The 57,671-nt window shown below is 61.0% G+C and carries 41 protein-coding genes, 2 tRNA genes and 4 pseudogenes (2 of these 47 running past the window's edge); 28 read left to right on the forward strand and 19 right to left on the reverse strand.

Going from position 1 to position 57,671, the window contains the following annotated elements; genetic code table 11:
* The 3 genes and pseudogenes from K315_RS09320 to rpmF all read left to right on the forward strand — a co-directional run.
* Window positions 1-17: pseudogene (locus tag K315_RS09320) on the forward strand (type B 50S ribosomal protein L31) (its annotated part extends 235 nt beyond the left edge of the window); the annotation flags it as partial.
* A gap of 119 nt (window positions 18-136) precedes the next feature.
* Window positions 137-259, forward strand: coding sequence for a type B 50S ribosomal protein L36 (gene ykgO / locus K315_RS0103375; protein WP_029576190.1), 123 nt, complete (start codon window positions 137-139; stop codon window positions 257-259).
* Complete coding sequence (rpmF, locus tag K315_RS10160) at window positions 259-426, forward strand: 50S ribosomal protein L32 (protein ID WP_081666377.1); 168 nt, start codon at window positions 259-261, stop codon at window positions 424-426. The genes ykgO and rpmF overlap by 1 nt, the downstream gene beginning before the upstream one ends.
* Before the next feature lie 143 nt (window positions 427-569).
* On the opposite strand, the gene K315_RS0103380 is transcribed toward rpmF, so the two are convergent.
* Window positions 570-640, reverse strand: a tRNA-Gly gene (locus K315_RS0103380).
* Between the two features lie 221 nt (window positions 641-861).
* On the opposite strand from K315_RS0103380, the gene K315_RS0103385 reads away from it, so the two are divergent.
* From K315_RS0103385 to yddG, 4 genes are all read left to right on the forward strand, one after another.
* Window positions 862-1,122 (forward strand): type II toxin-antitoxin system Phd/YefM family antitoxin, encoded by a 261-nt coding sequence (locus K315_RS0103385; RefSeq protein WP_029576191.1) that lies wholly within the window; start codon window positions 862-864, stop codon window positions 1,120-1,122.
* Window positions 1,123-1,125: 3 nt separating this feature from the next.
* Entirely contained in the window at window positions 1,126-1,386 is a 261-nt protein-coding gene (locus tag K315_RS0103390) for a Txe/YoeB family addiction module toxin (RefSeq protein WP_029576192.1), read from the forward strand.
* A 69-nt stretch (window positions 1,387-1,455) separates the two neighbouring features.
* Window positions 1,456-1,614 (forward strand): hypothetical protein, encoded by a 159-nt coding sequence (locus K315_RS10365; protein ID WP_156097814.1) that lies wholly within the window; start codon window positions 1,456-1,458, stop codon window positions 1,612-1,614.
* A gap of 288 nt (window positions 1,615-1,902) precedes the next feature.
* Window positions 1,903-2,919 carry an aromatic amino acid DMT transporter YddG gene (gene yddG, locus K315_RS0103400; RefSeq protein WP_029576193.1) on the forward strand — a complete coding sequence of 339 codons (1,017 nt, stop codon included), beginning with the start codon at window positions 1,903-1,905 and terminating at the stop codon, window positions 2,917-2,919.
* A 51-nt stretch (window positions 2,920-2,970) separates the two neighbouring features.
* On the opposite strand, the gene K315_RS0103405 is transcribed toward yddG, so the two are convergent.
* The 5 genes from K315_RS0103405 to K315_RS0103430 all read right to left on the reverse strand — a co-directional run bounded on the left by K315_RS0103405 (window position 2,971) and on the right by K315_RS0103430 (window position 8,807).
* Entirely contained in the window at window positions 2,971-3,381 is a 411-nt protein-coding gene (locus tag K315_RS0103405) for a peptide deformylase (protein ID WP_029576194.1), read from the reverse strand.
* A 110-nt stretch (window positions 3,382-3,491) separates the two neighbouring features.
* Complete coding sequence (locus tag K315_RS0103410; protein ID WP_029576195.1) at window positions 3,492-4,343, reverse strand: phosphatase PAP2 family protein; 852 nt, start codon at window positions 4,341-4,343, stop codon at window positions 3,492-3,494.
* A 288-nt stretch (window positions 4,344-4,631) separates the two neighbouring features.
* The gene (htpX, locus tag K315_RS0103415) at window positions 4,632-5,606 is read right to left on the reverse strand and encodes a zinc metalloprotease HtpX (protein WP_029576196.1); all 975 of its coding nucleotides are present in this window, start codon (window positions 5,604-5,606) and stop codon (window positions 4,632-4,634) included.
* Window positions 5,607-5,856: 250 nt separating this feature from the next.
* The gene (locus K315_RS0103420) at window positions 5,857-7,317 is read right to left on the reverse strand and encodes an FAD-dependent oxidoreductase (protein ID WP_029576197.1); all 1,461 of its coding nucleotides are present in this window, start codon (window positions 7,315-7,317) and stop codon (window positions 5,857-5,859) included.
* Between the two features lie 437 nt (window positions 7,318-7,754).
* Window positions 7,755-8,807, reverse strand: coding sequence for a RelA/SpoT domain-containing protein (locus tag K315_RS0103430; protein WP_029576198.1), 1,053 nt, complete (start codon window positions 8,805-8,807; stop codon window positions 7,755-7,757).
* Window positions 8,808-8,955: 148 nt separating this feature from the next.
* On the opposite strand from K315_RS0103430, the gene K315_RS0103435 reads away from it, so the two are divergent.
* Window positions 8,956-9,411 (forward strand): Panacea domain-containing protein, encoded by a 456-nt coding sequence (locus K315_RS0103435; RefSeq protein WP_029576199.1) that lies wholly within the window; start codon window positions 8,956-8,958, stop codon window positions 9,409-9,411.
* A 378-nt stretch (window positions 9,412-9,789) separates the two neighbouring features.
* Here K315_RS0103435 and K315_RS0103440 read toward each other — a convergent pair whose 3' ends face one another.
* The gene (locus K315_RS0103440; RefSeq protein ID WP_029576200.1) at window positions 9,790-12,198 is read right to left on the reverse strand and encodes an HAD-IC family P-type ATPase; all 2,409 of its coding nucleotides are present in this window, start codon (window positions 12,196-12,198) and stop codon (window positions 9,790-9,792) included.
* Between the two features lie 1,479 nt (window positions 12,199-13,677).
* Between K315_RS0103440 and pdxS the strand changes: the two genes are divergently transcribed.
* Window positions 13,678-14,556: a pyridoxal 5'-phosphate synthase lyase subunit PdxS gene (gene pdxS / locus K315_RS0103445; RefSeq protein ID WP_015449602.1), complete on the forward strand. Its 879-nt coding sequence runs from the start codon at window positions 13,678-13,680 to the stop codon at window positions 14,554-14,556.
* Window position 14,557: 1 nt separating this feature from the next.
* A complete protein-coding gene (gene pdxT, locus K315_RS0103450; RefSeq protein ID WP_029576201.1) occupies window positions 14,558-15,169 on the forward strand; it encodes a pyridoxal 5'-phosphate synthase glutaminase subunit PdxT in 612 nt (203 codons plus the stop codon).
* Between the two features lie 1,173 nt (window positions 15,170-16,342).
* On the opposite strand, the gene K315_RS10670 is transcribed toward pdxT, so the two are convergent.
* On the reverse strand, window positions 16,343-17,245 hold the full coding sequence (locus tag K315_RS10670; RefSeq protein ID WP_239645892.1) for a hypothetical protein: 903 nt from the start codon (window positions 17,243-17,245) through the stop codon (window positions 16,343-16,345).
* A gap of 575 nt (window positions 17,246-17,820) precedes the next feature.
* Complete coding sequence (locus K315_RS09325) at window positions 17,821-19,278, reverse strand: glycosyltransferase family 2 protein (RefSeq protein ID WP_029576203.1); 1,458 nt, start codon at window positions 19,276-19,278, stop codon at window positions 17,821-17,823.
* A 120-nt stretch (window positions 19,279-19,398) separates the two neighbouring features.
* Here K315_RS09325 and K315_RS0103465 point away from each other — a divergent pair, with 120 nt between their 5' ends.
* Both K315_RS0103465 and K315_RS0103470 read left to right on the forward strand, forming a co-directional pair.
* Window positions 19,399-20,652 (forward strand): glycoside hydrolase family 5 protein, encoded by a 1,254-nt coding sequence (locus K315_RS0103465; protein WP_029576204.1) that lies wholly within the window; start codon window positions 19,399-19,401, stop codon window positions 20,650-20,652.
* 84 nt (window positions 20,653-20,736) lie between these two features.
* Window positions 20,737-22,362: an aminotransferase-like domain-containing protein gene (locus K315_RS0103470; protein WP_029576205.1), complete on the forward strand. Its 1,626-nt coding sequence runs from the start codon at window positions 20,737-20,739 to the stop codon at window positions 22,360-22,362.
* Window positions 22,363-23,089: 727 nt separating this feature from the next.
* Here the strand turns inward: K315_RS0103470 and K315_RS0103475 are convergent.
* Window positions 23,090-24,412 (reverse strand): amidohydrolase family protein, encoded by a 1,323-nt coding sequence (locus K315_RS0103475; RefSeq protein ID WP_029576206.1) that lies wholly within the window; start codon window positions 24,410-24,412, stop codon window positions 23,090-23,092.
* 157 nt (window positions 24,413-24,569) lie between these two features.
* Here K315_RS0103475 and K315_RS0103480 point away from each other — a divergent pair, with 157 nt between their 5' ends.
* The 9 genes from K315_RS0103480 to K315_RS09930 all read left to right on the forward strand — a co-directional run bounded on the left by K315_RS0103480 (window position 24,570) and on the right by K315_RS09930 (window position 37,313).
* Window positions 24,570-26,276, forward strand: coding sequence for a PucR family transcriptional regulator (locus K315_RS0103480; RefSeq protein WP_029576207.1), 1,707 nt, complete (start codon window positions 24,570-24,572; stop codon window positions 26,274-26,276).
* 399 nt (window positions 26,277-26,675) lie between these two features.
* Window positions 26,676-28,142 carry a purine-cytosine permease family protein gene (locus K315_RS0103485; protein ID WP_211219727.1) on the forward strand — a complete coding sequence of 489 codons (1,467 nt, stop codon included), beginning with the start codon at window positions 26,676-26,678 and terminating at the stop codon, window positions 28,140-28,142.
* A gap of 123 nt (window positions 28,143-28,265) precedes the next feature.
* A complete protein-coding gene (gene codA / locus K315_RS0103490; protein ID WP_029576209.1) occupies window positions 28,266-29,516 on the forward strand; it encodes a cytosine deaminase in 1,251 nt (416 codons plus the stop codon).
* 1,041 nt (window positions 29,517-30,557) lie between these two features.
* Window positions 30,558-32,174 (forward strand): ABC transporter substrate-binding protein, encoded by a 1,617-nt coding sequence (locus K315_RS0103495; RefSeq protein ID WP_029576210.1) that lies wholly within the window; start codon window positions 30,558-30,560, stop codon window positions 32,172-32,174.
* A 170-nt stretch (window positions 32,175-32,344) separates the two neighbouring features.
* Window positions 32,345-33,340: an ABC transporter permease gene (locus K315_RS0103500; protein WP_238556457.1), complete on the forward strand. Its 996-nt coding sequence runs from the start codon at window positions 32,345-32,347 to the stop codon at window positions 33,338-33,340.
* The gene (locus K315_RS10675) at window positions 33,340-34,437 is read left to right on the forward strand and encodes an ABC transporter permease (protein ID WP_029576212.1); all 1,098 of its coding nucleotides are present in this window, start codon (window positions 33,340-33,342) and stop codon (window positions 34,435-34,437) included. Before K315_RS0103500 ends, K315_RS10675 begins: the two co-directional genes overlap by 1 nt.
* Window positions 34,434-34,892 (forward strand): ATP-binding cassette domain-containing protein, encoded by a 459-nt coding sequence (locus K315_RS10835; RefSeq protein WP_052316537.1) that lies wholly within the window; start codon window positions 34,434-34,436, stop codon window positions 34,890-34,892. The genes K315_RS10675 and K315_RS10835 overlap by 4 nt, the downstream gene beginning before the upstream one ends.
* Window positions 34,879-36,198 carry an ABC transporter ATP-binding protein gene (locus tag K315_RS10840; protein WP_052316538.1) on the forward strand — a complete coding sequence of 440 codons (1,320 nt, stop codon included), beginning with the start codon at window positions 34,879-34,881 and terminating at the stop codon, window positions 36,196-36,198. The genes K315_RS10835 and K315_RS10840 overlap by 14 nt, the downstream gene beginning before the upstream one ends.
* A complete protein-coding gene (locus K315_RS09930; protein ID WP_052316539.1) occupies window positions 36,195-37,313 on the forward strand; it encodes a peptidase C39 family protein in 1,119 nt (372 codons plus the stop codon). Before K315_RS10840 ends, K315_RS09930 begins: the two co-directional genes overlap by 4 nt.
* 276 nt (window positions 37,314-37,589) lie before the next feature.
* Here the strand turns inward: K315_RS09930 and K315_RS0103525 are convergent, their stop codons facing one another.
* From K315_RS0103525 to K315_RS0103545, 5 genes are all read right to left on the reverse strand, one after another.
* Window positions 37,590-39,314: a S1C family serine protease gene (locus tag K315_RS0103525; protein ID WP_029576215.1), complete on the reverse strand. Its 1,725-nt coding sequence runs from the start codon at window positions 39,312-39,314 to the stop codon at window positions 37,590-37,592.
* Window positions 39,315-39,601: 287 nt separating this feature from the next.
* The gene (locus tag K315_RS0103530; protein WP_029576216.1) at window positions 39,602-40,627 is read right to left on the reverse strand and encodes a threonine aldolase family protein; all 1,026 of its coding nucleotides are present in this window, start codon (window positions 40,625-40,627) and stop codon (window positions 39,602-39,604) included.
* A 587-nt stretch (window positions 40,628-41,214) separates the two neighbouring features.
* A tRNA-Leu gene (locus K315_RS0103535) sits at window positions 41,215-41,297 on the reverse strand.
* A gap of 128 nt (window positions 41,298-41,425) precedes the next feature.
* A complete protein-coding gene (gene tgt, locus K315_RS0103540; RefSeq protein ID WP_029576217.1) occupies window positions 41,426-42,727 on the reverse strand; it encodes a tRNA guanosine(34) transglycosylase Tgt in 1,302 nt (433 codons plus the stop codon).
* 595 nt (window positions 42,728-43,322) lie between these two features.
* Window positions 43,323-43,700, reverse strand: coding sequence for a DUF3073 domain-containing protein (locus K315_RS0103545; RefSeq protein ID WP_015449585.1), 378 nt, complete (start codon window positions 43,698-43,700; stop codon window positions 43,323-43,325).
* A gap of 136 nt (window positions 43,701-43,836) precedes the next feature.
* Between K315_RS0103545 and trpS the strand changes: the two genes are divergently transcribed.
* Window positions 43,837-44,925 (forward strand): tryptophan--tRNA ligase, encoded by a 1,089-nt coding sequence (gene trpS / locus K315_RS0103550; RefSeq protein WP_029576218.1) that lies wholly within the window; start codon window positions 43,837-43,839, stop codon window positions 44,923-44,925.
* 178 nt (window positions 44,926-45,103) lie between these two features.
* On the opposite strand, the gene K315_RS0103555 is transcribed toward trpS, so the two are convergent.
* Window positions 45,104-45,526: a sterol carrier family protein gene (locus tag K315_RS0103555; protein WP_029576219.1), complete on the reverse strand. Its 423-nt coding sequence runs from the start codon at window positions 45,524-45,526 to the stop codon at window positions 45,104-45,106.
* A 519-nt stretch (window positions 45,527-46,045) separates the two neighbouring features.
* The gene (locus K315_RS0103560) at window positions 46,046-48,511 is read right to left on the reverse strand and encodes a glycogen/starch/alpha-glucan phosphorylase (protein WP_029576220.1); all 2,466 of its coding nucleotides are present in this window, start codon (window positions 48,509-48,511) and stop codon (window positions 46,046-46,048) included.
* A 791-nt stretch (window positions 48,512-49,302) separates the two neighbouring features.
* Here K315_RS0103560 and K315_RS0103570 point away from each other — a divergent pair.
* Window positions 49,303-50,481 (forward strand): annotated as a pseudogene (locus K315_RS0103570) (IS110 family RNA-guided transposase); the annotation flags it as partial.
* A gap of 336 nt (window positions 50,482-50,817) precedes the next feature.
* On the opposite strand, the pseudogene K315_RS09355 reads toward K315_RS0103570, so the two are convergent.
* A pseudogene (locus K315_RS09355) lies at window positions 50,818-51,043 on the reverse strand (hypothetical protein).
* A gap of 160 nt (window positions 51,044-51,203) precedes the next feature.
* Between K315_RS09355 and K315_RS0103580 the strand changes: the two are divergent.
* Together K315_RS0103580 and K315_RS0103585 are read left to right on the forward strand one after the other, a co-directional pair.
* A complete protein-coding gene (locus tag K315_RS0103580) occupies window positions 51,204-51,935 on the forward strand; it encodes a rhomboid family intramembrane serine protease (RefSeq protein ID WP_029576223.1) in 732 nt (243 codons plus the stop codon).
* Window positions 51,936-52,740: 805 nt separating this feature from the next.
* On the forward strand, window positions 52,741-53,994 hold the full coding sequence (locus K315_RS0103585) for a THUMP-like domain-containing protein (protein WP_029576224.1): 1,254 nt from the start codon (window positions 52,741-52,743) through the stop codon (window positions 53,992-53,994).
* Between the two features lie 196 nt (window positions 53,995-54,190).
* Here the strand turns inward: K315_RS0103585 and crgA are convergent, their stop codons facing one another.
* On the reverse strand, window positions 54,191-54,607 hold the full coding sequence (gene crgA, locus K315_RS0103590) for a cell division protein CrgA (protein WP_029576225.1): 417 nt from the start codon (window positions 54,605-54,607) through the stop codon (window positions 54,191-54,193).
* A gap of 73 nt (window positions 54,608-54,680) precedes the next feature.
* Here crgA and K315_RS09365 point away from each other — a divergent pair.
* The 3 genes and pseudogenes from K315_RS09365 to K315_RS0103605 all read left to right on the forward strand — a co-directional run.
* Window positions 54,681-55,412, forward strand: a pseudogene (locus K315_RS09365) (DUF881 domain-containing protein); the annotation flags it as partial.
* Window positions 55,413-55,688: 276 nt separating this feature from the next.
* Window positions 55,689-56,960: a class E sortase gene (locus tag K315_RS0103600; protein WP_029576227.1), complete on the forward strand. Its 1,272-nt coding sequence runs from the start codon at window positions 55,689-55,691 to the stop codon at window positions 56,958-56,960.
* 114 nt (window positions 56,961-57,074) lie between these two features.
* A protein-coding gene (locus K315_RS0103605; RefSeq protein WP_029576228.1) for an anthranilate synthase component II crosses the window boundary here: on the forward strand, window positions 57,075-57,671 show its 5' portion. Its footprint extends 54 nt past the window's final position; the window shows 597 of its 651 coding nt (coding positions 1-597); its start codon is at window positions 57,075-57,077; its stop codon lies off the right edge, out of view.

Here is a 57,671-nt window from a genome sequence, read left to right on the forward strand (position 1 = left end):
GCAGACGATACGGGAAATACGGTCCCGCCGGCGATCAAACCGACAGCGTCAGCACGAACGACGGCGGTGACGCCGACAGCAACAGCAGCAACGGCAACGTCAGCGGCAACACCACCAACAAGAAAGGCGCACGCCCATGAAAGTCAAGTCATCCATCCGTTCCCTCCTGCGCAAAGACGGCTCAACCCTCGTGCGCCGACGCGGGCACATCTACGTCATCAACAAGAAGAACCCCCGATGGAAAGCGAGGCAAGGCTGATGGCCACGCCGAAATACCGCATGTCACGCTCGAGGACCCGTTCACGGCGAGCGCACTGGAAAGCCAAATCTGAACAGCCCATTGAAGTGACGATGCCCGACGGGACCGTACTACAGGTGCCGCAGCGACTCGCAGCGGCGGCACGACGCGGGTATCCGCTGCGCTGATCGCGCTCGCCTGATCGCCTGCTCGCCTGATCGCCTTCTCGAACCGGTTACGCCGACGCCTTGCCCGGCGCAACCGGTTTAAGAAAGCGGGAGTCGTCATGATACGAAAAATCGCGGCACCAAGCCGGTACCGCGATCGCGAGAGCGGATGACGGGAGTCGAACCCGCCTCTGAAGCTTGGGAAGCTTCCATTCTACCGATGAACTACATCCGCAGATGCACAGCAAAGCCGCACATACAAATAAGCACTTTACCACAGCGCGCCGATTTGCGCATCCTGTCCGCGCGGGACCATGGCAGCCGGCATTTCATCGTCAACGCTTCACCAGCCGGCACCACTTGGTCAATCCAAGACTTGCTGCGCACCGACCTCCCTGATATGCTGTACAGTATTCTGTACAGCATATCAGGGAGGAACACAAGGAAAGGACGAAGATGGTCACCGCAGTCGCCTACACGAACTTCCGCAAAGATCTGAAATCCTACATGCGCCGGGTCAACGATGACGCGGATATGCTGCTGGTGACGAACAAGGATGAACATGACAACGTTGTTGTCATGAGCGCTTCCGATTACGATTCCCTCATGGAGACGCTCCGGGTGTACCAGAATCAGTATCTGCACAACAAAGTTCAACGCGGCATGGAGCAGATTCGCGAAGGGGCAGCCGTCCGGCACGACATCACCAAGGATTGACCCATGCTCCGTTGGACGGATGGCGCCTGGGAAGATTACCTGCATTGGCAGTCCCAAGACAGGCGCACGCTGAAACGAATCAATGCCCTCATCCGGGACGCGCAACGCTCACCGTTCGAGGGCATTGGCAAGCCGGAGCCGCTGAAATCCGGACTCGAAAGCGTATGGGACAGACGCATCGACTCAGCGAACCGGCTGATTTATATGGTCACGGAGGGCGACCTGTGCATCCTGTCCGCGCGGGACCACTACCCGGGACGCTGACGCCGCCACCGAACCTCTAGGACTATCGTCGCAAGAGCACAACATCTGGAGGGACACATGGAGGGACACATGAACAAAGGCCTGTTCATCGCGCAGATCGCACTCGGTATATTGCTGATCGTCTTCGGCGTCAGGGGTCACGACGTTCCGATTATCATCATCGCGGCGGCCGGCATGATTCTTGACGCCATCGGCTGGTGGTGGCAGTCGCGTACCAAACGGCAGTAACACGATACGGCTCGTCCGGCCGTTCTTCCGACTGGGTGTCTCCGCGTTCGCCTGGCTGTTCGCCCGATTATTCGCCCGATTGTTCGTCTGCCGGTCGAGTCGCCGTCACCCGGCGTGCACACCCGGGCGGTACAGTGGCCCTAGCAATATGCAGGCGGTCTTGTTCCGCTCCAACATACGCTCCGCACACCCGCCCGGCACCGAGTGCCCGATATCGAGTGCCGGGTGCCGGACAACGGGCGTCGAACGAGACCGCACTTCCAGCAATCCCTATGGAGATCCCCAGCCATGACGAACCACACTACTGACGCCGCCAGAAACCCGCTGCTCGGGCATGCGATTTCACATGGCGGCACGGTGATCGGTTTGTTCGCCATCGTGTTGTGGGGATTCATGGCCGGGCTCATGCGGCTCGCCGCGGACGCGTTCGGAGCCACGCTCGGCGCCGCCCTGGTCTACACGGCCGGTGGTGTCATGCTGCTGCTCACCCGCCGTCCGAAACCGCTTTCCCAAGCGCCCCGCCGCTACCTGCTGCTCGGCGGCATCATGTTCGTCACATACGAAGCCTCGATTTCCCTGTCCATCGGACTCGCCACCACCGCCGAGCAATCCGTTGAAGTCAGCCTCGTCAACTACCTGTGGCCGACCCTGCTGGTCCTGTTTACAGCGGCGCTGTCCAAACGGCAAGGCGCGGTCTGGCAGGCCTTGCCGGGAGCCATCATCGCAACCGTCGGCGTGGCGATGGCGGTGGGCGGCAACAGTCTGGACGTGCAGTCGGCGCTGCGCAATATCTCGTCGAATCCGCTGCCGTTCATTCTGGCGTTCGCCGGCGCTCTGATCTGGGCGGTGTACGCGGCGATCACGCCGAGCATGTCCGGCGGCTACGACGGCACGACGGTCTTTTTCTGCTGCGTGGCAGTCACCCAATGGGTCATTCACTTCATTTCCGGCGACGGGATGCCCGCGCAGGCTCCCGGGATTGGCGGCTATCTTGCGTTGATTGCGTGCGCCGTGTCGATTGCCGGCGGATACGCGTGCTGGGGGTACGGCATGCTGCACGGCAATATGGAAACGCTGGCAGTCGGATCCTATGCGACGCCGGTGTTTTCGACCGCGTCCAGCACCCTGCTGTTGGGTGTCGCGCTTGGGCTGCCGTTCTGGATTGGCGTGGTGCTTGTGGTCACCGGCTCCCTGCTCAACGTGTGGTTCTCGCGACGGGCGCGGACGAAACGGGTGCCGGGGACGACGAACGCCGCTGACGCGATGGATTCGGCTGGCGCGGCGAGCACGGCTGACCGGCAGTGAATGAGGATTTGCTCACACAACGGCAACAACCGACAACAACCGCCGCCGAGCTCACACCAGGATGCCGTCGAGGTGGTCGACCTCGTGCTGGATGATCTGTGCAACCCATCCGGCGTAGCTGGTCACATGCCTGTGGAAGGCGTCATCCTGCCAGGCGACGGTGATGTTTTCGTAGCGCTTGACCCGCGTCACGCCTTCCAGCGACACGCATCCCTCCTTCGTGAGGTACATTCCGGAACGCTTGATAATGACCGGGTTGACCATAATGACGTCTTTTTCACCCATCGTAACGATGATGATGCGCGTCAAACTGCCGATCATGTTGCCGGCCATGCCGACGCAATCGTCATGATGCGCGGCGAGAGTGTCGCGCAGGTCCGCGATAACCGCCGCATCGTCCGCCGTCGCGGGCGCTGATTTCCGGGCGAGGAACGTCCTGTCCTTCACGATGTCACGCTGCATGATATCTCCTGTCCAAAGCCTTGTGCCGATTGGCGTCTGCCATCATACCGGCAGCCGCCGATGCCGCCGGTATCACCGATGTCGCGATACAGCCAACGCACTCGCACCGCTCACCGCGCGGGATCGCACAGCCGGTACACGCACCACACGAGAACCGGCGTCAACACTAGCGATGTGCACACATCGGTCGGGTAGTGCACGCCGTAAATCACGCGGGACAACGCGACGACGAACGGCACAACGGCCAGAATGACCGTCAGCACGGTCCGCAGAACACGCCAGATGAGCGGCGGTCGCGACGATTGCGGTGCCGTATCAGCCAGTCCGCGGGAATCCTTGATTCGCACATCGATGACCTGCAACGCGAACAGCGCGAGCGACACGACCACCACCGAGCATGCGGTATGCCCGCTGGGGAAGCTCGGGTCGGGCATCAATGCGCCGCGGGCAGTGCTGGGCCGCGGCCTGTCAACAATCGTCTTGATAAGGCCGACGACCGCCATCGGCAACGCAGCCATAGCCAGCCCCCGCAACATCTGACCGGCGCTGCGCGTTACCGCCCAAATCACGCCAAGCAGCACGACAATCACCGGCACGGCCACCACCGCGGAGAAGCATACGGCGATGGTGTGCGCGGCCGGAACGAACGCCACCCAACGTGCGTCTGCGGCAAGAATCAGCCGCATTTCCGCGACATGGTCCGCCGTATTGGACCGCAATATCAGACCTTCGACGATGGCGAGCGCAACGACCGCAAGCGCGAGCGATACAATGCCAATTGACGTTCGGTGGCGCGAAATCGCATGCGTGGCGGACTGTACTGCGGTCTGCCCGGTCGCGACACCGATAGCGGCGTCATCAATTGCAACGTCATTGATCGCAACATCATTGATCGCAACATCGCCGGGGAGTCCTTGGATGTCTTGGGATTCTTGAACTTCCTGTCGCCAAGTTTGAGCCACGGCCGAATCCTTTCATCCACATTCGCTGTCATTGCGTGCGTCTGCCGGTCAAGATGGCAGCGGCACGAACACGAGCCATCTAGCATACCATCGAAGAAATCGCCGGAACGCGATAATCGACTCGCCGGCACCAAGCCGTCACAACCGCCTGATTCTCAGCGTTGGGACAAGCTTCTGCCGACGGTGGGATAGGTTTCAGTGTCGGTATCGGCTTCTACCGACGTTCAGCACACCATCAACGTCGACAGAAGGTTCTGACGATGCCCGGCACCACCTTACCGTCGATAGTCAGCGGCCGTACTGGGAGTAAGCGGGCTGGGCGGTCTGCTGGTAGGGCACCTGCGGGGTCTCGCCCGGCATGGTGACGGCGGCGCCGTGCATTTCGTGGGCCATCTGCATCAGCCGGTTGATGCGGTCGGCGGTCGGCGGATGGGTGGAAAAGAGCTTCTGGAAGCCTTCCTCGCTGAACGGGCTTTCAATCATCATGGCTGCGGTGCTTTGATTTCCAGCGGTCGCGGCCATCGGGTACTCCTTGACGCCGTACGAAATCTTGTACAGCGCGGATGCGAGCGCCTCAGGGTCTCCGGTCAGCTTGCTGCCGTCCTCATCGGCGTCGTACTCGCGCGTCCGGGAGATCGCAAGCTGGATCAGCGACGCCCCGATCGGCGCGAGAATCGCGCTGAGAATAACCCCCAGGAAGCCGAGCGGCCCGGAATCGCGGTCATCGTCATCGCCACCGCCGAAATACATGAGCGCATAGCCGAGATATGTGATGACCGTCGCCATGGCGGATGCAATGGCCGAGGTGAGAATGTCGTGGTTGTACACGTGCATAAGCTCGTGGCCGAGCACACCGCGCAGTTCGCGCTCGTTGAGGATCTGCAGGATGCCTTGCGTGCAGCAGACGGCGGCGTGATGCTCGTTACGACCGGTCGCGAAGGCGTTGGGGCTCATGGTCGGCGCGATGTAGATACGCGGCATGGGCTTGCCGGCGCGGGCGGACAGTTCACGCACGATCCGGTACAGTTCAGGTGCTTCCTGCTCGGAGACATGACGCGCGCCCATCGATGCGATGGAGATGCGATCCGAAAACCAGTATGAGATGAATGTGCTGGCCACACCGATGACGAGATACACCCCCAGTGTGTCCTGACTCGCACCGGTCAGCCACCAAATCAGCATGATGATTGCCCACATCAGCCCAAACAGAAAGACTGTTTTCAAGCCGTTGCAGTGACCATGCACCTTCATGTTGTCGTTCATGGTGTTCACACTAAAAGCCGTCGCTGAGCTTTTTCTGAATACGCGCTTGATGGACGGCACGTCATACCTCCGGATAGCGCGATGACGGTGTCGCAACATTCGAAAAACGTTGCGGCACCGCCGTTTCTTGGCTTCGCTGATTGGGCTGCGCGATGCTACGCCTTCAGCTCAGCGTGCAGCGTACCGGGGCTGCCGGCGTTACCAGCAACGTTGTTCAGCCCGCGATACCCGATCTGCGTACTCGGTAATGTCACTCAGCGTGAGCGAGCGCGCGCATCTGCTCAGGCTCGATGACCTTCTTGTGTTCGCGGCCTTCTTTCGCGCCTTCGGAGCGTTCGAACGCGTCAATCCGCTTCCAACCGGCGAAATCAATCGGCTTAACACCGCGCTCGGCAAGCAGGCGGTCGATGGATTCGGGGTCACGGTCGGGGGCGATGCGGCCACCCTCGGCGGCCTTCGACAGGTCCTCAAGCATATTGGTGACGATCATCAGGGCGTCGGACTTCGTGGAGCCGATCAGGCCCACCGGACCGCGCTTCGCCCAGCCGGTCGCGTACAGGCGGTCGCGCACGTCGCCGCCATCAGCCTCGGTGGTGATACGGCCGTCGCCGCCTGCGTTCGCCAAGTGCGCGTGACGCTCGTCATACGCAATACCGGGCGCAGTAGCCGGCTGATAGCCGATGGCATGGTACACGGCCTGCACGGGGTAGTCGGTGAACTCGCCGGTGCGGTGCATCACACCGTCGGCACCGGTTTCCGTACGTTCCACGCGGATCGCCTTGACCTTGCCGTCCTCGCCGAGCACCTCGGTCGGCGCAGAATTGAAGTGTACGTAGTACTTGCGATCCGCCGGGTTGCCTTCGAAATCGACGTCGCCGTCATCTTCCATGTCTTCGGCCATTTCGCGGATCGCGTACAGTTCCTCGACCATCTGACGGGTCAGCTTGTTCTTGCCGACTTCCTCGATGGTGTCGTCATCAAGTTCGAAATCGTCCTCGTTGATAATCAGCTGGACGCCCGGCAACTTCTCCATCTCGCGCAACTCCTGCACGGAGAACTTCGCCTGCGCGACGCCACGACGGATGAACAGGTGCAGTTCGCGCGCCTTGTTGCCCTTGATACCCTCGTACACGTTGTCGGGGATGTCGGTGCGGGCCTTGAGGTCGTCAGCGTTGCGCATGAGCTCGCGAGCGACGTCCATCGCCACGTTGCCGCCGCCGATTACGGCGACCTGCTGCGCGTCCAGCGGCCACGTGCGGGCGCCGGTGGGGTAGCCGTCGTACCATTCGACGAATTTCGCAGCGCCATATACGCCGTCCAGGTCCGCGCCGGGCAGGTTCAGCGGCTTGTCCTTGACCGCGCCGGTCGCGAAGAGCACGGCGTCATAGCGCTGCAACAGATCGTCCAGTGTGACGTCCTTACCGAACTCCACATCGCAATACAGGTGGATGTCAGGATTGTCAAGGGTTTTCTCGAGCGCATCCGCAATGAATTTGATGCTCGGATGGTCCGGGGCCACACCGTAGCGCACCAGGCCGAAAGGCACCGGAAGCTTCTCGAACAAGTCGATACGGGCGACCGTGCCCACGCCGAGCTTCTCGCCTTCCTTGCGCAGCTGGCGCAGGAAGATATCCGACGAATAGACGCCTGCCGGGCCGGCGCCGATCACTGCAATCCGCAGTCCATTCTTGTCATCATGTTGGTCAACCATGCGTTCCAGCCTAACGCAACCTCGGTAATTGCGGAAGATGTACGAGTGCCGTGCAACCGGCCGATTACACCACGGACCGATAGAGAGCGCCCGAGCAGGATTCCGTCACAAAACTGCCCGCCGTGCGATCAATCAATCACACGACGGGCAGATACCGAGACAAAGCAAGAGAATTCCTTAGGCACCCCGCCCGCCGTGCGACCAGCCGGTTACACAACAAGCAGATAGAAAGGCAACAAGGAAGGATTCCCAAATAACCTGTCACATGCGCCCCAACAATCGCACCAAGCACTCATCGCGGCATGAAGAAGCCAAATCCAACTCGATGTCGCGCACTCACCAAATGAGGAACAACGAACATAATCTGGCACACTTCGCGGAATTCACCACCGCCCAGGAATCATAATATCAACATGAAATCCCGGCGAAGTGGTCTGTCATTGAATGAAATCCTTCACCCGCATGACAAATTCCTGCACATTGGATGAGTAGTTTGGATAGGCGAGTTTCAACTGATCGGGATTCTGCGCATAGACAAGGACCACATTGTCGAACAGAGTCGACTCATTGACCTTACTGGCGTTCTCGGCATTCTGATAAGCACGGATTGCAGTATCAAGTGCACCCGCAGAAAACACGCTCATGTTGAGGATTTGCTCGGCACGAGAGAACTCCAACAGATACAGTCCTGTCCCTTCAGCATGCACTTTCTCGGACCACGGCACCGGAAAAACCGTGTCGCTTGATGCTTCGAGGTCATCCAACAACGTCATGAAACCGGGTGTTGAACGGATTGTCTCGGCAATTGTGTCTCTGTCCACGCCTTCGAACCCTGCAGGTATCGATGTCCCCTCCTCTATTGCAAAGGCTGCGGATGCAATACGGAGGAAGTCGCGTATGCGTTTCTCTGTTTCGGAGAGACTCTCCTCAGGCTTTGGCGTCTTGAGATCGAGGCTGTATATTTCTCCGGTGGCTTCCACAGTCGTCGCCCAGTAGTGCTGAAGCTTTGTGCGAATCTGTATCTCAACACGGTAGAGAAGAGGATTCTTTCCTTCACCGGCTTGGATTTGAACGACATCGTGGTAACTTCGATATCCACTGGGCTCCGGATACTCGATATAGTTCTTAGGCTGCTTGGCGTTCGGGAATAAGTCATGCATCCGCTGGCAGGCATCCTCCAGCTGACGCATGTCATCGACGATGAGCCTGCAACCGCCAATGTCATCAATGGCACCAAGCTCGAAGGCGTTGCCATGGCGTTTCAGCTTGGACAAGATCGACGGCTGACGCTTTAATCGATACGTCGCCACGCTGCCTGGAAATTCCTTGGAAATCTTGAGAAGACGCCGGAAGCTCTCCTGGGTCGGAACAATGTGCTGCTCCCTCCACTGGAGCATGACTGCCAGCGCGTTCTGATACTCTTGCGACTCCGGTGAGCAGTCGCGCAAAGCGTTTCCCGCAACTGTCGCTTTCCTGCGGCTTACGTCCATCTTCACCTCCGGCTCAACAACTTGTCTTGTCCGTTTCCACGCGTATCATGGATTTCTCAAAGATTCCGGATAATGGCAATCGTAACGCACCGCAGAAAACATTACAGAGGACAACATCGCAGAGAAAAGCATCAGAGGGGAGGATGGCATGACAACGATAACCGACGTCGCAGCATACATACTCCAGAATAACGGCACGATGAGCACCATGAAGCTCGAGAAACTGTGCTTCTACTCCCAAGCCCAATCATTATCGAAACGCGGCATCCCGCTTTTTGACGAAGACTTCCAGGCATGGCGCAATGGGCCAGTGTCGCCGACACTGTTCAATCTTCACCGTCATCTGTTCCTCATCCACGCTGGCGAGCTTGACCAGTTCCTTCCTGATGGCGCACCACGCCTGACGGACGAGGAAAAAACGCTTATCGACGTGGTGTGCGGGCAGCTCGCGTCAAAGACCGGCAATCAGCTTAGCGAACGCACACACGCTGAAGCTCCTTGGCGGGATGCACGTGCCGGACTTTCACCGGCCGACCCCTGCAATCGGACAATTGGCAAGGATTCCATCGCGCGGTTCTATGCAGCAAACCCCGTCGTCCGATAAGGTGCGGTATAACGCCATTCATGTCCGGCACATCAATGACCAGCGCATTACGCTGAAAATGCTGAAAGCCGGCGGAACGACAGAAACCACGAGAGTACCCGCCCGTGGTGTGACTGGGTAGTCGCACCACGTCAAAGTATCAGCCACCACAACCAAATTTCATGGCATATCCGGCTGTTGTGCGACCGATCAATCACACAACGGACCGATAGAGAGCACCCGAGCAGGATTCCGTCACAAAACTGCCCGCCATGCGATCAATCAATCACACGACGGGCAGATACCAAGCAGAGAAAGAAGGAACCTGGGTCGCACCCCGCCGCCATGCGACTAGCGAGTCACACAGCAGGCAAATACCAACCCCGAAGCCCGGCTTCCCTACTCGCGGTCGAGCAGCGCGGTCAGCGCCCACAGGATCGACACCACGTCGATCGCCTCCTGCAGGAACGCGCCGACAACCGCGGGAATCAGGTTGAACGCGGCGCACACCATGCCGATAATCGCCAGCGACAGGCCGGCGACCACCGCCTGCAGCATGACGCGCTTGGTCCGGCGCGCGATCGCGATCGCCTTCGGTACGCACGCGATGTCATCGTTCATGATGACCACTTGCGCGGATTCCGAGGCGGCGGTCGTCGTACCGTCGGTCATCGCCATGCCGATATCGGCGGCCGCGAGAACCGGGGCATCGTTCACGCCGTCGCCGACCATCATCGATACCGGACGCGTGGTCGATTCGCCGACCAGCTTCTGGATGATCCGATCCCACCACGGCTGCGCGGCGACCTTGTCCTGGGCGGCGGAACGCACCGTGTTCACCTTGTCTTCCGGCAGCAGCTCGGAATGCACGTCGGTGATGCCGACCTCGTCGGCGATAATGCGGGCGCTGGGCTCCTTGTCGCCGGTCACCATCGTCAAATGTTCTACGCCCAGTTCACGCAGGCGTTGCAACGATTCCTTCGCATTCGGTCGCGGAATATCCTTCATCACAATGCGGGCGGCGAGCCTGCCGTTGATTGCCACATAGGTGGCCATTTCGTCAGGCGCGAGACCGCCGAAGCGGCTGTCCGGGAAGAAGTCGAGCGGTGTGGCGGATTGCGGCTGCAGCCCGGCATCCACCTGGGGCTGCGTGACATACGCGAAACGACCGACGCTCACGTTCAACCCGTTGACCTTGCCGGAAATACCCTTGCCGGCATCCTCATGGATGTCCTTGACAACCGGGTAATCACCGCGACGATGCCCCGGATCGGTCGCAGGCTGCGCGCAATTGCGGTTGCCCTTGTCGAAACGGTCATGCAGACGGTCGAGCGCGGCGGCGCCCGCCTTCGCGATGCCTTTGGCGAGAATATGCACGGAGTAGGTTTCCACAACCCCGGCGAGCATGAGGATATGGTCCTTGTCGATACGGGCGTGGGCGGTTTCGGTTCCAGCTGCGGCAGCGGCTTCATTTCCGGCCCCGGTTCCGGTTCCAGCTGCGGCCTCAGTGTTCTCGGCACCGGCGGCGACCGTACCGGATTCGGTGACGCGCATCGGGATGCCAGCACCCGCATCCGGCAGCAGATCAACGCGTACAACCTGCGGCTGCTTGACCGTCAGCGTGCCGGTCTTATCGAAGAAGATATGCGAGACGCGGCCAAGATTTTCCAGGATTTCCTGCGCTTTGATCAGGATCCCGGCCTTCGCCAGGCGTCCGGTACCCGCCATGTACGCGACCGGGGCTGCGATCAGCAACGGGCATGGCGTGGCGAGCACGAGCACCTGCGCGAACCGTGTCGGCACACCAGACACGCCCCACGCCACGCACGCGATCACCAGCGAAATCACCGTGAACGGCACAGCCAGGATATCCGCGGTCTTGACGACGGTCGCGCGGGAATTCTGCGCGGACGAGACGAGCTCAAGGATGCGCTGATACTGCGAATCACGCGACAACTGGGTGGCACGCATCGTGAATGCGGTCGAGCCGTTGACCGCGCCGGACATAACGCGAGCACCGGCGAACACCTCGCGGGGCACCGGCTCGCCGTTGATATTGCTCAAATCGAGGGTCGCCTGACCGCTCATCAGCACACCGTCGACGGGGACGGTTTCGCCGGGGAGCACGGTCAGCACGTCATCCAGTTTGACTTCCTCGACCGGGATGGTGCGGAAATGCATGTTGTCGTTGGATGCCGCGGAATCGGCCGGATTCTCCGTGGTTTTCGCGGAATCAGCGTTGCCGGGTGCAGAAGTGTCGGGCTCGGAGCCACCGGATGCCGCGCTAGATACCACGCTACCGGACGCCGAATCGCCGGCTGCGGCACTGCTCACGTCTGAGGTCTTATGGAAGCCTTCCTCACTGCGCTGCGTCTTGCCGGCCGCGGCAACGACACCCGGCAGCGTGGCGATATGCGCGGTCTGCGGGGCCGCCTTGATTAGCGCAGTCAAGTTGCTTTCCGCCTTGGATTGCGCGTATTCCTCAATCGCTTCGCCGCTCCAGACCATGAGCACGACAGTCCAGGCAGCCCAGTATTCGCCCACGGCAATCGTGGACAGAATCGCGATCACCGCGAGAATATCAACGCCGACATGCCCATGCCGCAAATCGTCGACCATGCCGATAATCGTGTCCACGACGGTATACGCGACCAGCGCGACGATGAAGTACTGGCCCAGTGACGGGTCGAGGGAGCCGAGAGAATGGCCCCAAGGGCGGAAATTCCACAGCAGCGCAATCGGCAATGCGCTGATGATGGTGATGGGTAGGAGCGGTACTCGCTTGCAAAGATCGATGATGCGTTTCATCGTTTCTCCTTACGCTCGTATACGGGGCCGGACGCAAAGTGATTGCATCCGGTTCTGCAATCACGCCTTGTTAACCCACCGACTGCGTTGTTGGTGCCGGGACTTGGGATCCCGGGACAAACGCCTCCGATACACGGCGTAAAGAAGACATATTCAGTTATGGAGTTCAGTTATTGTTGACCGCGCATGTGCGCGACTTATGCCATCGTATCAGCTTGCGGGCGGCGCTATGGGCAGGCGCGGATGGCGTGTCGTGTTGGATGTTTATCGCCTATCGTCGCCCATCGGCACGGATTGCCGGTCGAAGATTGCCCGATACGGGCGCGCGGAGCCGCGTTCTGCATGGTCGTTTTACGGTAAAAGCCGCGCGGCGCGAGTCGCCCGGCGCCGGACGCCAAAGGATGACATTACCGATTGCCCGACAAGAGATTGTCCGACGCGGGATGACCCAATACGGAATCGTCCAACGCGGATTTTCTCCCGCAAGCGAACGACTCTCAGACAATTCGCAGAGAAACACGGGCGTGTTCAATGACTAGCCCGTTACAGTACAAGGTATCAGCGGACAGCCGCTGACCGGGCGCAAACCCGATAATTCAATCCCTTCTCTTCTTCTCTCTGACCCGGCGGTTTCTCTTCTCCCCGCCGGGTTTCTCTTTTTCTATTCTCCCGGCAGAGCCTTCCTTCTCCGGCCGACAACACGACATCCCGAGAGGCGGGAGTTACTATGCCAACGATTAATCACCCCACGACACGCCTCTCCCACAATGGCTCGGCAGCATCATGAGCACCACGATTCTTCCGATTCGCTGCCATCATGCGTGACCGGCGACGGGGCGTATGGGAATCCGAATCGATGTTCCGGTCTCCATGCGCATCCAGTGTGTCGTGACATGCGCAGCTAATCAGATCTCGCCAGAAAACGGCAGCACCGAGCCGTGTCTGCGGTTTGCGCATGCCACAGCATACGTCGTCTGGCATCACAGCCCCAAGGCAAGGCGGAACACTTGGTATCTGCGGCGCGACGCATGCTGGCGCATACGCAGCGCGGCATGATGGCCCCCAGGTAGGGCAGGACGTCTCTCATCCGGCGATCGCTGGCGCGTATAGCAGAACGATTCGCAGTCTGGTCGTCGAACGTCCCATGGACGACAGCGCGGAAGCGGGGGAAGCGGGGCGGCGAGATGCGAGCCAAACCTCACAAAGTCGCCCCCACCCAGCAAAATCAGCGAATTCCAGCCACGCTCCCACCCCACACCCAACCAATCCAATCGCGAATTGGCTGGGTCACAAAATCGCGTATTGGATCGATTTCGTAATGGATTTCAAACAATCAGCCCGCCATAATGATGCGTAATCACTCATGACGGGCGAGAAAACCGCGGAAAATCGCAGATTCGCAACACTCGCAATACTCGCGAGCGTTCAACCACGCGACACCCTCGGCAGCCCCGCCCGTCCGAACCGGAAAGGATTGACATGGCCGAAGAAAACCGTGCGGAACTCAACAGGAACCTCGCCCAGATGCTCAAGGGCGGCGTCATCATGGACGTCACCACCCCGGAACAGGCGAAAATCGCCCAGGATGCCGGCGCATGCGCGGTCATGGCGCTCGAGCGCATTCCCGCGGACATCCGTGCGGCGGGCGGTGTGAGCCGTATGAGCGACCCGGCCATGATCAAGGGTATCCAGGAAGCCGTCACTATTCCGGTCATGGCGAAAGTGCGCATCGGGCATATCGCCGAGGCGCGCATTTTGCAGGCCATCGACATCGATTACATCGACGAGTCCGAGGTCCTCTCCCCCGCCGATGACGTCTACCATATCGACAAGACCCAGTTCAAAGTGCCGTTCGTGTGCGGCGCGAAGAACCTGGGCGAGGCGTTGCGCCGCATCGCCGAAGGTGCCGCGATGATCCGTACCAAGGGCGAGCCCGGCACCGGCGATGTCATCCAGGCCGTGCGCCACATGCGCACGATGAACCGTCAAATCCACGAGCTGCAGGCACTGCGCGACGACGAGATCTTCGAAGCCGCCAAGAAGCTGGAAGTTCCCTACGACCTAGCCAAGTACGTGCATGACAACGGCCGTCTGCCCGTCGTGAACTTCGCCGCCGGCGGCGTGGCGACCCCGGCCGACGCGGCACTCATGATGGAGCTGGGCGCTGAAGGCGTGTTCGTCGGCTCCGGCATCTTCAAGTCCGGCGACCCGGCCAAGCGTGCCGCCGCCATCGTGCAGGCGACCGCCAACTGGCAGGACGCGGACCTGCTCGCCCGCCTGAGCGAAAACCTGGGCGAGGCCATGGTCGGCATCAACGAGGACGAGATCAAGACCATCATGGCCGCAAGGGGCGAGTGACATGGTTGTAGCGGTCCAGTACATCGAAAAGGAGCAGGGCGGCGACCAGACGCACGACGTCACCGGTATCCTCGCCGTCCAGGGGGCGTTCGCTGAACATGCGGCGACCCTTGACAAACGGGGCGCATCCTGGCGTCTACTCAGGGCGGCCGAGGATTTCGACGACTCCATCAGCCGCGTGATTCTGCCCGGCGGGGAAAGCACCACGCAAGGCAAGCTGCTGCACTCGACCGGGTTGTTTGAACCGATCAAACAGCATATCGACGCAGGCAAGCCGGTGCTCGGGACGTGCGCGGGCATGATTCTGCTCGCCAGCAAACTCGACAACGACGACAACGTCTACTTCGGCGAGCTTGATGCGGTTGTGCATCGCAACGCGTACGGCCGACAGCTGGGCAGCTTCCAGACTGTCGGCTCGTTCGGGGACATCCACGACCTGCCACTCGTGTTCATCCGCGGTCCGTATGTCGCGCATGTTGGCCCGAAAGCCACTGTCGAGACGGAAGTGGACGGGCATGTGGTCGGTCTGCGGCAAGGCAACATTCTCGCCACCGCGTTCCACCCGGAACTCACCGACGACACGCGTGTGCACGAGTTGTTCCTGTCGCTATAGGGCTGCGCTACGGAGGCGCAGGGCGCAGCAAATAGTGCTAGCGGGGCGACAGGGGCGATAAGGGGGCAGGAACCGGGAGTTGCGACGCCATCTCCCGGTTCCCGTTGCGCCGCGCCTGCAGAATCACGGATTTAGGTGCGCATCTTGCGCAATATTGCATAGATGCGCGCCCATCCCGCAATCGCCGACCAGCCGCCGCTACGGGAACCACAAGATGCAACGCCATCCCCCGATCACCGTCAACCCCCCGGTCCCGGAATCCCGGAGTTGCACACGCATCCTGCGCAACATCGCACAGATGCGGTCGCATCCCGTTATCACTGATCAGCCGCCGCCACGGGAACCCCAAGATACGACGGCTTCTCACGATTCCCGTCAGCAGCCCACCGCAGAATCACGAACGCGGGCGCGCATCCCACACAACATGACATAGAAACACATGCATCCTGCGATTCCCGATCACCCGCCACCACAGGAGTCCAAAACCACGAAACTATCTCCCGGTCCCCGCCAACTGATGCCCACGGGCTTGCAGAGATACGCGTACATTCCGTGCACCATCATGCAAATGCCGCGACGTCTCACGGCTCCGGGCACCTGCCGCCTGCCTACCGCAAGCCTGCTGTTACAGGAACTCCGAACCGCAACGCCATCCGCCGATTCCCGCCTACCACCAATCGCGGAACCACCGAAATACACGCGCATCCCACACAACATCACACAGAAACAGCGGTACCACGCGGCCCCACACCGGTCATCACTACGGCGTCACGGCGATAGGCACGCATCTACGGGTGTATAGGAAAAACCGTGGTGCCAATGATACGGCCGAGCCCTTGCGGGAGAAAGCGCGTCGTGGTGCGATCAATCGTTTGCGCATGAATCCCGGCGTATCGGTGGTGCCGCGCCGCCCGTCGGTGTCGCATATCGCATAAGGACGAAATCAAAAAGCACGCCGGCACACCCGTGCGCAGTACGCAGATAAGGGGGAAACGGCCACATCGTGATCGTCATACAGGAATATTACCGAGGCAGCCACGTCGTCGAGACAGAATCTCACATCCGCAAAGGACACGTCGGATAGCCAAAGAACGAAGTCAAAGCGCCGCGATTTTCCCTACTCGCCCATCTCGCAACCTCACCATCCTTCCAATGCGCCGCTCCTCCAACACGCTATCCCTCCGATGCCCCACGGCTCCACGGACGGCGACAATCCGCCAGTTCACACCATGTCAACGGTGTAGTCAGACGGACCGACCTCCCGGTTTTCCGCGCCCGAATCATCGCGATATTCATCGCCAGTCTCGCTCGACGCGATTCATCGTCCAGATCTAGCTGCGTAACCGATACGATGGACCATCCCAAGGCACTCAATTGCATTCGTTTGTGCGTATCCCGGCGCCACTGATGCTTATCGGTCCGATGATGATCGCCATCATATTCGATGCCGATTCGCAGTTCGGGATCCGCCAAATCCAGCGTTATCGCACCGCCATTATCCGTGGCAATGTCAGGAACGGTGTAATTCGTGACGAACGGCTGAAGGCCATGCGCATAAAGGCACAGTCTGAGCTGTGTCTCCTTCGGGGACGCGCTGCCGGCGACCACCAAGCCAAGCGATTTGCGGCACGTTTCACGCCCACGGAACCGTTCTACGGCAACAAAATCACGCAACTGTGCGAGAGTCGTCGCCTGATGCCGGATGCATGATTCCGCGAGCTCGACCAGCTGGTCGATGCGCAGGTGCACCGCCATCGACGCCCACGCGGCCTCGACGGAAAGCAGCCTGACACCTTCCGGCGTCGCTGTGATATGACGCTGATTCATGCCCTGCCACACGTGAACCTGCACGCCGGGAAGATTGCGCTGCCGAAGTGTTTCATCGTGGACAGTAGTGTGAATGATGTCGTCGGGTTGCGGCATGTCAGGGCGCTCGACCATCCACAGGTCCAGCGCAGTGATGTGCGACACCGCGCCGGGGTATTGGGCGACGAGGCACTGTGTCAGCGTTCGCTGCCGCCGTTGGGCAAGCGATTGTCCGGTCAGCGGGGCATAGGCGGGTTCTTCGGTATTCATGATTCGACGGTATCGGGCAGAAGACCGCCGCGTCCAGCGGAACCGGGGAATGTGGTCAAAAGATGCCGGCACGCCGACGAAGCCCGAGATATCGCCGTAATGGCGCATCACCGTACGCCACACCGCACAGGAACCCCGAGATACGGCCGCAACCCGCACCCGCCGCGAACAGGCACGACACGGACCGCACGGATACCAACGCACCTTCCACAACATGCCGCACATACCCCACCAACCAAGGCACGCCGGACACCGGAGCACGCACAAAACCCGAGATATCGCCGTAATGGCGCATCACCGTACGCCACACCGCGCCGCACCACACAGGAACCGCAGGATGGCAACACACCTCTAACAATCCGAAGCGTCAAGAAGCGCAATCCCGAATCCCCGCAGCAGCCAGCGCACACGAACCGCGAGACACAGCCACAACTTCGCATCGCCGCATACCACGATACCCAGAAACCGCAGCATGCCGTCACATCACCCACAACCCGCGGGAAAAGCGCCCACACCAGCAACACACTGCACGCCCCGGCACACAGGAACCCGGAGATACGCCGGTAACCCGGCCATCACGCTCCGGCGGCGACGGCCCCGGCACCGACATCAGCCGCCCGTCGCGCGGTATCCACCGCCTCCCGGGTTTCGGCCTCGCCACGCGCTGCAGCGTCTCGGATTTCCGCAATCAGTGTCTCGCCGGTCTGCAGCCCGCCCATGGCGAGCCGTTCGAAGTCCGCGGCCGCCTGATCAATCATCCTCTCGACAGGCTCGGCTTTCGCTGTCAGTTCGAGCTTCGCACCTTTGCGCGTGAGGCTGGAATCCACGTATCCCTTGAGCGCCAGAGTTTCCGTCAACCGGGTCGCCGACACGCGCCCGGCGTCGAGATAATCCTGCAAGGCCTTGAAATCAGCGGTATCACCACCATAATGCAGGAACACGATGACCCGCACTTCGCCAAGATCCATACCGAACTGCGTAGCGATACGTTCCAAATATCGGTCCAGTATTCGAGATGCCAGATGTGCCGTGATGAAAGGATTGTCACGCATGCCGTCGGGCACAATCAGGGGAAGTCGCTCCTCGCCAAGCCGCTTGGTGCTGGGCAGAGCGGGATTCGCCGAACCGTCCGACGCCCACGCGATCAGATACCGGTAGATGCTGGCCCGCTTGCGCGCGAACGTATCCTCGTCGTACACCTGACGGAAGAACTCGGTGTAATAGTCGAACACATAGCGCTTGATCCGCACGGTTTCCGACAGTTTCATCGCATGGTTGACGAGCGACCCCTCGGTTTTCACGTAGTAGTACATCGGCACATGAACCGGGTACACGCTCGCCGCATGCACCATGTAGTCGAGGTTGAAAATGAAATCCTCGCACCAGTTGACGCTCGTATCCATACTCACCTGATGGTCGCGGATGATGTCACGCCGGTACAGTTTGTTCCACAGCACCCCGAAGTAGAAATCCGCGGGGTCCTTGAGCAGTTCGTCCGCATACTCCTCGCGCGAAATCACGCGGTCGATACCCGTCAGTCCGCCCTTGCGGGACGTGCCCTCGCCGACCACACGGTAGAAATCGGCGATAACCATGTCGGTCCCGCTGTGCTCCGCGGCGCGCACCAGCAGTTTGGTGGCGTCTTCGGTGATCCAGTCGTCGGCGTCAAGGAACTGGATGTAGGTGCCGCGGGCGAGCGCCATGCCCTGGTTGCGTGTGTCGGACACGCCGCTGTTGGGCTTGTGGATGACACGGACGCGCGGATCTTTGGCGGCGTATTCGTCGAGGATCGCGGGCGAATCATCATGACTGCCGTCGTCAAGCGCAATGAGCTCGAAATCGCGGTATTCCTGCCCAAGGATGCTGTCGATGCAGCGTCGCAGCGCGCCGGCGGCGTTGTAGACCGGCACGATGATGCTGACGGTTGGGGCGGCTGGGGCGATAGTTCCGGTTGAGGCTGATATCTGGCTGTCGCTGCCGGTCTGCGGTTCGGTATTCGATTCGATGCGTTGTTCTGTCTGCTGTTCCGCCATCTTGCCCGTCCTTGGCCGATTCGCCGGTTGTTGAGTTTCGTCAATCGCTGATATCGCCTATTATCGCGCGTTTTCGCGACAACTTGTGTATTACAGTGAGGAAAAAGACAGGAGCCTGCGATGAAGCGATTATCTCTGCAACGGTTACCTCTGCCTTGGCGCACCGCTACTGCGGACACAGGTGCCGAGCCTGGCGGCCTCGCCCCGATTCGCGGCGTGAATCTCGGCAACTGGCTGGTCCTGGAAAAGTGGATGGAGCCGGCATTGTTCGAAGGTTACCGGGCCGAAGACGAGGACACACTCGCGACGGTCGCCCCGAAAGACCAACTCGCACAACGCATCCGGCATCATCGCGACACGTACATCACCGAACGGGATTTCCGCGAAATCGCCGCCTGCGGCATGAACCTGGTGCGTCTACCGGTGCCGTACACCGTGTTCGAATCCGAGCCGCCGCTGGGCGGTGCGTGGCGCTACGTGGACAAGGCGATGGCGTGGGCGCGTACGTATCATCTGCGCGTGCTGCTCGACCTGCATACCGCGCCGGGCGGGCAGAACGGCTTCGACAGTTCCGGGCTGATAGGCGCGGTCACCTGGCATAAGAAACCGCAGAACGTGGAAAAAGCCATCACCGTGCTGGAAGGGCTCGCCCACCGTTACGGGCATGATCCCGCCCTATTCGGCATCGAAGTCATCAACGAGCCGGTCAGCTGGCCGGTGTTCTTCTCCAACCGCAAGAAACTGGTGGCGCGCAATCCGAAAGACAAACGGTACTCCAGCTACGTACCGATGAGTTTCCTGCGGCAGTATTACCGCGCGACTTACAAGCGATTGCGGCGCTATCTGCCGGACGATAAGGCGATCGTGTTCCACGACGGGTTCCGGTTCGGTCTGTGGCGAGATTTCTTCAAACGTAACCAGATGACGAACGTGTATGTGGACGCGCACGTGTACTTGTCGGCGGCAGAGCGGATTGCCCGGGTGCACAGTCCGTGGGCGTACCGACTGTTCCTGCACTGGCAGCGGCGGCGAATCCGCAGCATGCAGCGCGTGGTGCCGGTGCTGGTCGGCGAATGGTGCGTGGAGAACGAGTGGGCGAAGAACCTTGACCCCGGCGAAATGGACCTTGACCAGTTCGATGACGCGCAACGCCGCCGGTTCGCGCATGTCACGCGCATGCAGCTCGACTGTTTCGGGCAGGCCGCAGGGTGGATGTACTGGTCGTGGAAACTGGAGCCGTCGCCGCACACCGCGCCCGACGCGCTGTGGAAGGAATGCTGGGATTTCCGGCGATGCCTGATGCACGGGTGGCTGCCGTCCCTCGACCGTCCGCCTGCCGTTCACCCAGCACCACGCACCGCCAGTCCCAGCTAAAATGTCGCGCAAGACATCACGCCGGAAACTGAAAGCCAACAACCAACAGCCAGAACCCGACAACCGGAAGGAGGGTCGCCGCCGATGCCAATCACACTGAAGCGCCACAGCAGCGTCCCACTGTACCGGCAGTTGGTCAACGCCCTGCGTGAGGACATTGTCTCCGGCGCGCTCGCCGCGAACTACAAGCTCCCACCCGAACGCGAGCTCGCTGAACGGCTCGGCGTCAACCGCGCGACCGTCCTGCAAGCCTACCAACAACTGAAATCAGAAGGCCTGATCGCCTCGCACGTGGGGCGCGGCACTTTCGTGTGCGCGAGCGATGACCGGCAAGGTGGCGCGCCGCCGTGGCAGATTCTGTTCAGCGATTATTCGAACCGCTTCACCTATCATGACATCGCCGCCGCCGACCAGGCACAGCAAGCGCCCGACGCCATCGATTTCGCGACCGGCTCGCAGAATCCGGCGGACATCCCCGATAATCTGCTACGCAGCGTCAGCATCCGCGCGTTCGAATCAGCGGATTTCCACAGCACGCAGGAATCCCCCATCGAAGGGTTCCCCCAGCTGCGCGAACTGCTCGCCGACCACATGACGCAACGCGGCGTGCGTTGCGACGCCGACAACGTGATGGTGCTGTCCGGCGCCGAGCAGGGGCTGGATTTGTGTGTGCGCGCATTCGTGAACCCCGGCGACTGCGTACTGGTCGAACAATCCACGTTTTTCCCCGCGTTGCAAGCTTTCCGATCCGCGGACGCGCGGGTGATCGGTGTGCCGATCGACGAACACGGCATGCGCACCGACCTGCTCGACGGGTATTGCAAACGATTCCATCCGAAACTGATCTTCACCATTCCGACCTTCCAGAACCCGAGCGGCGCGACCATGCCGTTGCGTCGACGGCGCGAAATCGTCGAAACCGCGATGCGCTACCAATGCCTGGTCATCGAGGATGACCCGTATGGCGAACTGTGCTACAGCGGGCGCACCGACGGGGCAATGGATGCGGGAGGCCACGGCGGAATCGGCGGGATCGGCAGTATCAGCAATGCCGGTATCAGCCATGTCGGCAATGTCGGGAACGCCGGCATCGCAAGCGGCGCAGGCAACGCAAGTGGCGCGCCCTCCCAGCGTCCCCGCGAGCTGACACCGCTCAAAGGCATGGAAAACGCGGGATACGTGATTTACCTGTCAACGTTTTCAAAGACAGTTACACCGGGGCTGCGAACCGGCTGGCTGGTGGCTGACAGCCATGTCATCGCGCGGATTGCAGCACTGCGGCGGATGATCGACCAGCACACGAGCTCGTCATCGCAGCTGATTTGCATGGAGCTGCTCAGCAGTGGGCGTATCGGGCGGCATATCGGGCGATTGTGCGAAATCTACGGGCATCGGCGCGACCTGATGCTCGATGCCTTGCGCCGGTACGCGCCTGACGGGATGCGCTGGAACACGCCGCTGGGCGGTTACTACCTGTGGGCACGGTTGCCGGATGGCTTACGTGCCGCACGGTTGCTGGATGACGCGCGGCACGCGGGAGTGACGTTCATGCCCGGTGACATGTTCGCGGTCGATGAGGATGACAGCAGTCATATCCGACTGAATTTTGTACGGCCTGATTCCCGGCAGATCGCGCCGGGGATTCGGTTACTGTGCGACACCATCGGCAAGGCGGAGCAGAGCGCTGATGGGCACGGCGGCGAGCGCTAGACATCAGGCGGCCAGAGAACTGGGGGTATTGGCGAAACTGACTGAGCGATGATTAATTATGTCTGGATGCCGACACCACAACGGTCGCAACCGTGATAGTCACAGCTACGATGGCTGTCACCGCAGCAGTCACCACTGCGACAGCCGACAAGCCAGGTGGCAGTGCTTGACTTCAACAGCCTGCGATCCGCCATTTACGTATGCCGGGGCACACGCAAACCGACAGACCCACCGGACAGACCTCGATGCCGGTGGAGATCTGACGACTTACGCATACCGGAACATACGCAACCGAACGTGTCCCACACCCGACCCGCCGAATCAGGGACATCGGATGACTTACGCATGTCAGGACATACACGACAGGCGGTATCGCGGCGCTTAGCCACTGTGCTGTCGTGCGTTTGGCGGTCTACGTATGTCTTGGCATACGCACAATCGATGTCGCCGTCCGCCGCGTGAGCAGTATGACAGTTATGTGTGAGCGACTCCTCACACGGACACGCCCAAGGTCATCACACCGGCCCAATCCAGTCGTAGCGGCACCGATTGTGTGAGCCAATCCTCACAAAGTCATTCCCTCACGACAGCAAATCGACGGATTCCGGCCGGTCAGATGGCCACCGTGCGAGCGAATCCTCACAAACAAGGGATAATCCGCCTCACCCGCAGCCACCCGCGACCGGTCACAGCACTCACACAACACTCGCGCTCACAGCACCCGCGCTCACAGCAGTTCGGTCGCGGAATCCACGCTCGTCGTCGCGGTGAACAGCGTCCGCCCGTCACGCACGGACCGTAGCACGTCGCACCGCTCGTACACGGCATTGAACACACTGTCCGCATCCAGCACCACGAAGTTCGCGGGCTTGCCGACTTCCACACCGTACGAATCGAGCATGCCGAGCGTGGACGCGCCGTTGACGGTGAGGAACTTCATCGCGTCATCGATTTCGGGGAAGCTCATCATCTGGGCCACGTGCAGCACATGGTCGAGAATAATCATCATGTTGCCGTTGCCGAGCGGATACCACGGGTCTTGCATAGAATCCTGCCCGAGCGACACGTTGACGCCGGCGTCGGTGAGTTCCTTGACACGCGTGATGCCGCGGCGCTTGGGGAAGGTGTCCTGCCGGCCCTGCAGGTAGAGGTTTTCGGTCGGGGCGCACGCGAAGTTGATGTGCGCAGCCTTGAGCAGCTTGGTCAGGTGGAAGAAGTACGCGTTGTCGGCCGATCCCAGGGAGCACGTGTGACTCGCGGTGGTGCGGGGGCCGATGCCCGCACGGTAGGCGAGCGCGCTGAGTAGTTCCACGTAGCGTGAGTTCGGGTCGTCGGTTTCGTCGCAGTGCACGTCGATGAGCTTGTCATACTTGGAGGCCAGCTCGACCACCGTGTGCATGGAGCGCTCGCCGAATTCGCGGCACTGTTCGAAATGCGGGATGCCGCCCACGCAGTCGGCGCCCATGCGCAGGCCTTCTTCCACAAGGTCCGCGCCACTTTCGCCGTTCGGCCCCTCGTAGGAGTACATGCCTTCCTGCGGGAAGGAGACGATCTGGATGGTCACCGTGTCTTTGAGCTCTTCCTTGAGTTCAAGGAGCGCTTTGAGCGAGGTGAGGTTCGGGTCGGTGACGTCCGCGTGGGAGCGGATGTACTGGACGCCGTGACGCAGCTCCATGCCAATGGCCTTGCGGGCGCGTGCCTTGATCTCGTCGACGGTGAGGTCGGATTTCGTGTCGCTCCAGCGTTGGATGCCTTCGAACAGGGTGCCGCTTTCGTTGACGGCGCCGGGCTTGCGTGCGGTGAACACGTAGTCGAGGTGCAGGTGAGTGTCGCAGAACGGCGGGGTGACGAGCTTGCCGCCGAGATCCACGGTTTTCACGCCGGTCATGTCGTAGCCTTGCGCGGGAAGGCTTGCGGCGAGGCCTTCGCCGATGGCGGCGAAATGGCCGTCTTCGACGAGGATGTCCTGGAGCGGGGCGGTCTGGGCGGCGGTGCTGCCGGGCTGTCCGGTGGCGATGTGGGCGTTGGTGAACAGGGTTCTGGTGGTCATGGTGTGCTCCTTCCTGCTGCCGTGCCGTCGTCTGCCGGTTTGCGCCGGCCGGTACGACGAATCGGGTTCGTGATGTATGTCGCCTATTGTGGGCGCGATGATGCGCGTTGCCGTAACGTGGAGGTGACGTCGCGAATCCGAGAAATGGACAGTTTGTATGACGCTGACGATGCATGACGTGATGACGGACCCGATGTTCGCTCGTATCGATCCGACAATCGAGGCGGGAGAAGCAGGCATGGACCGCACGGTCCGTTGGGCGTACACGAATGAGCGGTACGATATCGCTTCGTTCCTGTCCGGCGGCGAACTGGTGATCATCGAGGGCAGTGCGCTGCTCGGCCATATGGGCGACGACGAGATCATCCGATATGTGGACACGTTGGTGGACGCCGGCGTAGCAGGTCTTGCCATCGAACTCGTGGAGGGCGTGCGCACCGTGCCCAAGGCGATGATTGCTCGCGCGGACGAGCGTGGCCTGCCCGTCATCGGTATGCATCGGCGCATGCCGTTCGTCGACTTGTGTCAGTCCATCAACACCTCAATCGTCAAGGATCAGCTGCTGGTGCAGGTGCGCACCGACACACTCGCCACGACGATGCGCACCCGGCTCGCCACGGCCCGCTCCGCGCAGGATGTCGCGAAGATCCTCAACGAGATTTTCGGCGAATCCGTGGCGATTTTTGATTCCGACGGTCTGGTGATCGCGCATTGCGGACCGTCGATTCGACCGGCGGACGCCGATTATCCCGCGGAACGGACGCTGGTGCTGGACGTGCGAAAGAACGGCGGCCCGCTCGCAAGCATCGAAATCACCCAGCGCAATCGTCTCGCAGACGGAGGGATCGCAGACCGGGCCGATGAAGTGATCAGGCAGGTGCTCCCCGCGTTCGTGCAGACGCAGCCCCGCAACGCGATGCTCGCCCACGTGCTGCAGGGGCCGGCGAACGGCTATCGGGCGGGAGAACAGGAGATCAACGATGCAGCCACCATGTTGCAGGCGATTGGCCTGAACGACGTGAAACACCTGATTCCGTTTGCTATCGGCATGGATTCGGTTTCGTCGTCAATCGACGCCGTCTCCCGGTGCCTGTCCGGCGACGAAGAGGAGGATGCTTCAGACGAGGACACCATCGCGGATGTGCTGGAGGGGAACATGCTGTTCGGGCTGTATGCGGCGGCTGACGGCGGCGACGACAAGGGGCCTGGTTCGGGCGCGGAATTCGGCTCGGGCTTGGATACGGGCACGAATCCGGGCCCGGCCTCAGATGCAAATCCGGGCCCTGCCCAAGGCGGCAGTACTGGCAAGGCCGGCAATCGCGGCGACGCGGTGATGCGACTCAAACGGCGGCTCGCAGATGTGGCCGCACTGCCCGGAACATGGTGCATATATGGCAGGGCGGTGCCGAGCGTCGGCATGCTGCTTGATGAATGCGGTCTGCTTCAGTTCGCCGCGCACGATGCCGCAGGCCTGCCCAGCACCGGTACGGTGACGAATCTGCTGGCCGCCGCGCCGCAACGACTGCTCGGCGTCGAACGTACGCAGGACGCCGTCGGCGCGTTGCAGTCGCTGATGCTGGGGGATGCGCTGCCGAATCAGGAATCGCTGATGCGCACTTTGGGAGCCTGTTTTGACACAGGCGGCAATATTTCCAAGGCGTGCGAACTGCTGGGGATTCATCGTCAGACGCTGTACAACCGGCTGGCACAAATCACCGAATTGACCGGCATCAGCAGAGAGGACAGCATGGCTTGGCCGCTGTTGCTGTGCGCCGCGAGACTCAAAGTCGCGGAACTCCAAGCCACGGAATTTCAAGCCGCGGAGCCGGCGGACGGCGGGCAACAACCGGCGCGCTCCGCGTAATGGCGAGCCGAGACAACGGGCATGAGCACGGCAACGCACAATCGCTGCACCAGCCAATCGCCCGGAAGCCCACGATAGCCACGGGCCTAGCAATAGTCACTGGCCTAACAACCAACGCACACACATCAGTCAAGGCGCCCGGCAAATCACCGGTCCGAATCAATCAGCACGCTTCACCCACGCTCAACAACTAGACAAATTGTCCATTTGTCGCTCCGACACCGTAATCACCGGTTCACCATCGCGCAAATCACTCCGGCGATAGTACGAGGCAACCACTCATTGTCACGCATGTCATGAATTCAGTGATCCATGACCGACGGTTCCTCCAAGACGCCGGAACAACTCCGGCAGCGGCAAATGATAGAAAGGCGGTGCCCGATGACGCAGAGGATTACATTGGCTTCAACCAACGAAATGCCATCACAAACACCCACGGCTGAACATGCCACGGCAAGCAGCAATGAAAATTACGAAGACTTCCTCTCAGTAGTACCCGAACAGGCAAAGACCAAAAGCCTGTGGGGCCAGTTCTGGGTATGGTTCGGCGCGAACGTTGCCCCCATCAACTGGCTGCTTGGCGCTCTCGGCGTCCAGATGGGTCTGGGCCTATGGGAGACTTTCGCCGTCATCCTTGCCGGCAACGCCATTGGCATGTCCGTTTTCGGCTGCATGGTGCTGCTCGGGCAGCGCACAGGCCTGACCGGCATGCTGCTCGGTCGGCGCGTTTTCGGCCGGTACGGCAACTACATTCCGACGGCTATCCAGGCGATCGTAGTCATCGGCTGGTGTGCCATCAACACTTGGGTGGTGCTGGACTTGATCACCGCACTGCTCATGAAAATCGGCCTGGTTGACTCCATCGAAGGCCATTTCGTGCTCAAGGCTTGCATCGGCGCCGTGGTCATGATCATTCAGGTCATCGTGTCTCTCTTCGGATATAAGGCGATATCGACGTTCGAAAAGTGGACTGTGCCGCCCACCGTCGCCATTCTTCTGGCCATGACCATCGCCGCATGGGGCTTCATGGGCATCGATTGGAATTATGCGGGCAACCTCACCGGCACCGGTACCGACAAGATCGCCGCCATCTCTTCCATCATGACCGCCATCGGCATTGGCTGGGGCTTCACCTGGCTTACCTACGCCTGCGATTATTCACGTTTTGTCAGCCGTTCCGTTCCCCGCCGCAAACTGTTCGGCGCGAGCGCACTCGGACAGCTCATCCCCGTGGTGTGGCTTGGCCTGCTTGGCGCGACGCTCGCCACGAAATCCGGCAGCATTGACCCCGGCCAGCTTATTGTCGACAACTTCGGCGCGCTTGCCATTCCCGTACTGCTGCTGGTCGTGCATGGCCCGATCGCGACGAATATCCTGAACATCTACAGCTTCACGCTGTCGGTGCAATGCCTGGATCTCAAGATCAACCGTCGTGCCATCAATATCGCGGTCGGATTCTTCGCGTGGCTTGGCGTGTGCCTGTTCCTCAGCCTGTCCGACATGGGCAACACCCTTGACAGCTGGCTGTCCAGCGTCGCCGGATGGACATCGGTCTGGGGCGGCATCATGTTCGTTCACTTCTATGTCATCGAACGCCATCGTGACGACTTCTCCTCGGTTCTCGACGAACCCGGCAGCGACGGCATCCCCGTGGTCCGCTGGCAGGCCATGGTCGCGTTCGTTCTCGGCCTGCTGATGACCTGGATGTTCAGCTATGGCGGACTTCCCATCTTCCAGGGTCCGATTTCCACCGCTATCGGAGGCATCGACCTGTCATGGCTCGCGGGAATCGTCACCTCGGGTGGCGCGTACTATCTGCTCGCCCGCGCCACCAATCTGCGGGAACGCAACGCGTCCCTCGCCTGACCACTCCAGGCGGCGCGCCTTCGGCCAGTCAGCCGGGGCGCGCCGCCTCATTGTCGTCCCATGCTGTCATCCCTCATTGTCATCCCTAATTTTGTCATCGCATGATTTGTTGAAAGAAGCATCATGATTATCCATAACGTGCATGTCGAAAACTCTCCCGAAACGTCAGACGTCAAGATCACGGACGGAGTCATCACCGCCATCGGAGCATCGCTGCAACCAACCGGGGATGACGAGGTGATTGATGCCCGAGGCGGGCTGCTGATTCCACCATTCGTAGACCCTCACGTGCACCTCGATGCGGCACTCACCGCGGGCGACCCGGAATGGAATGAGACCGGAACGCTTTTCGACGGTATTCGCATCTGGTCGGAACGCAAGAAGACCTTGACCGTCGAGGATGTCAAAGACCGCGCGAGACGGACACTGCTGATGATGGCGAAACGTGGAATCCAGTACGTCCGCACCCATGTGGATGTGACCGACCCGAGTCTCACCGCGTTGCACGCACTGCTTGAGCTTCGCGACGAAATCGAACCGTATGTGACACTGCAGATCGTCGCATTCCCGCAAGAGGGAATTCTCTCGTTCCCGCACGGCAAAGACCTCATGCGCGAAGCCGTCGAAGAAGGAGCCGACGTCGTAGGCGGCATTCCACACTTCGAGTTCACGGCCGATTATGGCGCGCAATCGCTACGATTCCTGATGGATCTCGCCGAACGTAACGACCGTTTGGTCGATGTGCATTGCGATGAAATTGACGACCCGGCATCGCGCAACCTCGAAACGCTCGCCACGCTCGCCTACGAGAGCGGCATGGGCGACCGGGTGACCGCAAGCCACACCACGGCGATGGGATCGTACAATGACGCGTACACCTACAAGCTGTTCCGTTTGCTGGGAATGTCACGCATCAACTTCGTTTCCAACCCGCTGGTCAACATACATCTGGGCGGGCGCTTCGATACGTATCCGAAACGTCGCGGCTTGACTCGCGTAAAAGAGCTTTCCGAAGCGGGAATCAACGTCGCATTCGGCGAAGACGATATCCAAGATCCGTGGAGTCCGCTGGGAGCCGGCAACATGTTCGACGTGGTTCGCATGGGGTTGTATGCGGCGCAGCTCATGGGGTACGGACAGATCATGGATTCGTACCGATATGTGACGTACAACGGCGCCAGCACGCTGCATCTGACACCCGCTGATTACGGCATCGCCGTCGGGAAGCCGGCGAACTGCATCGTGCTGAATGCCCCGGATTTCTATCATGCGCTCAACGAGAACGTCGAGGTGCTCTACAGCATCCGACACGGTCGCGTCATTGCGCGGACGACGCCGCATGAAACGCATCTTTTCAATCCGGAACATCACTGATCATGCCCGCTGTTGCCACTTCGGCCGGCCCGCGCTGGGTGATTACTCGGCGCGGGCCGGCCGTTGTGTGAGCCGGGACTCGTATTGCCACCTGCAGGCAGAGCAATACGGCGGATTTCAGCCGACCGGCCCCCATTGTGTGAACGAATCCTCACACGACGACGCCCGCAACCTGCCAGGCACCAGCTCGAGACCATGGAACCGATCATTGTGTGAGCCAGAACTCACACAATCACCCTCTGACGCAGTAACACAGCAGACCGCGGCCAGCCAGACAGTCATTGTGTGAGCCAATCCTCACACAATGACGCCCAACGCCACTCGCTGGAAGGAATCGGAGCACGCCAACCGGCATCGTGCGAGCCAATCCTCACAAAGTCACGGCTCGAGCCTCTCAAAAGTGGCTGGCACAACAGCGACGACCCTAGCCGCCCAGCATCCGCCCAATCACGTATGTCTGGCCATACGCGGGACGGCGGACCTGCCAATCGAGCTGGAGTATCAGCTGACATCTGACACCTTGCGCATCCCGTGATATACGTAACCAGTCAATTGCCGGGCATCCCCGCAGCATCGACCTGCATCCATCAACTTACGTATGCCCACACATACGCGCGATGACGGACCCACCGTCCGGGCTGAGGCATCTCCCGGCATCTGTCACCTCGCGTATGTCCACGCACACTCACAACGACAAACCCACCGCCCGAACCGAGACATCAGCCGATATCCGTCGACTTACGCATGCAGGAACACACACGACCCGCGCATCACTCCGGAGTTCCCCACGACACACCCCGCCTTCCGCCGCCGACAGAAGCCCCCGCACCGGCGTGTCGTCTGGTATGCTAAATCGACCGTCCCCAGCGATACGAATTACTTATAGCAAGCGCGAGACCGCCGCCATACCGCCGCACATCGCGCGTGCCGGTAATTTCCTCGTTATGCGAGACAGGAATACTTTGGAAAGCGCAACACATCCTGCATGCAGAACAGCGCTTCGAGCGAACAGGCACAAGACACGGGAGAACAGGTACGATTATGGGTCACACACACCGCTCCGGCCGCATCAATCGGTCGACATTCGCAATATTCATCGCGGCCATCGCCGCCCTCACCCTCACGCTCGCCGGTTGCGGCTCCAACACGGCCAAATCGTCGGGCGACCCCAACACGCTGACGGTCGCCATCTCATCGGCGGTCAGCACCCTGAGCGTCAATCAGGAGGCCGGCAGCGCGAACTACCAGCTGGCGGCGCTCTATCAGGAGGGTCTCACCGGCGTCGATGGCACGGGCAAGGTCATCCCGGCGCTCGCCACGTCCTGGAAGTCCAGCGACAACAAGTCGTGGGTGTTCACGCTGCGCAAGAACGTGAAGCTGCACGACGGCAGCACGCTGACCGCCGACGACATCGTGTACGCGATCAACGTGGCCCGCGATTCGAAGAAATCACCGGGCCTGTCGGTGTATTGGCCTGATTATGTGCAGTCCGCCGAGAAGACCGGCGACAACCAGATCACCATCACCCTGTCCAGCCCGCACAGCGATTTCCCAATCCAGGTATCCAATGTGGCCGGCCTGTTCGTCACGTCGAAGAAGTTCTTTGATTCGGCGGGCTCGAATTACGGCTCATCCAAGAAGCTCATCGTCGGCACCGGCCCGTACAAGGTCACCGAATTCGACCCGTCCAGCCATGTGACGCTCACGAGGTTCAAGGATTATTGGGGCAAGAACAATGGTCCGCAGACGGTCCGCATCGATTTCGTGACCGAGGATTCAACCCGTCAGCTGGCGTTCACCAGCGGCAAGGTTGACGTGTCGTTCAACGTGCCGGTGACGAGTGTCGCCCAGTGGAAGACGAACGGCGGCTCGACCACCGCGTATTCCGACCGCTCCTACTACGGTCTGACTTTCGACCCGAATGTCGCTCCGTTCAACGACATCCACGTGCGTAAGGCCGTCTCGTACGCAGTGGATAAGAAGTCCATTGTTTCCGGCATTCTCAAGGGCTACGGCGAGGTCGCCACGGGCATCGATTCCCCGGAGCAGCTCGCCGGTTGGACCGGCAACGATGCGAGCAAGGCGGCCAAGCAGACGGCCAAGCTTCCCGCCATCAGCTACGACCTGAAGAAAGCGAAGTCCGAACTCAAGCAGTCCTCCAAGCCGAACGGCTTCACCGCGACACTCACCTACCCGACCGGCTACGCGCAGGTCGGCAAGGCGTCGCTCGCCATCGCGCAGAATCTCAAGAGCCTCGGCATTACGCTCAACGTGAAGGAAATCCCGCTTGAGCAGTGGCTGAGCGAAATCGGCAACGGCAAGCAGGGCGTCGGCTGGATGATCTACAACCCAACCACCCCGCAGCCGAACGAAATCACGTCATGGCTACTCGCGGCGGGTGGTTCCGGCACAAACCCGGCGAACTGGAGCAATGCCGAGGTTGCCGCGGAAACCGAGAAGGTCGGCACGCTGGACAAGGAGTCCGACAAGCTCGCGCTCGTGCTGAAGAGCACTACGACCGCACTGGATGAGGACATCTACTCGCCGGTTTACTGGGGCAAGTCGGTGGTCGCCACGGCGAAGGGCGTGAAGCTCGCGAAAATCGGCACGTATTGGCTCGGCACGAATTGGGCAGCGGATTTCAGCAAGAACGCGTAGCCTAATACTGGCATCCGCATCCGCAGGCCACTGCGATCGAGCAGTCCGGCGATTGACGGCTTGTCGCCCGTGGCGGATTCCGTCGCGGGCGACAAGCCGTTCGCATCGCACCGGTACACCGGCGCTTCGGCCGCCTCAGCCCAGATGCGTATATAACGAAAGGCGGATTTGTGAAAGTCGCGAAGTTCATAGGCAGACGCCTCGCCAATCTGGTGATTCTGCTATTCGTGCTGTCGCTGGTCACGTTCGGCCTGCTGTACCTGACGAACAGCGACCCGGCACGCACATTGGCCGGCGCGAAAAAGGTCAGCGCTGCGCAGCTTGCGGCGATCCGCCACCAGTATCACCTTGACGAACCGTTGTGGAAGCAGTACATGATCTGGCTCAGCAACGCGGTTCACGGGGATTTCGGCACGTCAATCCGCACGCAACTGCCGGTGTCTCAGATGATCGGGCAGCGCGCATGGGTCACGTTGACGTTGGCCTTGCTGGCTCTCACGATTGCGCTGCTCATCGGCTTGCCGCTTGGTGTGGTCGCCGCAAAACGGCATGGCACATGGCGTGACGGGCTGATCACCGCGCTGGCCGTCGTCGGGCTGAGCGCACCGAGTTTCGCTGTCGGCCTGCTGTTGCTGTACGTGTTCGCGGTCAAGCTGGGCTGGTTCCCCGTGTACGGGCTGGGCGACGGGAGTTTCGCTGACGCCTTGCCGCATCTGCTGTTGCCAGCGATCACGCTTGCGGTCGGCTTATTCGCCGCGGTAATCAAGGTGTCGCGCGCTTCGCTGCTCGAACAGGTTGAGTCAGATTACACGTTGTTCGCCCAGTCGCGCGGCGTTCCCCGCGGCACGATTACCCGCTGGCAGTTGCGCAATGCGGCGTTGCCGATTATGACATCGTCGGGTTTGCTGATCGCCTCGCTGATTTCCGGCACGGTGATCGTGGAAACGACCTTCTCGATTGGCGGGTTGGGCACGTTGCTGCAGGAATCGGTGACGTTCAAGGATATTCCGGTCGTGCAGGCGGTGACGCTGCTGCTGGCGACCGTCATCTGTGTGACGACGGCAATCATCGACGCGTTGTATGCGCTGGTTGATCCACGGTTGCGTCCGAATGGCGGACACCGTAATTCCGCAGACACGCCGGCGAACAAGGAAGGTGAGGCGTGATGTCCGATACAACACAAACTTCGGCACCGGGTCAAACCCCGCAGGACCCGCAGATGTCAGTGCCTCAACCGGCATCCCAGCCCGCCGCAACGCAGCCCGCCACGACGCAACCGAACGCGCAGCACCACGCCGCGTCCCAGCCCGCCACGACGCAACCGAACGCGCAGCACCACGCCGCGTCATCACAGCCGAACACATCACAGCCGAACACACCCCAGCCCGCAACACTGCAACCCGCCACAACACCACGGCATCCGCGACTGCTACCGCTGCCCGCCCGCATCCGCCACGCGATGAGCGGCTCGTGGGCCATGCTGATCGCCACACTGATTCTTCTGGCCACCGCTGTTATCGGCTTGATTCCATCGTTCAATTCGCAGGCGTTGAAGCAGGATATCGTGCTCGGTACCGTTCCTGCCGGCACGGATGGCCACATATGGGGTACTGACGCGCTGGGCCGTGACGTATTCATGCTGACCATCGCCGGCGCCCGCACAGCCATCGCCGGCCCGGTAGTGATTGCGGTCGGCGCGATGGCGATCGGCCTTGTATTCGGCCTGCTCGCCGCATATACGGGCGGCTGGATGGATTGGCTGATCTCCCGCGTAGTGGAACTCATGCTTTCCCTGCCGACGCTGCTGCTCGCCATTGTGCTCGCCGGTCTGATCGGCGGCGGCTACTGGGTGAACGTGCTCGTGTTCATGCTGCTGTACGCGCCCTACGAAATCCGCCTGGTGCGGTCCGCCGCGCTCTCGCACCTGCACGACCCGTTCCTCGATGCCGCGCGACTGTTGGAACTCAGCCCGGCGCATATCCTCGCACGCCACGTATTCCCGGTGATCCGGCCGGTGGTCGGGGCAGCCATGTTCCTCGACATGAGCAATGCGCTGGTATCGTTGTCGTCGCTGTCGTTCCTCGGCCTCGGCATCTCCCCACAGGCCGCCGATTGGGGCCGGCAGCTTTCGGATGCGCGCGACCAGCTGTTCAACAATCCGATGACCGCGATCGCGCCGGGCATCGCAATCATCGTGGTCTCGGTAGCAATGAACATCGTGGGTGACTGGATTACCGCTCGTGCGGATAGGGGTGAACGATGAGCATCATGAACAACAGCCTGCAATCGACCTCGAAGCAAGGCCAGAATCCGCAGAACCCCGCCATTACGCTTCGTGGTCTCAAGGTGCGCATCGGCGACACTGAACTGTTGCACGGCGTCGATTTGGATATTCCGCGCGGCGATACCACGGCAATCGTCGGCGAATCCGGCTCGGGCAAATCGTTGACCGCGAAAGCCCTCGCCGGTCTGCTGCCGCGATATGCGACTGTACAGGGTTTATACAGCCTACTTGATGACACCGTGGATTTGGCCGGCGGCGAGCGCTCATGGCGTGCGTTGCGCGGCGGCGCGATCGTGTGGCTTCCGCAGGACCCGTTCTCCTCGCTTGACCCGCTGCATACGTGCGGAACTCAGATTGCCGCCGGTATGCGCAGCGGCTCCCGTGCCGAGCGTCGCAATCGCGCGCGTCGGCTGCTGACGGATGTGGGGGCTTGACGCTGGTATCGCCGACCGCTACCCGCATGAGCTGTCAGGCGGTATGCGTCAGCGTGTGGCGATTGCCGCCGCACTTGCGCCGAAACCCCAAGTCCTGATCGCCGACGAGCCGACCACCGCGTTGGACGCGCAGATGCAGAGCGGCGTGCTGGACCTGCTGGACCTGCTGCGTGACGAACGCCAATTGACGCTTGTGCTAATCACGCATGATCTGGCGCTTGCCGCACAGCGCGCCGACCATCTGGTGGTGTTCCGCGACGGCAGGGTGGTCGAAACGGGGAGTCGCGATGATATCATCCGGCACCCGCGAACCGCGTATACGCGCGAACTGCTTGCCGCCCACACCGGCATCGGCGAAACAGCACGTCCAGCCATCGGCAAGACCGTTGTGCGGGCCGAACATCTGGTGAAGCGTTTCGCCAGCGCTCCCCGACCTGCGGTCGACGACGTTTCACTCGAGGTGCATGCCGGCGAAATCCTCGGCCTGGTGGGCGCCTCCGGTTCCGGCAAGTCCACGGTCGCACGCTGCCTGGTCCATCTGGAACGCCCGGATTCCGGCGATGTGCGGTATGCGGACGGCAAGGGCGGCACGACCGGCTGGTCGATGCATGTGGCGCAACTCGTATTCCAGAACCCGTATCAGTCGTTGAATCCGACGATGACAGTCCGACAGACGCTTGCTGAGGCGCTGCACGCGTCCGGGGAGACAGCCGATGACACGCATATCCGCCGGCTATTGGATGTTGTCGGGCTGGAAACCGAGTATCTGGACCGCAAACCGGGTACCTTGTCCGGCGGGCAATGCCAGCGTGTGGCCATCGCGCGCGCCCTTGCGCCGCAGCCGAAACTGCTGGTGGCCGATGAAGCGGTGACCGCGCTGGACGCGAATGTGCAACGGCATGTGCTCGAAACCCTGCTTTCGCTGCGGGAACACACAGATCTGGCGATTCTGTTCATTTCGCATGACCTTGATACCGTTCGTCGTATCGCTGACCGGATCGCGGTCATGGTCGACGGCCGGATCATCGAAGAGGGCGCCACCGCCGAAGTCATGGATCATCCGAAACACGAATACACACGCAAGCTCATCGCCTCAGTGCCGCAGGCGCTGTCCCTCGACGCGGCAAATACAGCTGATACTGCTGATATAACCCGCGAAGGTAGCACCGTGAACGCCGACACCGCCAACGCTGCAGCCGTCACCAACGCTGCAGCCGTCACCAACACCACGGCCACTGCCGGCACTGCAGTCGCCGCCAATGCCAACCGCACCGCCAACTCCGTCGCCACAAAGGAATCCCGATGACCACCGGACCAGACCCGCGTCAGCAGGCCACAAGCGACCCTTCAACCGCGTCCGGCGACGCAAGTGTACAGTACCGCACGATTGCCGTCCCACAATCGGTAAGCGGCCGGACGCAAGATATTCCCCGCGAAGCCGAACACATGGGCACAATCTGCGCTGCCGGCCCCAAGGCGTGTGACGATATCCGCTCGATCTATCTCAAACTGCCGGAAACCACGCGCGCCGCACTGGTCCAGGCGCAGGGCGCACTGGAGCGCACGGTGTACACAGCGAACGACGGCCGCGACACCGCATTCCTACTGGGATTTCACCGCCCTCACACCGCCCAAGAGAAGCTGTGCGCGTTCAGCGGTTGCGAACACCTGCGGAATGGACTTGTCGAATATGCGGCACTGCACGCGATTCATGATTCGCACACGATCACAGTCAAAACAGAGCCGGGAGTCTATGCCGAACAGGCAATGACAACATACGACGGGCAATCCTGGCGTGTGCTGGGCGAGCATGACCACTACCGCCAGACCACGGAATTCACCTGCGGTCCGGTTTCGCTGTTGAACGCAATGCACCGGCTGCATCCGCAGATGGCGGCGAACCGGGTGGACGAGCTGCATATCTGGCACGAGGCGACAATCGCCGTGGCATGCGAACCATACGGCCTGGCGTTGAGTGCGGCGAAACGCGGCGAGAATCCACGCATCGTCGTTTCCAAAACCGGGCCGGTGCTCAATCCGGCGCATGGCGCGATGGGTATGATCGATGCCGCGATGTCACGCGACGTACAGGAGCATTTTGCGGCTGAGGCGCGGAAAATCGGCATTCCCATCGATATCACGTCGTTCACCGCAGCGAATGTCGCGCGGCGGCTGGATGGCGGGCATGTGGCACTGGTGCTGATTGACGAGCATGTCATGCACGGGGTAACCTGCCCGCATTGGGTGACCGTGACCGGCGAACTTGCCGATGGCACGCTGCTGGTCGACGACCCGTGGATTGACGAGCCCTACGGCGAAACGCTGGTGGACACCTACCAGCTGCCAATCCGACAGGCTGATTTCGATCTGATGATCCACTACGACGAGCCGGCGAGCGCCCAAGCAATGGTCATTCTGTAGTCCACTCCCAGTCCCCTCACAAACCAGCTACGCTCACACGCCTTCCGCCGTAACCAGTTTGGGTAACCACTAACCCGGTTACGGCGGGAGTACGAGCGCACGCACCAGCACAACCCACAAAACACACCGGCACAACCCGCAGACACACGCGCAAACGAAAGGCCCGGCAGGACTCGTAAGTCCATACCGGGTCTTCGTTATCCGGGGCGCCTAGTCAGCGGGTTTCCGCAAACCATGGGTTTCCCGCAGTCAGCAGCTTTCCGCAGACCGTGGGATTTACCACAGGCCGAACGGATCGAACACGCCGCCGCCGTCATCGTTGGAACCGTTGCCGCTTCCATCGCTGTTGCCGCTATTGCCGTTGCTGCTGCCAGAACCGTTCGAGTTATTGGAGCTCGTAGCGGTTTCAGCCTGGTCGAGGGTCACGTCCACATCCATCGTCTTGCCGTCGCGCACGATGGTGAGCGTCACTTTCTCGTTCAACGTCGCAGCCCGCACGTAGCCGAGCAACGAGTAGCTGTTGGTCACTGCATTGCCGTTGAAGGCGACGATGGTGTCACCGGACTTCAAGCCGGCCTTGTCCGCCGCGCTGCCGGAGGTGACTGCGGAGCTGGTTCCGGAGGAGGTGATCTCGGCGCCGCCGCGGGTCACGCCGTCGGCTTCCACGGTCGCGCTCTTGACGGTCACGCCGAGTACGACATGCGTTGCCTTGCCGTCCTTGATGATTTCCTCGGTGATGGTCTTAACCACGTTGGACGGGATGGCGAAGCCGATGCCGATCGAACCGCTGGAATCGGAGCTGGAGGACGCCGTGGCGATCGAAGAGTTGATGCCGATGACCTCACCGGCCGCGTTGAAGGTTGGGCCGCCGGAGTTGCCGGGGTTGATGGCCGCGTCAATCTGCACCGCGTTGGTGACGACCTCGTTGTTATTGTCGTCGGTCACGGAGACCGGGCGGTTGATGGCGGACACGATGCCGGTGGTGGCGGTGTTCTCATAGCCAAGCGGGTTGCCAATCGCCATGATGGACTCGCCGACCGCCAGCTTGTCGGAATCGGCGAACGTCACCGCGGTCAGGTCGCTTGGCGGGTTGCTGAGCTTGATAACCGCCAGATCAGTGGTGCTGTCGGTGCCGACGACCGTCGCAGAGTAGATGTCCCCGTTGGCGAGGGTTACCTGGATGTCGGAAGCGCCGGAAATCACGTGGTTATTGGTGACGATATAGCCCTTGGTATCCACAATCGCACCGGAGCCCTTGGCGACTCCACCGCTGATGGTCGCCTGGATGGACACCACGGATTCCGAGACCTTCTTCTCGACCGTGGTCCAGTCAGTGCTGGTGGTCTTGCTGTTGGTGCTGCCGGAGCCGGATGTGTTCGAGGACACACCGCTGAGCGAGCTGGTGGTCGGGACTTTCACCCAACCGTTGGTGATGGCCGCATACCCGAATCCGAGGCACAGAACCGCCGCGACCAGGGCCGCGACGACGGCGACGACCACGTTATTCGCGGTCTTGTGCACTGCCGGGCGTCCGTTCGGGCCCACCGGAGGCATGGCACCCGGACCCTGCGGACGATTCGGATCTTGCGGGCCTTGCGGCGGGAACGCCGGGGCCTGCGGACCGTTGGCCTGCGGCGCGTTCGGTGCTTCGCCGTTCACAGGCGAGCCGACGGGCTGCTGGGCGTTCGCATTGTCACCGTAATACCCTCCGTAGTAGGCGCCGTACGGATTCTGCTGGTGTTGCGACGGCATCTGCTGGGTCTGCGGCGTCTGCTGGGCGGGCTGCGTTGGGACCGGGCCGTATGCTCCGTATTCCGGCGCCGGGGTGTACGCCGTCGGCTGCTCATCGCTATGCTGCGCGGTATCCGCCGCGTTCTGATCCGCGTTCCGGCCCGTTCCGTTGTCTGTCGTATGGTCGGTCGGGGACAGCGGCGCGGTCCGCTGGACGTCGTCCTGCGGCTGGTCGGCCTGGTTTTCCCAACCGTTATTGGTATCAGCCATAATCACTCCTTGCCTGACTCACGGCCGGCCCCTTGTAGCGCGTCCGGCCTTGTTCACTAGTTATGAGTAAAGCCGCAGCTTCTCCATGTTTCCTGAATGTTTTTTGGAAATGGATTCAAAATCGCCCCCGGATATCCAAAAAACGCGAAAAATCGAGGATATCGGGTGATTTATCGTGGCCGCGCCCACCATGCGAATCAGCTGAGAGCGATGGCCGCACGAACACGTCACACCGAAGCAGGTCACACCACCCCGCATCAACCCGCGCCACACAGCAGCACATCGCATTACAGCAAATCAATCAACCGGCCCACCGATTCGGCGGTCGTCGCCCAGCTGGTGCAGATTCGCATCACCGTATGATTGTCGTCATACCGTTCCATGAAGCCGAGGCGAACCTCACGTTCCAGCCGGTCGATGGTCGCATGGTCAAGAACCACAAAAATCTGGTTGGTCGTGTTCTCGTACACCATCCGGTAGCCCTTGGCGCGCAAGGCTTCGCGGATGCGGTCGGCCATCTCGTTCGCGTTGCGGGCGATCCGCGTGTACAGCCCGTCGGTGAACAGCGTGTCGAATTGCAGGCCCATAAGCCAGCCTTTCGCCATCAATGCGCCATGCTGCTTGATTTGCGTGGTGAAATGCCTGGGCATGTTGCCTTTGGTGAACACCACGGCCTCACCGAACAGCGCGCCCACCTTCGTGCCACCGATATAGAACACGTCGGCGATCCGGGCGATATCAGGCAGTGTCACGTCAGTGCCGGACGCCACCAGCCCGTAGCCAAGACGAGCGCCGTCAATGAACAGCGGCATGTGATACTCATGGCAGACGTCCGCAATGGCTTCGAGCTGCGCCTTCGTGTACAACGTGCCGTACTCGGTGGGGTGCGAGATGTACGCCATGCCGGGGAAGACCATATGCTCATGGTTGCCGTCGGCGTAGAAGGTCTCGCAATACTCGCGCAGCTCGCCGGCGCCAATCAGCCCGTCGTGCTGCGGGAGGGTGAGCACCTTGTGCCCGGTCGCCTCGATCGCGCCCGCCTCATGCACGTTCACGTGGCCACAATCTGCGGCGACCACGCCCTCATACGGCTGCAGCATCGTGTCAATGACCAGCTGATTGGTCTGCGTGCCGCCGGAGATGAAGCGGACCTGCGCCTGCGGGCAATCGCACGCCTGGCGAATCTTCTCCTGGGCGTCGTCGCAGTAGTGGTCGGTGCCGTAGCCCGGCAGTTGCTCCATATTCGTCTCGGCGAGACGTTTCAGGATCGCGGGATGAGCGCCTTCACTGTAATCGTTCTGGAACACGAGCATGGATACGCCTCGAATCGTAAGTAGGACAACGGCATGGATAACAGTGACATCCTATCATTGGGGGCCCTGCGCACGGCGAGCGCCCGGCACGACGAATCTGTCTTGTGCAAGCCGTATGAATCCGCGAGATATCGGCACTGACACCGGCGACACGGGAGATTACGACGCGATAGCCCATATCCACGCAATCTCCCACCGCCGACACGGGAGATTACGCGCGCATCGGCCGCCCGCAGACAAAGTCCCGTGTTTTCGCGGGAGTTTATCGCCGATACGCAGATTCGGCACTGTTCTCCCCGTACTGCTCCCAAGGGCGATGTTCAAGAACCGCGGATTTCCAACGTTCCCGTTGGGAGCTCTGTTGCGAGGCCACCGGAATCCGGTAAACTCCCGCACCACGCACGGGAGAACAGACACGAATCACAACAATCCACTATTTCTCCCGCACCGACCACAAATCGTTGGCCTGTCTAACTCCACCGCCTTCGCCGACACTGAGACTCCCGTAGCGTCGGTAGACGGTCGAAAATTCACACGGGCGACAGCCGGAAAACAAAAAACCGGAGCCGAAGCTCCGGTTTTGTTCGTGCGAGCGGAGGGAGTTGAACCCTCACGAGCATTCGCTCACTGCCACCTGAAGACAGCGCGTCTACCATTCCGCCACGCTCGCATACAAATAGACAAGATACCATGATTGACTATCTGTTGCAAGCTAGCATCATCGGCGTGTCGCGCGTCTTCGCTTCGAAGACGCAACCTGCCTGATTCAACGGCGGTCAGCTCACCCGCGCGGCTAGCTCACCCGCGCGACCCGTTCGCGTAGAATCGCGCCAGCGTCTCGTCGCGGAACTCGTCGAAATACCCACCGTCAATCGACGCGCGAATATCGTCAAGCAGCTTCACGAAGAAATGCTCGTTGTGAATCGTCGCCAGCGTGAAGCCGTTGAACTCCCTCGCGCGCAGCAGGTGGTCGACATACGCCCGCGAATAATGCGTGCACGTGTAGCAGTCGCAGCCCTGTTCGAGCGGTTCGAAATCGAACTTGTTGGCGGCGCGCTTGATGTTGTACCGTCCGTCGCGCGTGAAGATGGCGCCGTTTCGCCCGCAACGCGCGGGGGCCACGCAGTCGAAGGTGTCGCCGCCGTTTTCCACGCATGCGAAGATGTCATCCACCGCCGCGATACCGAGCACATGGCGCGGCCGGCTCTCCGGCATTGCGTCGCAGATCCACGCGCACGTGTCGCCGATGATCCGTTTCTCGATCGCGCCTCCAATACCGACGCCGTCAAAGTCCAGCGAGGCAATCTCCTCGGCAGCGTGCCGCCGCAAATCCTCGTAATTCGCGCCTTGGACCACGCCATACAGCGCCTGGTACGGCTTGCCGAGCCGCTCCCGGGTGAGCCGCTCATGCTCGGCGACGCACCGTTTCGCCCACCGGAACGTGCGTTCCACCGAGCGTTCCTGATATCCGCGCGTATTCATGAGCGTGGTCAGCTCGTCGAACGCGAACATGATGTCGGCGCCGATCTTGTGCTGGATTCCCATGCTGATTTCCGCACTGAACCGGTGTTTCGCGCCATTGAGCGGCGATTTGAACGTCACGCCGTCCTCGTCCACGAAAGCGAGACGTTCCTTGCCTTCGGCGATTACGTCATCCGACTTCATGCCGGTCACGTCCATGGCGAGCGTCTTCTTGAAGCCCGCGCCCAGCGACAGCACCTGGAATCCGCCGGAATCCGTGAAGGTCGGGCCGTCCCAGTTCATGAACTTCGCCAGCCCGCCGGCCGCATCAAGCACATCCTCACCCGGGCGTTCGAACAGGTGGAACGCGTTCGACAGCAGGCATTGCGCGCCAAGCTGCTTCATGGATTCAGGCAGAACGGCTTTCATCGCTCCCTGCGTGGCGACCGGCACGAACGCGGGCGTATGGATGTCGCCGTGCGGGGTGTGGATGATGCCGGTGCGCCCGTACCGCGCGCCGCCACGCCCTTTGCCGTTCGCGGCATCCGGCAGGCGGGTGATGGTTTCAAACCAGAACGCGCTACGGTCACCGGGTTTGCCGGGCTCGGCGCCACGGGGGTGTTCAAGCAGACTAGTCATAGCCGCTACTTTAGGCGGAACCTAGGGAAAAGGCAGTTCGCGGCAGAGTTCGCGCGCTGTCCGTTCGCACGCATATGTCCCGATGATGCCCCGATAACGCCCTGACGATGCCCGGCGTCCCGTCGCATGGCTGCGCGGAACTTTACGCTCATAAGGGCCGTCAGCGAGTAACTTCCCGGATTTCACGGGAGTTTATGCGAAATTCCATGATTCGTGGACACTCTCCCACTCGAGGTCCGGGAGTTTGCGCTGATTGCAGGGCGCTGACAACAATCTCCTAATCAAAACGTTGGAATTCCGCGATTCAGAAAAATCGGCCTCGGAGCCTTCAGCAGGAGTTTATCCACCAAACGCAGTATCCGTGATAATCTCCCACGCAAATCCGGGAGTTCATCCGCTGACGGGCGGTTCCGGCACAAAGTCCCGCCCACAACACAATTGACCGCGCCCGGCATATCAACCGGACGCGGTCAGATCGCGTAGTGCTGAGCTGTGTATCGCCGCCAGCCTTCTGGCTCGGCTCACAGCACCGGCACAATCGCAAGCAACCGCCAGAACCACCAGCGGCCGCTGCCAGCTACCTATGCAGTAACAGCTACTTCGCCGCCGACTCGTCGCTCGGATGCGGCTTCGGCTTCATAGCGCTCGGCAGCGGCATGTGAATCGGCTTATGCGGCTTGACCGGCGTATGCTGTGCCGGTGGCTCGTCGCTCGCGGCCTTCGCCGCCGCTTCCGCCGCCCACTTGGCGTATTCATCTAGATCGTCATCAACTGGTGATGACTCGCTCTTTGTGCCCTCGCCCGACTCATGCGCATACTGCTCTTCGACGTCGGCGAACGGATCGAACGAACCGGTACCCGGCTCCTGGGAATTGAGCTCCTTGGCGAGCTCATCGTAGTCGGTATCGGTAGTCAGGTACTTGAGCTTACGGGCTATTTTCTGCTGTTTTGCCTTCTGACGTCCGCGGCCCATCTGACCCCCTGCAATACTTATAGTCGTTGAATCATCATATAAGAGAGTACCACTTATTATGCACGTGGTGGTTGTCTGCTGAGACTTTTACGATGAAAGCAAGTTTTACTTGGGCTTTCAAGGCAAAGGAATGGTCATGGCAGATGAGCAAGTGACTGCTGTAGGCAACGAGATGAGCGCGAGTTTCCTCGCCGCGAAGAAGCGTTCGGACGAGACGCAGGCTGCGCTCAAAGAGAATCCGGGCGAGTTCACCATGCTGACCGGCGACCGGCCGACCGGACGACTGCACCTTGGCCATTACTTCGGCTCGATTCACGAGCGTGTCGCCATGCAGAACATGGGCGTGAACACGAATATCATCATCGCTGATTATCAGGTGATCACCGACCGCGACACCACCGAGCATATTCAGGACAACGTGCTCAACCTGGTGCTTGACTATGTGGCCGCCGGCATCGACCCGAACAAGACCATGATCTACACGCATTCCGCGGTTCCGGCGGAAAACCAGCTCATGCTGCCGTTCCTGTCGCTGGTCACCGAGGCGGAGCTGCACCGCAACCCGACCGTGAAGTCCGAAATGGAGGCTTCCGGCCACGCGCTGACCGGCCTGCTGCTCACCTACCCGGTGCATCAGGCGTGCGACATCCTGTTCTGCAAGGCCAATGTGGTGCCGATTGGCAAGGACAATCTGCCGCATGTGGAGATCACGCGCACCATCGCCCGCCGGTTCAACGAGCGGTATGCGAAGAAGCACCCGGTGTTCCCCGAGCCGAGCGCGATTCTGTCCGAAGCCCCGGAAATCCCAGGTCTTGACGGCCGCAAGATGAGCAAGTCCTACGGCAATTCGATTATGCTGGGCGCCACCGCCGAGGAAACCGCGAAGCTTATCAAGAAGAGCCGCACCGATTCCGAGCGCAAGGTGACGTATGACCCGGTGAACCGTCCGGAGGTGTCCGCGCTGCTGACCACCGCCGGCCTTGTGACTGGCCGCGACCCGAAGGATATCGCCGAGGAAATCGGCGATGCCGGCGCCGGCGCCCTGAAGGCGTATGTCACCAAGTCGGTCAACGAGTTCCTCGCACCGCATCGCGAGCGCCGAGCCGAACTGGCCAAGGACATGGACACCATCCGCGACATTCTGCACGACGGCAACAAGCGAGCCAACGAAATCGCCGAGCAGACCCTGGACGAAGTCCGCGAGGCCATGGGCATGAAGTACTGACCCGGGGTCAGGTAGCTCTCGCTGCCCCTCACAAACTGGCTACGCTAAGAAGGCCCTTAGCGTAGCCAGTTTGCGTATGGTGAGCAGAGGAAGGTCTTAGCGTGAGCGTATTGCGAACCGATCGCGAGTATCACACAATAGCACCGTAGCTTCGCGCGCAATTCTCACGCTCGCACGCTCAGACGAGCGGTAGCAGGCCGCTCAGATCGTCACGTTCGCCGACTGCACTGATACGGCCGGCCTGCTTCTCCTCGGCCCATGTGGTAATGCCGCATGCCAGACGCAGCCACACGTCCGGCTTAAGTTCAATCACATCAGGCGGCGTGAGATTATGCGGGTCAGACGCCGGTCCGTCCAGGATCTTGATGGCCCCCCACGGTGCCACGCGCACTTCGACGCCCTCCCCCGGCGCCTTGCGTTCCAGCAGATACAGCGAGTACCGCACGGCCCACGCCCACACCGGACGTGGCAGATCGTTCGGGGACACAGTCAGACGCCCCGTCTCACTGTCATCCTGCGCGGCGAGCTCCCGCGCCTTGTCGCGCCACTGTTGCAACCCGTCACGGCCCTTATCAATATCCTGTTCCCTGATTACCGGCATACCCCCATTGTGCCACGGCAGGCCCGCGACATGGCGTGATACATGGCGTATGGGCGGTTCGAATGTGCTGTGCTGCACCGCGTATGTTCAGACATACGTTATGCGTCGGGCAGAAGACATCCCGCACTACCCGGGCACCATAATGCCGACTTACGTATGTCACGGCATACGCAAACCGCAGAACACAATCCAGCGCAGCCACGTTCCAGCGAAATCCAATCAGCCGCGTATGCCACGGCATACGTCACGCAACGGATGGGAGACGTTCCGCCCCGCATGGGAACCGAAATGCAGACTTACGTATGCCACGGCATACAGGACGGCGCGGAAACCGGAACAGCAATCCAGACTCCCTATGCCAACGTCGGACACGCATATTCGCCGATAACGCAAGAGGCGGAAGCCCGCACCACACATTACACGTGCAGTGCAAAGCTTCCGCCTCTTTGGCTGACCGGCGTCTACCGGTCTTGGCCTACCGGTTCAGGCCTATACGCCCATACCGGCCGGTACTGGCGCTTACTTGAGGGCGCCGGTGTGCCAGATGCGCTCGAGGTAGTCCTCGATGGAGCGATCGGAGCTGAAGTAGCCGGAGTTGGCCACGTTGAGCACGGCCATACGAGCCCACTTCATCGGATCGCGGTAGGTCTCCTCGATCTCGGCCTGGATATCCATGTACGCGCGGAAGTCCGCGAGCGTCATGAAGTAATCCTTGTTCAGCCAGTCGTTGACGAGGTCCTTGTAGGTGTCCTTGTCGCCGTCGGAGAAGGTGCCGTCCGCGACCATGTCGATGGCCTGCTTGAGCTGCGGATCCTTCTCGTAGTACTCGCGGGACAGGCCCTTGGTGTCGTAGCCCTTGGCGTACAGGGCGGAGACTTCCGGCTCGGTCATGCCGAAGAGGAAGAAGTTCTCAGCGCCAACGCGCTGACGGATCTCGACGTTCGCACCGTCGAGCGTGCCGACGGTCAGGGCGCCGTTGAGGGCGAACTTCATGTTGCCGGTGCCGGAAGCTTCCTTGCCGGCCTGCGAGATCTGCTCGTCGAGGTCGGTGGCCGGGATGAGGTTCTGGGCCAGCTCGATGTTGTAGTTCCACGGGAAGTAGACGTGCAGCTTGCCCTTGGTGACCGGGTCGTTGTTGATGACGCGGGCCACGTTGTTGATCAGCTGGATGGTCTGCTTGGCCAGGTAGTAACCCGGAGCGGCCTTCGCGCCGAAGAACACGGTGCGCGGAACCAGGGTGTCCGGATCAACCTTGCCGGACTTGATGTCGGCGTAGGTGGCGATAACCGCGAGGATCTTCAGGGCCTGGCGCTTGTACTCGTGCAGACGCTTGATCATCGTGTTGAACATGGTGTTCGGGTCGATGTCGAAGCCGTACTTGCGCTTGGCGAACGCAGCGAAGTCGTTCTTGTTGGCCTGCTTGACGGCGGCGAACTTCTTGACGAACTCCGGATCGTCAGCCAGCGGGATGAGGCCCTTGAGCTGCTCGAGGTCGGACAGCCACGCGTCGGTGCCCAGGCCCTCGGTGATGAGGTCGGACATGCGCGGGTTGGCGAGCTTGATGAAGCGGCGAGGAGTGACGCCGTTGGTAACGTTGGTGAACTTGTCCGGGTACACGGAGGAGAAGTCCTTGAGGGTGACGTCCTTGAGCAGCTCGGAGTGCAGCTCGGCCACACCGTTGACGTAGGAGCCGCCGTAGGTGGCGAGGTACGCCATGCGGACGGAAGCATCCTTGCCGTCGGTGTAGATGCGCATGCGCTCGATCTGGTCGTCGGCAACGCCCTTGGCCTTCAGCTCGGCCATGAACTGCTCGTTGATCTTCTTGATGATCTCAAGGTGACGCGGCAGCAGCTCGCCGATCAGGGAGGCCGGCCACACTTCCAGAGCTTCCGGAAGCAGGGTGTGGCAGGTGTAGTTGAAGGTCTTGTTGGTGATGGACCAAGCGGTATCCCAGTCGTAGCCATACTCGTCGATCAGGACGCGCATGAGCTCCGGGATGCCGATCACCGGGTGGGTGTCGTTGAGCTGGAACACGATCTTGTTCGGCAGCGTGGTCAGGTCAGGGTTCTTCTCGCCCGGGTAGAACACGCGGATCGCGTCGTGGATGGACGCGGAGACGAAGAAGTACTGCTGCTCGAGGCGCAGCTTCTTGCCCTGCGGGGTGGAATCCTCCGGGTAGAGGATCTTGGAGATGTTCTCAGCCTCGACCTTCGGGATCACGGCGTCGAGGTAATCGCTCTTGTTGAAGGTGAGCAGGTCGAACTCGTCGTAGGACTTCGCGGTCCACAGGCGCAGCGTGTTCACACGGCCGGACTTGTAACCCGGAACCATGTAGTCGCACGGGACGGCGCGGACAGCCCACGCCGGCTTCCACACGCGCTTGCCGTTCTCCTCGACGACTTCGCCGCCGAAGTTCACGCGCTGATCACGGTTGTAATCGACGTGGCCCCACGGCTCCTCGTTGACGAGCCAGTAGTCAGGGGTCTCAACCTGCTTGCCGTTCTCGTCGAACTCCTGCTTGAAGATGCCGTACTGGTAGCGGATGCCGTAGCCGAAGGCCGGCACGCCGATGGAGGCGAGAGAATCGATGTAGCAGGCGGCGAGACGGCCAAGACCGCCGTTGCCCAGGCCCGGCTCGTACTCGGCGTCGATGACGTCCTTGGTGTCGAAGCCCAGCTCCTTCATGGCGCCTTCGAACTGCTCGGTCAGGCCGGCGTTCAGCAGCGCGTTCTCCAGCTGCTTGCCCATGAGGAACTCAGCGCTCAGGTACCCAACGGCCTTGGTGTCGCCGTTGACCATGTCGTGCTGGGTCTTCATCCAGGAATCCACGAGGTGGCGGCGCACGGCAGCAGCGGTGGCCACATACACATCAGCGGCGGTCGCCTGCTCCGGCGTCACGCCCTGGGTGTATTTGAGCTGCTCGCGAATCTCGTCGGTGAACTCACCGGAAGTAAGCGAAGACTTCGGTGCAGTGATTTCGGTCATTATCTGACTCCCTTTGACGGAACCTATTCCAAGAACCATTATGCCTGAAAGTCTCGGCATTGGCACGGCCTGACAAGCGCGGTGCGCCCCTTTCTGCATACGTTCTCAGAGGTTGATATTAACATCACCCCCTCAACCACGAGCAATCGTCCCACATCAGGGAGCCGAGTCATCTTTGTCTTTACTGAATTAATCAATGCATGAAGCCCATGCTCGCGCGGTTCACGCGCAGGACGACAAGATGAAAGCAATCGTTTGCAAAAGCGACACGCCCATCATGCGACCGCCATCGTGCGACCGCGAAGAGCGCCGCTACCGGAGCACTTTTCTTGATTTTGTCCTCATCGGTATATGCAACGACGACAGACAATACGTCATCCCGAGAGGCAGAGATTACTAAGCGAACGATAAATCACCCCACGACACGACTACTCCCGCAATGGCTCAGTCACATCATTGGCACCACGATTTTTCCGGTACGCCCACTTTCCGAAGCCATCGGAAACAAGTCGGAAGGAAAGTCCCATTACATTGGTTAGTGGGTCCCGCGCCGCGGGGCCCGGTCGCCGAGTGTGGTATGGCCGAATTGCCCTGTCGTTCATGATCCGGGGGGTGTTGCCGCCGCACACGGGACGCCCCCGACCGCTGATAGGGACACGACCCATCCGAAGGAAAACGGCAACGGGACGCGGATGAGGCCTCCTTGTAATGTGGATGCCGGCGCCGGGCGTCATGACCGTCCCCCGACAGGGACGCGGCGGCCGGAACGAACCGACAGACGGGAGACCAACATGCAACCCGGAGACATCGATGTCTGGCTCGGCCTCGACGTAGGCAAAAGCTCGCACCACGCATGCGCCCTCGACCACGACGGCAACACCATCCTCGACACGCCGGTCGACCAGGACGAAAAGCGGTTGCGCAGGACCATCGCCAAACTGCAACGCAGGGGCACGGTCCTCGTGATCGTGGACCAGCCCAACACGATAGGCTCGCTCCCGCTGACCGTCGCCAGGGACATGGGCGCCCGCACGGCATACCTGCCCGGGGGCGCGATGCGCAAGGCCGCCCAGCTGCTGCCGGGCGGCTCGAAGACCGACCGCAGAGACGCCCACGTCATCGCGTCCACCGCCCTGCGCATGCCCGAAACGCTCCGGGACTGCGAACCCGACGATGAGACCATGGCCGCGCTCCGCCTGCTGTCCGGCTGGGACGAGGACACCGCGCACGAACTCACCCGGACGGTCAACCGGCTGCGCGGCCTGCTCCTGCACCTGCACCCCGCGCTCGAACGCGCGCTGGCCGGCGACCGCATCAAAAGCGACACCGCCCTGGGACTGCTCGAACACTACAAAGGCCCCGACGGGCTGCGCCGGGCGGGCGCGGCGCGTATCCGCGAATACGCGCGAAGGCACGGGCTCAAAGGCACGGCGATCACCGACGCGGTCGCCGACGCCATCGGCGAGCAGACCGTCACCGTGCCCGGCACGCGGGCGGCGGAATCCCTCATCCCCCAACTCGCCTCCGATATCAGAAGGCTGCGCGACAGGCGCACGGACATCTCCCGGCAGGTCGAGGAACTGCTCGCCGACGCCCCTCTTCTCACGGTCCTGACCAGCATGCCGGGGATAGCGGCCAGGACCGCAAGCCAGATACTCCTCGCCATCGGCAGCGACATCGGCCGGTTCAAGGACGCCGCCCACCTCGCCGCATACGCGGGCATCGCGCCCGTCACCCGCCAATCCGGCACATCCATCCACGGGGAACGCCCCGCGAGGGGCGGGAACAAACGCCTGAAGAACGCGCTGTTCCAGACCGCGTTCGCCGCCATCCGGCTGGACCCCGAATCACGCGCCTACTACGACCGCAAACGAGCCGAAGGCAAACGCCACAACGCGGCGGTCATGTGCCTGGCACGCAGACGATGCAACGTCATCTACAGCATGCTGCGCAACGGCACACTCTACCAACCCGGCGGAACCCACACCACCACGACGGCACCACCACGAACCGAGACAACCCCCGCACACGCCCCAAGACCACGACAAGACACGACACACCCCGGCATCAGACGCACTTGACAAATTACATAGGGACACCCCCCCAGAAAAGTCCACCGAAACAGTCCTCAATAACGCAAACAGGGGCGCCCCGAACGGGACGTCCCTGTACAGTGCGGCACGCTCAAAGCATGCGGAATCCTTGATGGATGACGGTGACGGTGAGGTTGGATACGTCAATCCGCCAAAATATCGAAGGCGACGAATACGCCAGACGGATGCTCCGAATGAATGGGCGGCAGCCGATCAGGCCTGCTCAGGCTCGGCGGCGTCATCCGCCTCGCCTTCAGCCTTCGTCGTCATCCTTGTTCAGGCCCAAATCAACCGGTGAGGAGCTGTTCTCCCACGGCTCCTCCCATGGATCGTAATCCGGGTTCTGCTGCTTGTAGATGTACATACCCGCAACAGCGGCGAGCAGCGCTCCGAAAAGCAGCGCAAAGAACTTCCAACCGTTAGAAGACTTCTGCTCCATGACGGCTCCTTTCAGGTACCAGGTGACCTGCCCATCCAAGTCAACTCTAGCTACCATAGTACGGCCTCGATTGTGACGATTGAGTGGAAGAGCGGCAAAAGTCCACCTGCCAGGGGCGTATTCCCGCCGACGGTGCGCCGACGGGCGTTACAGTGGGACCATGCGAATTGGCAGCTTTACCCTCGATCGTCGGTCCGTGACAGCTCAGTGGCGTGGCGGAGGACCTGTCGTCACCGCGGCGATCTGCGTGGTCTGCGTCATCGTGTGGCTGCTGGAGGTCCTGCTTCAGCACGTGTCCCCCAGCTTGTTCACGGCGATGCTGGGGCAGGGGATGTTCATGCCCATCGCGGCAGTGGAGCATCCGTGGACTTGGCTGACCTCGATGTTTCTGCATTCCCCATCCATCCTGCATGTCGCGTTCAACATGATGGCTCTGTGGTCGGTAGGGCCGGTATTGGAGCGGATGTTCGGCCATTGGCGGTATCTGGCGTTCTACTTGATCTGCGGATTGGGCGGCGCCACCGCACTCACCCTGTGGTGCCGGGTGACCGGGAATTGGCTGATGGCGGCATACGGGGCATCTGGCGCGATATTCGGTCTGTTCGCAGCGCTGCTGGTGGTCTTTATGAAAAGTGGCGCCGATCTTCGATCGATGCTGGTATGTATGGTCATCAACTTCGCGCTGCCGGTGATCATGCCGAATGTCGCATGGCAGGCGCATGTCGGCGGTTTCGTGGTCGGCGGTCTGCTGACGTGGCTGCTGGTGGACGGAGTGCCTGCGATGCGAGGGCAATCCGCCAGTCGTCGGATGTGGATATATGGCTCGGCTGTGACGGTTGTGCTTGTGGTTGCGTTGATTTTGTGCGTGCCGCCGATTGGGCGGGTCGCGTAAACGGTTGCTGGACAGCTGACGGATTCAGGCCGGCGTGATGGCTGGCGGCGGGTGGCGGCGGGTGGCAGCTGCCGTATCTCGCCGCAGTGCGATTTCGCGGTCGCACGCCACGGGAATACCACCAACCAGAAGCGTTCAGCGGCCGGCACCAAGCCGCGGTGCGACAGTGCGAGCACACCGCGGCGCGATACCACCGGATCATCGGCCGGCGAACCGCATATCACACCACCATGCGACCCGACGAGCGCACTCCGACTGGATATGAGCGGCCGGGAGTGCGACGCAACCAATATCAGGCCGCAGTGCGACAGCTGTGCTGCATATGGGCAGTTGGGCCAATATGGGAATCCCACATCCGTCGATTGCTGATTCTCAGGCTTGTGCCGCAGCGACATAACAGTGCGCAATAGTCACAAAACGGAATTACACCGGTGTAGTTTTCCACATCTGTTGACAAGGCGGTGGATAACTTGGGTATAAGTGGGGTATAAGTCGTGGAAAACTGTGCAAGTTATCCACATACATATCCACAAATTGTGCATTTCCAAGGATTTTCAGGTGTGGACGATGTGCACAAATAGTTATCCACAATTTCAAAATCTATCGATATTCGATAGATTTCTCTAGTGGTCTCCCAACGACAAGACCCCTAGATGTGGTGTTGCCCACAGATTATCCACCGAGTTGTCCACTTATCCACATTTGGTGGATAATCGCCCGCCCTCCCCGACCAATGCCAACCAGCCCACCCCAACCGTCACCGTCACAACAACCATCCGCCGTGTCACCCACGTATGATGGCGGCATGGATATCAACGAGCAGACACGACGCTTCATCGCCGCCCACCGCACAGAGCAGGTGCGCGATATCGCGCTTCACGCGCATTCCAAGGACGGAACCGACCTCGCCGTCGCGCTCGACTGCATCGAAGGCTGGCAACGCGCGCGCACCAAACTCCCCCAATGGGCGGCATGCAAGGACATCATCTATCCCCCGCATCTGGCCATGGAACAATGCTCATCCCAGTCCACCGCGCAATACAAGGCAGACCTCGCGCAACGCCTCTCATCCGGGGCGCCGCGCCCCACCACGCTGATTGACATCACCGGCGGATTCGGCGTCGACTTCTCATACATGTCCCGCGTATTCGACCGCGCAGTCTACATCGAACGCCAACAGCACCTGTGTGAGCTCGCAGAACACAATATGCACGCGCTCGGCATCGGCAACGCCAAGACCGTGAACGCCGACGCGGCCGCAATCCTAGACGAACTGCCCCCGGCCACGCTCATCATGGCGGATCCCGCCCGCCGGGACGCCCACGGCTCCCGCACCTACGCAATCGCGGATTGCACACCCGACATGCTTGCCATACTGCCGAAACTGGCCGGCATCGCGCCCACCATCATCATCAAACTCTCCCCGATGCTGGATTGGCATCAAGCCGCTCAGGACTGCAACCGCGCGCTCGACGACGCGACGACGCCAGCCGCGGTATCGGAGATCCACATCGTCTCCGTGCACAACGAGTGCAAGGAGCTGCTGCTCATCATCACCCGCCACGGCGCCGAAGACAGCGAAACCGACACCTTCCCGCTAGTCACCTGCGTCGACGACGACACCGTATTCAGCTTCCGCGCCCAAGACACAGCCGGCACAAAGGCCCAGGAACGCAAACAGCTGCGACACAACGCCCAGCAGACGGCCCCGGACCAGCCTGCATACCTCTACGAGCCGAACGCATCGCTGATGAAAGCCGGCTGCTTTGACCTACTCGCACAGCGTTTCGGCGTCACGCAAATCGACAGTAACAGCCACTTGTTCGTGTCGGACAAGCAGGTTGATGCGTTCCCGGGACGAGCATTCGCCATCAACGCATATGGACCGGTCAAACACACGCTGCGCGGCATCAAGCAAGCGAATATCGCGGTACGGAATTATCCCGCGAGTGTGGCGCAGGTGCGCAAACGTTATCACATCGCGGATGGGGGAGATACCTTCGTATTTCTGACGACCATGTCAGGGAAGAAAACGGCGTTCGTGTGCGTGAAAGCGTAGATAATCTGCCGTAACTGTTGTAGATGATCTCTGAGTTGGCGGTTGTCCCCCGACTGCCCCATCGCACCACGCCGCCTGTCTACCCACACTCCGGCGCGGGAGGCGGGATTGCGGCGTTCGCCGACTACGCATGCCTCTCGGCGGCCACCGCTGTACGTTACGCGCTACGCGGCGGCCACCGAGAAACCATAAGCGGTCAGTGCCACCCCATGGTCATCAGGAAGCCGATCATGATCAGCGCGCCGCCGACGGCGAGATTCCACATGCCGATGGCGGGAATCGGATACTTGCCGGTCAGGTAGTACACCACCGCCCAAACCAGGCCGATAATCATCAGCGCGCAGAACAGCGGCACGAACCAACGCGGGTTCGACTTGGTGCTCTTGATGCTTTCCTCGACGCGCTTCGTGTTCTCAGCCTGACGCTTCATCATGCGCTGCATCTGCGGAGTCATCGATGATTTGTCGGCGGTAGCATTCAGCACGGCTTCGACTTCATCCATCGGGATGCCGTAATCGTCGCCATTCGCTCCATCATTGGACGCGGTGGCGTCCGACACGTTGTCGACCGACTGCTCGTCGGTTTCGTGCAGCTCTTCGTCAGCCATGTGCATAGTCTCCATTCGAATAGGCTAAAAAGTCATCATAGCGGCTACACTCGAAAGCAGCGAACACGGCGGAGGCGAAATGAGCAGACACACCGGAAAACATGGGGTCAAACACTCCATGCTGGGCGGCATTGCCGTGTTCGTCGTCGTCGCCCTCACCGGATTCCTGCTCGCCACCAACATCCGCGTGAACCGCACCGCAACCGTCACCTCCGATACGGCGCAGATGGTTGAACAGCGTGTCGAACAAGCCAACAAACTGCGCAGTGAAGTCAGCAAACTCAACTCGCAAATCAACACGTTGAACAAACTCGCCGGCACGGGCAGCAGCGACTCCTCCAACAGCGAGGACGCCGGCTCAAGCACCGTCCTTCCTGCTGTTCAGGGGCCGGGCGTCACCGTCACGCTTGACGATTCGCCGTTGTGGAAAACGATGGTGAACAGCTCGGGTTCTGCTTCGAATATCAACGATTATGTGATTCATCAGCAGGATATCGAGGCGGTGGTCAACGCGCTCTGGGCCGGTGGGGCAGAGGCGATGATGATTCAGGATCAGCGCGTGTTGTTCAACTCCGCTGTGATTTGCGTCGGCAATGTCCTGATGTTGCAGGGCAAACAGTATTCGCCGCCGTACACGATTTCCGCAATCGGGCCGACCGAGGACATGATCGACGCGCTAGCGGACTCCCAGGCCGTGCAGGTGTATCAAGAGTATGTGAGCGCTTTTGGCCTCGGCTGGAATGTCGAAACGAAGGATACGTTGAAATTCCCGGAAACGCCGCTGGTGATGCAGCCACTGAAATACGCCACAGCGACCGGCAACTGGAATGCCGAGACTGAGAATTCCGGCGGTTCCAGCTCCGGTTCCGAAGGGGCCGGCACCGACAGTTCCGAAGGCGTATCGGGCGATTCGTCCGCTGCCGGAGCAAGCAGTAACAACGCAACAGGCAACAATACAAGCAACTCCGGTAATACCGACGCCTCTGGTCTCGCCGGAACGACCACGTCAAACCCATCTTCGGCCAGCACACAAGGGGACTGACCGCATGACACCCAATTCCACCGTCACCCATTAGGACAATCAATCATGAGCGACCCGACATCACCGTCATACGAATCCGCACAGCCGCGTCAGCACAACGCCGCGCCGGCACAAGCTGATGCCGATTACACCGCACAATCAGTGCCTGACGCCGCGCAATCCGGGCAGGCTCTACGCTCCGGGCGTGCCACGCAATCCGAATCTGCCCCACAATCCAATCGCACCGCTCATTCCGAGCCTGCCAGGCGCCTCGGCATCGGTTGGCAGATTATCGGTATCATCGCAGAACTCCTCATCACCGCGGCGGTTATTTGCGCGCTGTACATCGTATGGCTGTTCTGGTGGACCGGCGTGCAATCAGAACACACCCAAGCTGAAACACGCGAATCAACCACCAGCACGTGGACACAGCCCGCAACAAACGAATCTGGCACGGCAATCGCCAAAGAACAGGCGGGCGACCCCCCAGTACAGCCGGCCAGCGCAAACGAGGGCGAGCTCGTCGCGGAAGTCTACATTCCGCGGTTCGGCAACCAATGGGTACGCAACATCGTGCAAGGAACCAGCCTCGAACAGCTCAACAAACATGGTATGGGACATTACGACAACAGCCAGATGCCGGGCGCGATCGGCAATTTCGCGTTCGCGGGCCACCGCGCCGGCTACGGATCGCCGCTGGCAGATATCGACAAACTGCAGACGGGCGACGCCATCATCATCCGCACCCAAGATTACTGGTACGTGTACCGGTATACCAGGCATCTTGTCGTACTACCGACCGAAACGCAAGTGGTCGCCGCCAATCCGGACAACCCGGGCAGCGCACCCACCAAGCGCATGCTCACCATGACGACATGCACACCGCGGTATTCCACGCCGACACATCGCTGGATTGCCTACGCCGAATTCGCGTACTGGGCGAAAGTCTCCGACGGCGTCCCCGCAGAACTCGCTTCGGACGCTTCCGGGGCAGTCAGCTTCTCCAGCGCGCCGACACCATCAGCGGCTTCGAAGCTCGATTCCCTCACGCCGGTTGTACAGTGGGCGCTCATCATCTACGCCGTGCTGTTCATCGCGGCCGCCATCGTGTGGCGTTGGCCGGTGCTCAAAGCCATCCACGAGGGACGTCGGCAGCGGCCGGATGCAAGCATTTACGGCACGATTCTTCGGCTTCAGCCGGGCGTGCTGCCGATTCGCATCTTGCTCACGGCATTGCTCGCCGTCGCCGCGGCCACCGTCCTGCTCCAATGGGTGTACCCGTGGGCGGCGTCCACAATCCCGATACTCCAGCAGATGTCGAACTATGTCGCTGTGTAATATGGCTTGCAATACTGGCGGCTTGCTGCTGGCTGATTATGCGGCTGATGACGTGCCTTCTGACACAACACAGTTGACACGACACAGCCGACACGGAACGGTAAAGGAGAGGCAATGGCGGATTCAGCGCATATCCTGGTCATCGACAACTACGATTCCTTCGTCTACACGATTGTGGGGTATCTGCGCACCTTGGGCGCCACCGTGGATGTCGTGCGCAATGACGCCATCGACCCATCGACGCCGGGTGTCATCGACGGATACGATGGTGTGCTCATCTCGCCTGGGCCGGGGACCCCGTCGGAATCCGGGGCGAGCGAAGGCATGATTCGACTGTGCGCGGCCACCGGCAAGCCGATGTTCGGGGTCTGCCTCGGATTGCAAGCACTTGCCGAGACTTTCGGGGCCACCGTAGGCCATGCGCCGACCATCATGCACGGCAAAACCAGCCAGGTCGAGCATATCGACGATGAAATCTTCGCCGGTGTCGCAAACCCGATGACCGCGACCCGCTACCACTCGCTCGCCATTGAGCCGGATTCGCTGCCGGACGAGCTGGTTGTCACCGCGCGTGCGCTCGACGATCACACGATTCAGGGCATCAAGCACCGCGAACTGCCGATGTATGCCGTGCAGTTCCATCCCGAATCAGTCATGACGCAGGATGGTTACCGGCTGCTGGCGAACTGGCTCGCCGTGTGCGGACAGACG

Origin of the sequence: Bifidobacterium thermacidophilum subsp. thermacidophilum DSM 15837 (genome assembly GCF_000426425.1) — a bacterium.
In the GTDB taxonomy this organism is placed as follows: domain Bacteria; phylum Actinomycetota; class Actinomycetes; order Actinomycetales; family Bifidobacteriaceae; genus Bifidobacterium; species Bifidobacterium thermacidophilum.

Bases quoted from the DNA above. Each gene is read 5' to 3' on its own strand.
- ykgO (WP_029576190.1), top strand. From the start codon at position 137: ATGAAAGTCAAGTCATCCATCCGTTCCCTCCTGCGCAAAGACGGCTCA.
- rpmF (WP_081666377.1), top strand. From the start codon at position 259: ATGGCCACGCCGAAATACCGCATGTCACGCTCGAGGACCCGTTCACGG.
- K315_RS0103385 (WP_029576191.1), top strand. From the start codon at position 862: ATGGTCACCGCAGTCGCCTACACGAACTTCCGCAAAGATCTGAAATCC.
- K315_RS0103390 (WP_029576192.1), top strand. From the start codon at position 1,126: ATGCTCCGTTGGACGGATGGCGCCTGGGAAGATTACCTGCATTGGCAG.
- K315_RS10365 (WP_156097814.1), top strand. From the start codon at position 1,456: ATGAACAAAGGCCTGTTCATCGCGCAGATCGCACTCGGTATATTGCTG.
- yddG (WP_029576193.1), top strand. From the start codon at position 1,903: ATGACGAACCACACTACTGACGCCGCCAGAAACCCGCTGCTCGGGCAT.
- K315_RS0103405 (WP_029576194.1), bottom strand. From the start codon at position 3,381: ATGCAGCGTGACATCGTGAAGGACAGGACGTTCCTCGCCCGGAAATCA.
- htpX (WP_029576196.1), bottom strand. From the start codon at position 5,606: ATGAACGACAACATGAAGGTGCATGGTCACTGCAACGGCTTGAAAACA.
- K315_RS0103420 (WP_029576197.1), bottom strand. From the start codon at position 7,317: ATGGTTGACCAACATGATGACAAGAATGGACTGCGGATTGCAGTGATC.
- K315_RS0103430 (WP_029576198.1), bottom strand. From the start codon at position 8,807: ATGGACGTAAGCCGCAGGAAAGCGACAGTTGCGGGAAACGCTTTGCGC.
- K315_RS0103435 (WP_029576199.1), top strand. From the start codon at position 8,956: ATGACAACGATAACCGACGTCGCAGCATACATACTCCAGAATAACGGC.
- K315_RS0103440 (WP_029576200.1), bottom strand. From the start codon at position 12,198: ATGAAACGCATCATCGATCTTTGCAAGCGAGTACCGCTCCTACCCATC.
- pdxS (WP_015449602.1), top strand. From the start codon at position 13,678: ATGGCCGAAGAAAACCGTGCGGAACTCAACAGGAACCTCGCCCAGATG.
- pdxT (WP_029576201.1), top strand. From the start codon at position 14,558: ATGGTTGTAGCGGTCCAGTACATCGAAAAGGAGCAGGGCGGCGACCAG.
- K315_RS10670 (WP_239645892.1), bottom strand. From the start codon at position 17,245: ATGAATACCGAAGAACCCGCCTATGCCCCGCTGACCGGACAATCGCTT.
- K315_RS09325 (WP_029576203.1), bottom strand. From the start codon at position 19,278: ATGGCGGAACAGCAGACAGAACAACGCATCGAATCGAATACCGAACCG.
- K315_RS0103465 (WP_029576204.1), top strand. From the start codon at position 19,399: ATGAAGCGATTATCTCTGCAACGGTTACCTCTGCCTTGGCGCACCGCT.
- K315_RS0103470 (WP_029576205.1), top strand. From the start codon at position 20,737: ATGCCAATCACACTGAAGCGCCACAGCAGCGTCCCACTGTACCGGCAG.
- K315_RS0103475 (WP_029576206.1), bottom strand. From the start codon at position 24,412: ATGACCACCAGAACCCTGTTCACCAACGCCCACATCGCCACCGGACAG.
- K315_RS0103480 (WP_029576207.1), top strand. From the start codon at position 24,570: ATGACGCTGACGATGCATGACGTGATGACGGACCCGATGTTCGCTCGT.
- codA (WP_029576209.1), top strand. From the start codon at position 28,266: ATGATTATCCATAACGTGCATGTCGAAAACTCTCCCGAAACGTCAGAC.
- K315_RS0103495 (WP_029576210.1), top strand. From the start codon at position 30,558: ATGGGTCACACACACCGCTCCGGCCGCATCAATCGGTCGACATTCGCA.
- K315_RS10675 (WP_029576212.1), top strand. From the start codon at position 33,340: ATGTCCGATACAACACAAACTTCGGCACCGGGTCAAACCCCGCAGGAC.
- K315_RS10835 (WP_052316537.1), top strand. From the start codon at position 34,434: ATGAGCATCATGAACAACAGCCTGCAATCGACCTCGAAGCAAGGCCAG.
- K315_RS10840 (WP_052316538.1), top strand. From the start codon at position 34,879: ATGTGGGGGCTTGACGCTGGTATCGCCGACCGCTACCCGCATGAGCTG.
- K315_RS09930 (WP_052316539.1), top strand. From the start codon at position 36,195: ATGACCACCGGACCAGACCCGCGTCAGCAGGCCACAAGCGACCCTTCA.
- K315_RS0103525 (WP_029576215.1), bottom strand. From the start codon at position 39,314: ATGGCTGATACCAATAACGGTTGGGAAAACCAGGCCGACCAGCCGCAG.
- K315_RS0103530 (WP_029576216.1), bottom strand. From the start codon at position 40,627: ATGCTCGTGTTCCAGAACGATTACAGTGAAGGCGCTCATCCCGCGATC.
- tgt (WP_029576217.1), bottom strand. From the start codon at position 42,727: ATGACTAGTCTGCTTGAACACCCCCGTGGCGCCGAGCCCGGCAAACCC.
- K315_RS0103545 (WP_015449585.1), bottom strand. From the start codon at position 43,700: ATGGGCCGCGGACGTCAGAAGGCAAAACAGCAGAAAATAGCCCGTAAG.
- trpS (WP_029576218.1), top strand. From the start codon at position 43,837: ATGGCAGATGAGCAAGTGACTGCTGTAGGCAACGAGATGAGCGCGAGT.
- K315_RS0103555 (WP_029576219.1), bottom strand. From the start codon at position 45,526: ATGCCGGTAATCAGGGAACAGGATATTGATAAGGGCCGTGACGGGTTG.
- K315_RS0103560 (WP_029576220.1), bottom strand. From the start codon at position 48,511: ATGACCGAAATCACTGCACCGAAGTCTTCGCTTACTTCCGGTGAGTTC.
- K315_RS0103580 (WP_029576223.1), top strand. From the start codon at position 51,204: ATGCGAATTGGCAGCTTTACCCTCGATCGTCGGTCCGTGACAGCTCAG.
- K315_RS0103585 (WP_029576224.1), top strand. From the start codon at position 52,741: ATGGATATCAACGAGCAGACACGACGCTTCATCGCCGCCCACCGCACA.
- crgA (WP_029576225.1), bottom strand. From the start codon at position 54,607: ATGCACATGGCTGACGAAGAGCTGCACGAAACCGACGAGCAGTCGGTC.
- K315_RS0103600 (WP_029576227.1), top strand. From the start codon at position 55,689: ATGAGCGACCCGACATCACCGTCATACGAATCCGCACAGCCGCGTCAG.